The following is a 57,671-nucleotide window of genomic DNA, read 5'->3' as shown; positions in this document are numbered from 1 at the left end:
CGTCGGCGAGGAACTGGACGCGCCGGCGGTGCTGCTCCGGCCGGACGGCCACGTGGTGTGGGTGGGTGACGACCAGGAGGATCTGTTCGATCGGTTGCCCAGGTGGTTCGGCGCGGCCCACCAGGTGCTCGCCACCGGTCAGTACGCCGGGAACGCCCAGCCTCCCGGGTAGAACGGCTCCCGATCCGCGCGGAACGCCGCTGTCGCGCGGGAGAGGGCCCCGGCCCGCAGTTCCTGGACGAGACCGGCGGCCGCGAGGGACGCGAGCGTGGTGCCGCCGAGGAAGGCCGCTCCGAGTTCGGCCGCGGTCAACCGCAGGTCGGCCGGTGCGCGGGTCCGTGCGCAGGCAGCCGTGTCCTGGTCGGCCGACAGCCGGTAACGGCCCGTGTTCCAGGGGCAGAAGGTGTCCTCGACGTCCAGGACGAGGTCCAGTGTGCCCGCGTAGCGTCGTGCCGCCAGCGCTCGGCCGACGTCGACCAGTCGTACCCAGAGGCGGTCGACCGGCGCCGGGCGCACGGCGCGCGGATCGGTCAGCAGGTGCGGCAGCGGCTCGTCCACCGCTCCCTCGTACTCGATCCAGGAAACCAGGTCGATCCCGGCGAGAAAGCGCCACAGGGCCGCGTACGCCTGCCGGGAGGCGGTGGCCGACTCGACGACCCGCAGCGTGTTCCCGTCGCCGCCCGACGCGTCCTGCTTGATCCGGTAGAGGGCGTAGCCCGTCGTTTCGCCGTCCGCGTCCTGGTACAGCGCGAAACGCAACGCGCTCGCGCCTCCGCGCTCCTCCGGACGGTCGGTCAAGCGGCCGTCCCAGGAGGTGGCGTCGCGTCCGGGCCAGCCGACCGCGCCGACCCGGACGCGGTCGTAGAGCTTCTCCATCCGCGGGCGGGCCTGATCGCGTCCCAGTAGGCGGACGGTTCCGTCACCGAAGTCGGTGCCGGGGCGGAAGCGCAGGGCGCGCTTGTCGCAGCGGAGGCGGGCTCCCTGGGTGGCCGGCCCGTAGCCGTAGCGGCCGTAGATGGCGGCTTCGGAGGGGCGCAGTACCGCGATCGGCTCGGCGCCGGACGTGTGCAGGTCGGTGAGCTGTCTGCGCATCATCGACGTGAGGATGCCGCGTCGGCGGTGGGTCGGAGTGACACCGACCCAGGTGACCCCGGCGACCGGGAGCAGCGCGCCCGGAACGGTCAGCACGCGCGCGCGTGCCGCGGTTCCGCCGACCGGCGCGGGGCCGTCGAACGCGGCGATGGTGCGGGGCAGTTCGGTCGCGGCTCGCTCGTGGGCCAGTTGCTCGTCGGACAGATCGCTTCCGTAGGTGTCGGTGACCATGCGGGCCCAGGTCGCGAACTCGTCCTCGATGACCGGGCGGAGAGGGTAGGGATCATCCACCGGACCTGTGTAACCGACGGCACTACGGGGCGCGATCGAATTACGGCCGGTCGGGCGGGGGTGCCGAGCCCGCCCGACAAACGGCGGACACCCCTGATTCACCTCACCGTCGAGCACCGTTCCTCATGAGCGCCAACTCTGGCCGCTGTCAGCGAACTTGCCCTCAGGAGGCCCGATGTCCCCGCACGACCTCGTCAGGCGCCGTGTCCGTCATTCCGTCGCGGTGGGTGCCCCGCTCGCCGCGGTGGTCGCCCTCCTGGCGGCCGGTACGGCCGTCGGAGCCCCCGCGAAGGCCGAGGCCGCCCATGTCACGCGGACGGCGACGCTGGGCGACATTCCGCTCGGCGCGTTCAGCGACGCGCTGCTGCCCGGGACCGTGGACGACGACCGGGGAGTGGACCTCGGCGGCCTCGGCAGCGACATCTACCCGGCCGGCCGCAAGGGCGAGTACTGGACGGTCACCGACCGCGGACCCAACGGCCAGATCAAGGTCAGCGGGACGAAGCGCCGCACGTTCCCGGTGCCCGGTTTCGACCCGGCGATCGTGAAGATCCGCGTCTCCGGGGACAAGCTGAAGGTCCTGGACGCCCTCCCGATCACCACGTCCTCGGGGAAGGCCGTCACCGGGCTGTCGAACCAGCAGGGACGCGACGAGGCGCCGTACTCCTACAACGCGCAGACGGCGTTGGCGTACAACCCGAACGGGCTGGACACGGAGGGCATCGTGCGGGCCGGGGACGGATCCTTCTGGCTCGTCGACGAGTACGGGCCCTCCCTGGTGCATGTCTCCGCGCGCGGGAAGGTGCTCACGCGGTATGTGCCCAAGGGGCTGCACCTGACCGGTGCCGACTACCCGGTGGTGGAGGCTCTGCCGGCCGTCCTGCTGCACCGGAAGACCAACCGCGGCTTCGAGGGGCTCGCCCAACTGCCCGGCGGCGACCTGGTGATGGCCCTGCAGAGCCCGCTGTCGCTGCCGGACGGGGATGCCGGGGACGCGTCCCTCAACACCCGCCTGCTGCGCTTCTCGCCCAAGAAGAAGGCGGTCACGGCGGAGTACGCGTACCGCTTCGACCCGGTGAACGTGGTCGACCCCAGCGAGGACCACACGTCCGAACTCAAGATCTCCTCGGTGGTCGCCGTGGGCGACGACCGCCTCCTGGTCGAGGAGCGCACCGACAAGGCGGCCCGGCTCCAACTCGTCGAGCTGAAGCGGAAGTCGAACATCCTCGGCGGTCGCTACGACGACGACACGACGTCCCCGTCACTGGAGCAGCTCGACGACCCGGCGGCCGCCGGTGTCCCGGTGTTGGCCAAGAAGCTGGTCGTCGACCTGGGGACCGTCTCCGGGGTGCCCCAGAAGATCGAGGGCGTCGCGCGCGTGGATCACGACACGCTCGCCCTGATCAATGACAACGACTTCGGGATGACGGACGGCGCGGGCGCGTTCGACACCCAGGGGCGCCTGGTCGACAGCGGCATCGAGACGACCCTGGTGTATCTGAGGCTGCCGCACGGCATCTGAACGTCCGTCGGTTCCTGAGGCAGTCAGCCGAACACGGACGGGAGCAGGGACTCCAGGTCGCTGGGAAGCTCGCTCGGCAGTTCCGAGGGGAGGTTCGACGGAAGCGCGGTCGGGAGCTTGGTCGGCAGGCTGGTGGGGAGCTTCGTCGGGATGGTGAGGGACGGGCCGCCGCTCGTGCTCGAACTGCTCTCCACGGGCGACTTCTTGTCCGGTGAGTCGTGTCCCCCGGAGGCCATCAGCACGAAGGCGACGACGGCTCCGGCGGTCGCGATCACGGCGAGCAGGATGAACAGCGGTCGGGGGCGCCTACGGGGAGGCGGTCCGTAGTCTCCGTAGTCCCCTCCCGATCCGTGTCCGTAGTCTCCGGGAGGTGGTGGTCCGAAGCCGCCTCCCGGAGGCGGAGCGGCGTCCGGTGGCCCGGGCGGTCGAGGCGGTACGGGCGGCATGGCCATACCGTCAAGGGTCGCCGCGCGGCGGTCATGTCGCGACCCCCGCGCGGTGGTTGATACGGACCCATGCCATGGATCGCATGATTCCGAAGCATTCCGCGCGGGGGTCGGTCAGGAACGGGAACTCACGAACACCGACGGGCTCGCGAGTGAGGCACGCACGCGTGCGTGCGGTCAGCCGCGGGCTCCCAGGAGGTGGTCCAGGGCGAGCTGGTCGAGCTGCTCGAAGGCCATCCCGCGCTTCGCGGCGGCCTCCACGTCGAAGTCCTCGAACGCCGAGCGGTCCGCGAGCAGCGCCTTGAGGCCGTCCGCCGCGGTCTGCTGCGCCAGCTCGTCCAGACGCGAGGCGCGGAGCGCCTCCTGGACCACCGGGTCGGCGCGGAAGGCAGCCGAACGCTCCTTCAGGATCAGGTAGTTGCGCATGCAGCCGGCCGCCGACGCCCAGACGCCGTCGAGGTCCTCGGTGCGCGGCGGCTTGAAGTCGAAGTGCTTCGGGCCGGCGTAACCGGCGCTCTCCAGGAGGTCGACCAGCCAGAAGGCGGCACGCAGGTCGCCGTTGCCGAAGCGCAGGTCCTGGTCGTACTTGATGCCGGACTGGCCGTTGAGGTCGATGTGGAAGAGCTTGCCCGCCCACAGGGCCTGGGCGATGCCGTGCGGGAAGTTGAGCCCGGCCATCTGCTCGTGGCCGACCTCGGGGTTGACGCCGTAGAGCTCCGGGCGCTCCAGGCGCTCGATGAACGCCAGAGCGTGACCGACGGTGGGGAGCAGGATGTCGCCGCGGGGCTCGTTCGGCTTGGGCTCGATCGCGAACTTGATGCTGTAGCCCTGGTCGGTGACGTACTCGCCGAGGAGGTCGAAGGCCTCCTTCATGCGGTCGAGAGCGACGCGTACGTCCTTGGCGGCGCCGGACTCGGCGCCCTCGCGGCCGCCCCAGGCGACGTAGGTCTCGGCGCCCAGCTCGACCGCCAGGTCGATGTTGCGGATCGTCTTGCGCAGGGCGTAACGGCGCACGTCGCGGTCGTTGGCGGTGAACGCGCCGTCCTTGAAGACCGGGTGCGTGAAGAGGTTGGTGGTCGCCATCGGCACCTTCATGCCGGTCGCGTCGAGGGCCTCGCGGAAGCGCTTGATGTGCGCCTCGCGCTCGGTGTCCGAGGACCCGAAGGGGATCAGGTCGTCGTCGTGGAAGGTCACACCGTGGGCGCCGAGCTCGGACAGGCGCTGCACCGTCTCGACCGGGTCGAGGGCACGGCGGGTGGCGTCGCCGAACGGGTCCCTTCCCTGCCAGCCGACGGTCCACAGGCCGAAGGTGAACCTGTCCTCGGGGGTGGGCTGGTAGTTCATGACGCGGCTCCTTGTTGCTTCGCTCCGACTATTTCGTCATGGCGGTTTACAAATTAGTATGCCGGAGCGTCTCTGGGAAGGGACAATGTGTCTCCGGGCGGAGACGCATGCCGCACACAAGGGAGAAACCCGATGTCAGCAGCCGAGGGTCCGCTCGTCGTCGGCGTGGACTCGTCCACCCAGTCCACCAAAGCACTGGTCGTCGACGTGTCCACCGGACGGATCGTCGCGAGTGGCCAGGCGCCGCACACGGTCTCCTCGGGGGCGGGCCGGGAGAGCGATCCGCGCCAGTGGTGGGACGCCCTGTGCGAGGCCCTGCGCCAGTGCGGGGACGCGGCCCACGAGGCGGCGGCCGTGTCGATCGGCGGCCAGCAGCACGGCCTGGTCACCCTGGACGCCCAGGGTGAGCCGGTCCGTCCGGCGCTGCTCTGGAACGACGTGCGTTCGGCGCCGCAGGCCACCCGACTGATCGAGGAACTGGGCGGCCCGAAGGCCTGGGCGGAGCGCACCGGCAGCGTGCCCGGCGCCTCCTTCACGGTCACGAAGTGGGCCTGGCTCGCCGAGCACGAGCCGGAGGCGGTGCGCGCCACGGGGGCCGTGCGTCTCCCCCACGACTACCTCACCGAGCGGCTCACCGGCCAGGGCACCACCGACCGGGGCGACGCCTCCGGCACCGGTTGGTGGGCCTCGGGGACCGAGTCGTACGACGAGGAGATCCTCCGGCACGTCGGCCTCGACCCGGCGCTGCTGCCCCGAGTGGTGCGGCCCGGCGAGGTGGCGGGCACGGTACGGGACTGTCACGACCTGCCGTTCTCCAAGGGCACCCTGGTCGCCCCCGGCACCGGCGACAACGCGGCCGCCGCGCTGGGCCTCGGGCTGCGCCCCGGCGTTCCCGTGCTCAGCCTCGGCACATCGGGCACGGTGTACGCGGTGTCGAAGCACCGCCCCGCCGACCCGTCCGGCACGGTCGCGGGCTTCGCCGACGCGCACGGCGACTGGCTGCCGCTTGCCTGCACCCTGAACTGCACCCTCGCCGTGGACCGGGTCGCGGCCCTGCTGGGCCTGGACCGGGAAGCCGTGGAGCCCGGCACCTCGGTCACGCTGCTGCCCTACCTGGACGGCGAGCGCACCCCGAACCTCCCCAACGCCTCGGGGCTGCTGCACGGCCTGCGCCACGACACCACCGGCGGCCAGCTCCTCCAGGCCGCCTACGACGGTGCCGTACACGCGCTCCTGGGCGCCCTCGACCTCGTCCTCGACGAGGACGCGGACCGCACCACTCCGTTGCTGCTGATCGGCGGCGGCGCCCGCGGCACGGCCTGGCAGGAGACCGTACGGCGGCTGTCGGGGCGTCCGGTCCAGGTGCCCGAGGCGAAGGAGCTGGTCGCGCTGGGCGCCGCCGCGCAGGCCGCAGGACTGCTGACCGGCGAGGACCCGGCCGCGGTGGCCCGGCGCTGGAACACGGCCGCCGGGCCGGTGTTGGACGCCGTGGAGCGCGACGAGAAGACGCTGGCAAGGATCTCCGGGGTACTCTCCGACGCGGCTCCGCTGCTCGAGCGGGGGCCGGAGGGCCGTTGACGCACACCGATCAGGGAGTGTCGGGGGACGGACACCTGCCGGCGCCCACAGTTCAAGGGCCGACGGAGGGCGAGAACCCGCTGCCACACGCTGATCACGGACCAGCCGGGGACGCAGAACACCGTCCGCCGCACACCGACCGAGGACTGACGGAGGCATGACCGCACCGCTGCACGACGCGCACCCCGCCGGGTCCGGGCGTGCCCTGCCCGACACCCAGCAGGGCATGCGCCGGCGCAATCTCGCGCGCGTGATGCACACCGTGAGTGCCGAGGGTCCGCTCTCGCGCGCGGCCGTGGCCTCACGCATCGGGCTGACCCGTGCGGCGGTGTCGACGCTGGTGGACGAGCTGATCCGGTCGGGTCTCCTGGAGGAGTTGGGCCCGGAGCGGCCCGGCCGGGTGGGCCGCCCCGGATCGGCGCTCGCCGTCAGCGGGCGCGGTCCGGCCGGGATCGGCGCGGAGGTCGGGGTCGATCATCTCGCGGTCTGCGCGGTCGATCTGCGCGGCGAGATACGGGCCCGTGCCGTACGGCACGGTGTGAACCGCGGCCGCTCTCCCGAACCGGTGCTCGCCGAACTCACCGCGCTGGTACGGCAGATCGTCGCCGAGGCCGACGCGGAGGGCCTGTGGCCGGCCGGGCTCGCGGTCGCCGTGCCCGGTCTGGTGGCACGGGACGGCCGTACGGTCGTCCGCGCGCCGAACCTCGACTGGCACGACACAGACCTGGGCGCCCTGCTGCCCGCCGAGCTGCGCCCCACGGTGGACAACGAGGCCAACTTCGGTGGGCTCGCCGAACTCTGGCTGGGCGAGACCACTCCGCGCGACTTCCTGCATGTGTCGGCCGAGATCGGCATCGGCGCCGCGGTCGTGGTGGACGGCGGGCTGCTGCGCGGAACACGGGGATTCGCGGGCGAGTTGGGGCATGTACCGGTGCGTCCGGACGGGCCGGAGTGCGCGTGCGGCGGGCGCGGCTGCCTCGAACAGTACGCGGGCGAGGAGGCGGTACTGCGCGCCGCCGGTCTGCAGCCCGGCGCGGACCGGGTCGGGCTGCTGGCGACGCGTGCCGCCGACGGCGACGAGGCGGTACGACGTGCCCTGCACGACGCCGGTACGGCGCTGGGTATCGCGCTGACCGGCGCGGTCAACCTGCTCGATCCACAGCTGGTGGTGCTGGGCGGCGCGCTGTCCGGTCTCTCGCCCTGGCTGCTGCCGTCGCTGGAGGCCGAGTTGGCGCGGCGCACGGCGGGGCCCGCCTGTCCGGTGTCGGTGTCGCTGCTGGGCCCCGAGGGTCCGCTGCTGGGGGCCGCGCACTCGGTGGTGCGGGCCGTCCTCGACGACCCGGCAGCGGTGGCCGAACGAGCTGGGGGAACCGTAGCCGGACGGACCGGAGGAACCGCGGCCGGACAGCCTGTGGACATCGTGGCCGAACAGGCCTGAAACACGGCCGACTTCACTCGTCCGAGTGGTCGAGTTGTCCACAGTCCCGCCGTCGTCCACGGAAGCCCGCCACGCCCTACTGCCCAACCCGTCGGCGCCGTACCGTGATTCACGCGAGGCGCAGCCGTCGTGTTGTGACGACGGTGTGCAGGTGCGAGTGCAGAGACGAACGGGCGAGGGGGGATTCACGTGTCGGGGGAGACGGTTCAGGGGTTGCGGCGGAATGCCGTCGGGCTGCGCGAGCTCCTCTTCCAAAGCGTCACGGCGATGGCGCCGGCCGCCAGGGTCGCCGCGTCGATCCCGTCGGGCGCGGCCTTCACGGCCTTCGCGGCCGGAAGTCTGCCGCTTTCCGTACTGAGCCACAGCCGCGAGTTGCTCAAGCCGCTACGACACCTGCTGGTCCCCCTCCTCGGGATCGTCGCGTTCGTCCCCGCCCTGTTCACCACGGCAGGCCTCCCGGCTTTCGACGTCGTGACCGAACCGACCCCGCCCGTGTCCTACGCCGGTCCGGTCGTCGGCGTCTGGATGGCGGCAGGGATCGTAGTGCTGCTCGCTCTGCTACGGCGGCACCCCGAGCGAATAGCCGAAACCGCCCGTGCCCATCTCGACGAAACCGTCTCCACCGGTCATCCGCAGAACGGAGCAGTACAGCCATGAACGACCCCCGGATCCTGACGGTGCGGCCCGAACCGGGCGAGTACGCCTGGACGTTCGGCGGCGCCCCGCCCGTGGCGCGCATCGCGCCCGGCACGGTCCTCGACCTGTACACGGAGGACTGCTTCGCCGGACGGGTTCGGTCCGAGAAGGACCTGGTGTCCGAGGTGTGCGAGTTCCCGTTCCTCAACCCGCAGACCGGACCCTTCCATGTGGAGGGCGCGGAGCCGGGTGACACGGTCGCCGTGCACTTCGTGTCGATCGAGCCGGCACGGGACTGGGCCGCCTCCACCACGGTCCCCCTCTTCGGCGCGCTCACCTCGACACACACCACGGCGACGTTGCAACCGCCGCTCCCGGAGACCGTCTGGATCTGGCAGTTGGACCGGACCCGTCGTACGGCGTTGTTCCGCGCGCGTGACAGCGACATCGAGGTCGAGCTGCCCCTCGACCCGATGCACGGCACCGTGGGCGTGGCACCCGCCAACCTGGAGGTGCGTTCGGCACTGGTGCCCGACGCGCACGGCGGGAACATGGACACGCCCGAGATGCGGGCCGGGGTCACCTGCTACCTCGGGGTGAACGTGGAGGGCGCGCTGCTCAGCCTCGGCGACGGGCACGCCCGGCAGGGCGAGGGCGAGACGTGTGGAGTCGCCGTCGAGTGCGCGATGAACACCGTGGTGATCGTGGAACTGCTCAAGGGGGTCGCCACACCCTGGCCGCGCATCGAGTCGGACACGCACATCATCTCGACGGGTTCGGCACGCCCGTTGGAGGACGCGTTCCGGATCTCCCAGCTCGATCTGGTGCGTTGGCTGGTGCGCGACTACGGGTTCAGCGAACTGGACGCCTACCAATTCGCGACCCAGGCGGTCGAATCGCCGTTGGCCAACGTGTGCGACACCAACTACACCTGTGTCGCGAAGATCCGGAAGGAATGGCTGCCGGCGCGCGAGACTCACCGGGGGTTGCACGCGCGTCTGCGTGAGACAGCGGCGGCACTCCTTCACTGAGCCGAAAGGCAACTGAACCGAAAGGCACCCGAGCATGGAACGGGCACGACCGCTCCCGAGCAGGCGATGGCTGCTGAAGGGAGCCTCCCTCGCCGCCGTCCCCTACGCGTTACTTCCTGCCACGCAGGCCGACGCCCGGGCCCAGCCCGTCGACTATCCGTCGGCCGAGTGGCAGCCGGCGAGCACCTCCAACTACACGGCGTCCAACCGCCCCGTCAGCTATTCCGTCGACTACGTGATCATCCACGTCACACAGCAGACGTACCCCAAGACCCTGTCCATCTTCCAGAATCCGCAGAAGAGGGTGTCCGCCCACTACCTCGTGCGATCGGCCGACGGGCATGTGGCCCAGTGCGTGAGGGAGGCCAATATCGCCTGGCACGCGGGGAATTGGGACTACAACACCCGTAGTATCGGGATCGAGCACGAGGGGTGGGTGGATCAACCCGAGTGGTTCACCGACGCGTTGTACGAGCGGTCGGCCGGGCTGACGGCGGCGATCTGCATGAAGTACGGGCTCCCCAAGGACCGGGCACACATCATCGGGCACTACGAGGTGCCGGGCACCGACCACACCGATCCGGGGCCGAAGTGGGACTGGGCGCGCTACATGAGGATGGTCGCTGTCGCCTGAGCCGATGAGCCAATGAGCCGAGGCTGATCCGTGGCGGATCCGAGCCGGTTCCGATCCGGTTCCGAAGCGAATCCGAGTCGAATCCGCGCCGGTTCCGGGTGCGATGCGGTTCGTTCGGCTCGTCCCTGGTCGAAACGGTTGTCCGGATCCGTCTGCGGAGTAACGATGTCCGCATCCGTTGCGGCGCCGTATCGACGTCAAGGGAGGCCGAGTTGACCGATCCATGGGTGGCCCTGGAGCCGGGGGCCGACCCTGCCGAGCGGGTGCGGGTGCTGCGCCGGGCGCACGAGACGTTCGCCGTGGCGGGCACGGTGCCGCAGCCGGTGCGGTCGGTGGTGGCAGATTCCTGGCGGCGTTCCGCGCGGGCCGGTGTCGGTCCCGAGGGCACGGCGCGGGTGGAGCTGACGGACGGTGACCTGGGTGTCTATCGCGCGGAGCATCCGCTGGCGCGGGTGATGCCGCTGATCCGGGAGTTGGTGGGCACGTTCGCCGCGGACGGCGCGCATCTGCTGGCGGTGTGCGACGCGCAGGGCAGGCTGTTGTGGGTCGAGGGGGACCCGGCGACCCGGCGGAAGGCGGGCCGGATGAACTTCGTGCCGGGTGCCCGCTGGTCGGAGAGCGCGGTCGGGACGAACGCGCCGGGTACGGCGGTCGCCGTGGACCGGCCGGTGCAGGTGTTCGCGGCCGAGCACTTCATCCGGCGTGTGCAGCCGTGGACGTGCGCGGCGGCTCCGGTGCACGATCCGCGCACGGGACGGGTGCTCGGTGCCGTGGACATCACCGGCGGGAACGGGCTGGCGCATCCGCACAGCCTGGGCTTCGTACAGGCGGTGGCGCGGGCCGCCGAGTCCCAACTGGCGCTGCTCGCCCCGGAACAGACGTCTGTCGACGGACCCGAGCTGATGGCCCTGGGCCGGGACGAGGCCCAACTGTGCGTCGACGGCCGCAAGATGAGGCTGAGTCGCCGGCACAGCGAGATCCTGGTGCTGCTGGCCCGGCATCCGGAGGGGCTGACCGGCGACGAGCTGCTGTGCGCGCTGTACGAGGACGAGTCGGTGCCGCCGGTGACCTTGCGGGCCGAACTGGCGCGGCTGCGGAGGCTGTTGGGGCCGGGGCTGCTCGCCTCGCGTCCTTACCGGCTCACGTTGCCGGTCGAGTCCGATGTGGCGATCGTCGAGCGGCGGCTGGAAGGGGGTGCGGTCACGGGGGCGGCGAGCGCGTACACGGGTCCGTTGCTGCCCGGTTCGCAGGCACCGGCGGTGGTCCGGCTCAGGGCTCGCCTCGCCGACGGCCTCCGTACGGCGCTGATCGCCCGCCGCGACCCCGACCTGCTGGCGGACTGGGCGCACGCGCCATGGGGCGAGGACGACCTCGACGTATGGCGGGCGCTCGCGGCGATACGCCCGACGGCACCGGTGCGTTCTCGGCTCGACGCGCTGGAGTCCGAGCTGGCGGCACCGGCCGCGTGGTCACACCGGACGGGCCGCTGACGTAACGCGCGTCCGGCGCTTAGCACTTGGAGCACACTCCGGCCACAGGCCACCACGCAACGTAGATGCAACGTCCCGCTCCCTAGCCTCGCGCCGAGAGCTGCCCAACGGCGGGCAGCGCTGTTCCGGGAGGCAGACCAGGATGACCCGTTACACGGCACCCGGCACCGAGGGCGCGATCGTCTCCTACCAGGCGCGCTACGACCACTTCATCGGCGGCGAGTACGTGCCGCCGGCCCGCGGGCAGTACTTCGAGAACCCGTCCCCGGTGAACGGGCAGCCGTTCACGGAGATCGCGCGCGGCACCGCGGAGGACGTGGAGCGGGCGCTGGACGCGGCGCACGCGGCGGCGCCGGGCTGGGGACGGACGTCGGTGACCGAGCGTTCCGACATCCTGCTGAAGATCGCCGACCGGATGGAGGCGAACCTGGAGCCGCTCGCGGTCGCGGAGAGCTGGGAGAACGGCAAGCCGGTCCGCGAGACGCTCGCCGCCGACATCCCGCTCGCGATCGACCACTTCCGCTACTTCGCGGGGGCGATCCGGGCGCAGGAGGGTTCGCTGGGCGAGGTCGACGACGACACGGTGGCGTACCACTTCCATGAGCCGCTCGGGGTCGTGGCGCAGATCATCCCGTGGAACTTCCCGATCCTGATGGCGACTTGGAAGCTGGCGCCGGCGCTCGCCGCGGGCAACGCGGTCGTCATCAAGCCGGCCGAGCAGACCCCGGCGTCCATCCACTACTGGATGAGCCTGATCGCGGACCTGTTGCCGCCGGGCGTGGTGAACATCGTCAACGGCTTCGGCGTCGAGGCGGGCAAGCCGCTCGCGTCCAGCCCGCGCGTGGCGAAGGTCGCCTTCACCGGCGAGACCACGACAGGCCGGCTGATCATGCAGTACGCCTCCGAGAACATCAAGCCGGTCACGCTGGAACTCGGCGGCAAGTCGCCGAACATCTTCTTCGACGACGTGTCGTCGGCGAACGACGACTTCCTCGACAAGGCGCTCGAGGGCTTCACGATGTTCGCGCTCAACCAGGGCGAGGTGTGCACCTGCCCGTCCCGGGCGCTCATCCAGCGCGGCCACTACTCCGACTTCCTCCAAGCGGCCGTCGCCCGCACGGAGTTGATCAAGCCGGGGCACCCCCTCGACACCGACACGATGATCGGCGCGCAGGCGTCCAACGACCAGTTGGAGAAGATCCTCTCCTACCTGGACATCGGCAGGCAGGAGGGCGCGAAGATCCTCACGGGTGGTGAACGACTCGACTACGACGGCGAGTTGAAGGGCGGTTACTACGTCCAGCCGACGATCTTCGAGGGCGACAACCGCATGCGGATCTTCCAGGAGGAGATCTTCGGGCCGGTGGTCTCGGTGACGTCGTTCGACGACTTCGACGACGCGATCAAGGTCGCCAACGACACGCTGTACGGTCTCGGGGCCGGTGTGTGGACCCGGGACATCAACACGGCGTACCGCGCGGGCCGGGCGATCCAGGCGGGCCGGGTGTGGACGAACTGCTACCACGCGTATCCCGCGCACGCGGCGTTCGGCGGCTACAAGCAGTCCGGCATCGGGCGTGAGAACCACAAGATGATGCTGGACCACTATCAGCAGACCAAGAACCTGCTCGTGAGCTACTCGCCGAAGAAGCTCGGCTTCTTCTAGGACCAAAAGAAAGGGTGCCTGACCTGAGACAACTCCCGTCAGGCACCCTTCGCGGCGACCAATCAAGCGGCGAGGAGAAATATCCCCCTGCTCCCGTTTTCTGCCGCCGCTCTCCCACCTCTGCCCAGTTGGTCCGGAATATTTCCGGACCAGATCCCGGATAAGCCGTCTCCATCCGGCACCGTTGGTCCCTCCCAACGATTCATGGAACTTTCTATGAGCTGATTGGCATGATCCCGTGTTCCGGCAAGGAACTTCGCGTAGTAGCGGAACAGGACCCGGGTGCTCTGCCCTGCCCAGACGGCTGCCGTTCGTCATCGCCTGCGATGCCCGTGAAGGAGAGTCCGCCGCCAGCATCCTCATCCCGCTTTCCGAACACGCGCTTTCCTCTGCCCTCACCACCTCCGTCGCATTCGACCTCCGCTCATGACTCCCGACCACGACTACGTCTTGGCCATTCCCGGTCTGCACCCTGCTCTGATCCAATCCCGTAAGGAGCTGCTTGCCCGACACGGATTGACAACCGACGCCGACGAGGTGTTTGACGCCGTCACCGATCGACTGTCTACGGAGACCGGTTTCCCCTATAGCATGGTCAACTTCTCCCTCGAACGGCAACGCTTCGCGGGTCTGCGTAATCCTGTGGCCGAGATTGGGTTTCCGATCAGTGGTGCCAGTTGGCCCGTGTCCGGACGCCGCTGCCACTGCGTCCACTTCCGCGTTGCAGGCTGTGTCCGCCAGCGCCGGCATAGTCGGGTGGTGTTCCTGTACGGGGTGGTGTTGCCGCGATCGCAGCGAAGGCGCAGCCAGTGGCGCGGCCGGTCTTTCACAGCTCAGACTCGCCGTACGGACACGGGTCGTGCGTCTCGCGTCGCCATTTCCTGCAACAACCAGCTTGAAATGCCTCAAGAAACACCGCTCACGATGCCTGTTACAAACTCTCAGCCATTCGGCGCGGTCGAGCTGGGAGCCGCCCCTGCCCCGACTCTGGTGATTGCGTCGATGTCCACCGGAGTGGAAGTGGCGCTTGGCGGCGGATTGAGGATTGTCATCGGCTGCCCAAGGCTCGGAGGCGGCGGAGTCAGGTCGGAAGAAGGCAAATTGGGCGGAGTGGTCTGCCGCAAGAGGGTCTGATCGAAGTTAACCAGACCCGTCCTTTCCATAACTGTGATGTGATCAAGTACGGTATCGTTGGCTTGGTCGGCCAAGGCGCGAACGAGGGTATTCTTCGTGGTGGAGCGTATTTTCGCCACCGTGTTGAAGATCGATCCGTGCGTCATTCGCAGGATGTTGGCAAAGTCGAAATCGAACTGCTCGCGAGTGTCTGTCGTCAGTGCTGAAACAAAGCCTTGCTGCTGAGGACTCGCAACATTGGGCAGCATGATGTTCAACATCGGTGCTATCTTGCGGCAGGTGGAGTCCAGTGCAGCGTGCCCATCCACGAGATGCCGACTCGCAGTGACAACGGCCTCTGTAGTGCCTTTCTGTAGGCCGAGCTGGCCGACAGGGTATTCCCACAGCCCGGCCGCGCGGACCTTCACAACAAAGTCCCGGTCGGACTCGGTCAGAGGGCCCCACGGTGTCTCGGCGATGACGCTGTCATGCGAGGCAGGGGCGGCACTTGCACCCGGCGTGCTCGGGTAGACGAGTCCCGCGACCGTAAGACTCACGGCACCGCCGATAATGAAAGCTCCCGTCATATTCCACGAGAAACGCACTGTACCTCCTGCAGGCCGTAGATCCGTCCGTCGCTAGGTGCAATCAGCGGTACGTACGCAGCACGTCCGTGACTCGACAACTTCGGTAAAAACTCAGCAGATTGTGGCTGAAAGTGGTGCTGTCCTCTGACGGCGTGTGCCTGCTGCCCAGATTCAGTTGTCGAGCTGTCTCGGTACCGCGCGCGGCGAAGCACTCGACAGTCCGGTTTGCCTCGATTTGCCGAAGGTTGCAGAGCGACTTCCTTTACTTCGACCCGTCTTTGAGGGGAACTCCCCGCAAGCCGCACGCCTACCTGCGGTCGTACGTCCTCGTGGTTGACGAAGGTGGCTACCTGTCGCCGAGGTGGTGGCGTCCGGGCACCACGACTTGACGGTGGACTCCCAGCTCGTCCACCAACACGATCCAGGCCACTGGGTCCCTCTGCTTCCCGCGGACGCACCACGCCCCCAGCCCAGCCGGAGATGCACCACCACCGCTCCCCCCGCTCACCTGGTGGGCGACCCTCCTGCTCGGTGGATGACGCGACCCTTGGACGTCCTGCATGCCAGACACGTCGACGACGGAAGCCTGGGACTCGCCGAGGCCGCCGAACCACGGGCCTTACGTGAGCAGAGCCAGCGGTGACGGGGCTATGGACGGATGCACTCCTGAATCGTGCGGTTGCTCTTACCTAGTGCGGCGGCGAGTTGACGGTGCAGCTCCGTCGGGAGTCTTCCGATTCCGAGCACGCACAGCTCCAGGGCGTCTTGGCAGTTCTTCCGCTGGCTTTCCGAAGCGAGAGTGGCGAACGGCAGGTGGGCGAGGTTCTCGCAGGCCGCGTATCCGTCGTCCAGCGTGATGTCGGTGGAGTTCGTCCACGACCCGGCGGGCGGGGCGTTCGTCATCTCCGCCGATGGCGTCCAGGACGGTCAACCCGAGCCAAGCGCCGAAGACGCCTATGCCGCGGTCGGGCTCCAACTCGGTGTAGATCTCGTCCAGGCCATGCGTGTCGCGACCGGCGGTGCGACGGCAGAGCGCGGTCAGGCACGCTGCAACAGCCTGTTCCCATGGCTCGCCGGGGAGGGTGTTTTCAAGGAGGGCTACGGCACGAGCCGGATCGCCTCTTGCGAGCGCGGCGAGGATCACGACCTGTCGGCCGTCGAACATCCGCCTGCCCACGCCTCGATGTTGCTCGATGTGGGCCAGGGCCCTTCCCGACGTCCCTCTGTGGTGAGGCTTCGCGTTCCGTCGGCCAGGAGAACTGTCCAGGGCCAGGCGCGCAGCGCGTGGCGGTCGTCCGGTGTCAAGGTGAGGTGAGCGGGGAGGGCGATGCCTCCGAATGGCGCGGCCGTGCTCGTACTCACCGCTTCGTACAGGGGGAGAAGGAGATGTCGACCGTCGTCGTTCCTCCCGGCGCGGATGGGGAGACGGGTCAGGTTAACGATGGGTTCCAGCCCTCGGATGGCGCTCTTGCCGGGCAGCGGACTGGCACGGAGGTACACGTTGGCGTGCCGGTGGTACAACTCCTCTGCGAATTCAGGCATGTTGAGGTCGGACGCGATGAGAGCCGCTTGGTTGTCGACCGTCGAGGTGAGAACTGGGTCGGTCTGTCGAGGTGAGTACTGGGTCGGTCTTGCGTACAGCGGTGTCGGCGACGGCCGTGTCCGCGGTGCAGGCCGAGATGCTGGTCTCGATCCGGCCGGCTCGACAGAACATCCTCAACAAGGCGACCGAGCTGCACGCGCTCGTGCCCGAATCCGCTCTCCACGCCCGGTTCGCGTCTGGGCCGTCGATCACGCGCGCCCAGATCCGCAAGCTTCTCTACGCCTCGGAAATGTCGAACGTCGGGCTACAGCTGATCCCGCTGACCGTTCACCCGACAACCCCATGGGCGGCAGTCACACAGACGATGCAGACCAAGTCAACTTCCTGGAAAGGGAGTTCGCCGCCATCGCCGCCATCGGGCTTCCCGTCGCCGAGTCGCGAGATCTGCTCAATGAGTACGGGGAACGACTGCACAACTGATCACCAAGAACAGACGCGCCCTGATGTCCCCTGACCCCACGGACGCCGTCTGGAGCAAATCCTCGTACAGCGGGGGCAGTGAGGGGCAGTGTGTCGAGATCGCAAACGTGATCTCGACACACAGGGGGATCGCGATCCGGGACTCGGAGAACCCGAGTGGCCCACCCCCCTCAGGCCGTATCCGGGAAAGGCGGGCCATGCTCCTGGCGACGCCTTTCCCCTGCCCACAGCCGAGGATTGAGGCGATGAACAGGCTGCGGTTGCCGTCGCGGTCATAGGTGACGGGAGTTGCGGCGGGGTTGCATGAGTTGGTGGTGGCGAGCAAGGCCATGGCGGCGCCTTGGAGACACTGTCGACCCTGCCGCCGCCTGCCCGTGGCTCCGCCTGGATTCCGACCCCGCCGACCTCCGCCTCTCCGCACGCGCCCCGTCTTGGCCCAAGGCGCGCAGATGCGGGGTCAGTCGGCCGTTGGCGGTGTCTTAGGTGCTCGCAGCAGGGCGCCGACCGCAGCGGCGAGCACGACAACGCTCACCGCGATCAGAGAGGCCGACAAGCCGTCCATGAACGCGGACTTGACGCCGTCGGCGAGAGCCGTGCCCCGGGCGCCGAGCCGGTCGGCGACGTGGAGGCCGGCGGCCGCCGAGTGACGTACGGACTCGGCCGCGCCGGCGGGGAGTTGAGCGACCGAGTCGGGGAGCGAGGAGCGGTAGTGGCTGCCGTAGATCGAACCCATGAGGGCGATGCCGACCGCCGAACCGACCTCGCGGGTGGTGTCGTTCATGGCCGAGGCGACGCCCTGCTGTCCCCTTCCGAGGGAGCCGGTGATGGCCGCCGTGCCGACGGCGCCGCTCAGGCCGATGCCGAAGCCCGCCAGGACCAGGCCGCCGAGGAAGGGCAGGTAGCCGGAGTCGACGTCGAGGAACGAGATCAGGAACAGGCCGGTGGCGAGCAGGAGCAGGCCGACGGACATGACGGCCTTCATGCCGACCCGCTGTACCAGGTGCGGGGTGAGCAGGGAGATGGGCAGTACCGCCAGCGCGACCGGGACGAGGGCGACGGCGGCCTTCAACGGGCTGTAGTCCAGGATGAGTTGGAGGTACTGCAGACCCACGAAGAAGAAGCCGAAGACGGCCATGAACTGCACCAGGACCGTGATGGCACCGGCACGGAAGCCGCGGATGCCGAACAAGGCGGGGTCGAGCAGAGGGTGTTCGGTGCGCAGGCCGAGATAGGCGTAGGCGGCGAAGGACACGGCCGTGACGACGAAGGCGCCGATCACCACCGGATCCGTCCAGCCCCGCTCGTTGCCCTCGATGATGGCGTACACGAGGGTGCCGATGGCCAGGGCCGTGGTCACCGCACCGGCCACGTCGGGCCTGTGCGGATGGGGGTCCTTGGTGTTGGGGGCCAGCAGGACGGCGCCAAGCCCCGCGGCCAGAGCGACGGCGGCGCTGGCGACGAAGATCGACCGCCAGGAGAACTGCTCCAGCAGTGCACCTGCCGCGAGCATGCCGATGATGGCGCCCGCGGCGGCGAACCCGGACCAGGTGGCCACACCTTTGGCGCGCTGTTCGGGCGGGAAGGCGGCGGTGATGGTGGACAGCGTGCCCGGCATGATCATCGCGGCACCGAGGCCCATGACGGCCCGCCAGACGATGAGGGTGGTCGTGGAGTCGGCGAAGGAGGCTGCCAGGGAGGCCGCACCGAAGACGACGGTGCCGACGACGAGCACGTTGCGGCGGCCGAGGCGGTCCCCGGTCGCGCCGAGCGGCAGCACGAACGCGGCCAGCGCGACGGTGTAGGCATCGGCGATCCAGGTCAGGGCACTGTTGGAGGCCGACAGGTCGATGGCCAGGTCGGGCAGGGCGAGGTTGAGAGCGGAGACCGACGCGACGACCAGGACGAGTGAAAGGCACATCGCGAACAGGACACCGCGGGTTCCGGCGCGGCCGGTGGCGACGGACGGGGCCGTCTCCGTGTGGGGGGTGGTGGTCATGGGGGCCTCAGTGGGTGCTGGGTCGGACGGTGAGCCAGTACGGGAATTCTGATGGAAATATCGAACTTGACCATGCTTCGTTCAGGCTCGGAGTGGCACGGTCACCACTACACGAAGGCCGGGGTACATCTGGACTACCCGCGCCGCTGGGCGCGCCGTTCGGCACCGAGACGGGCGTAGTACGCGATCAGGGCAGGGTCGTCCACAGAGGCCGGGTTGACGACCTGGTCGACCGGGGCGCCCTGGAGCAGGCGTTTGACCGGGACCTCCAGCTTCTTGCCGGTGCGAGTGTGCGGGATGGCCGGCACCTCGATGATCTCGTCGGGGACGTGCCGGGGAGAGGCGTCGGTGCGGATGGCCTCGCGGATGCGGTCGCGCAGGGCGTCGTCCAGTTCGGTACCGGCCGCGAGGACCACGAACAGGGGCATCCAGTAGCCGCCGTCCGGCTCCTCCGCGCCGATGACCAGCGCCTCCGTGATCTCCGGCAGCCGCTCGGCCACGTCGTGGATGTCGGCACTGCCCAGACGTACGCCATGCCGGTTGAGGGTGGAGTCGGAGCGGCCGTGCACGATCACCGAACCGTGGGAGGTGAGGGTGATCCAGTCGCCGTGCCGCCACACGCCGTCGTACGTGGAGAAGTAGGCGTCGCGGTAGCGGCTGCCGTCGGGGTCGTTCCAGAAGTACAGTGGCATCGACGGCATCGGGCGGGTCACCACCAGCTCGCCGACCCGGTCCACGACCGGCAGACCCTTCTCGCCGTACGCGGCCAGCGCCACGCCGAGGTAGGGCGCGGACAGCTCGCCGGCCCGCACGGGGACGGTGGGTGCTCCGCCGGCGAAGCCGGAGACGACGTCGGTGCCGCCGCTGATGGAGGCGAGCTGGACGTGTGCGCCGAGGTGCTCGCCGACCCAGGGGTAGGCGGAGGCGGGCAGCGCGGAGCCGGTGCAGCCGACAGCGCGGATCGAGGACAGGTCGTGCGCCGACGGGTCGATGCCGAACTTGGCCATGCCCAGCAGGTACTGGGGACTGGTGCCGAACAGGGTGACGCGGTGCCGGGCCGCCAGGTGCCAGAGGATGTCGGGCTGGGTCAGCAGGGCCGGACTGCCGTCGTACGTGCAGGTCGTGGCGCCTGTCAGGAGCGTGGAGACGACGAGGTTCCACATCATCCAGTGGGTGGTGGTGTACCAGAGCAGGCGGTCGCCGGGGCCCAGGTCGGACTGGAGGCCGAGGGTCTTCAGGTGCTCAAGGAGGACGCCGCCGTGACCGTGGACGATGCCCTTGGGCAAGCCTGTCGTGCCGGAGGAGAACACGACCCACAGGGGGTGGTCGAACGGCACCGGGGTGCAGGTGAGTTGTTCGGTGCGCGTCGCCGTCTCCTCCCAAGGAAGGACCAGCGACGGGTAGTTCGACGAGAGCCCCGGCAGGCCCACGTGGTCGACGAGGACTGTCGCCTTCAACGTCGGCAGTGCGCGGGCGAGTTCGAGGGCGACCTCACGGCGGTCGTGGGTGGTGCCGTTGAACAGGTAGCCGTCGGCCGCGATCAGGACGGTGGGTTCGAGCTGGGCGAAACGGTCGGCGGCCGCCTTGGGGGCGTAGTCCTGCCCGCACACCGACCACACGGCGCCGAGACTCGCGGCGGCGAGGAACGCGACGATCGCGTGCGGGGTGTTGGGGAGGTAGCCGACAACCCGGTCGCCCTGGCCCACCCCCAGGTCGCGCAGGGTGGCGGCGACGGAAGCGACCTGGGAGCGCAGCCGCTTCCCGGTCACCTCGTACCCGGAACCGGTCTCGTCGAGGGCGACGATCGCCACGTCGTCGTCGGAGAGGTCGCGCAGTGCGTGGTGGGCGTAGTTGAGCGTGGCGCCGGGGAACCAGCGGGCGCCCGGCATGATCTCCTCGGCCAGCACCTCCTCGTACGGCGTGTCCGCGTCGACGTCGAAGTACTCCCACACCGCGCCCCAGAAGCCCTCCAGGTCGGTGACCGACCAGTGGTGCAGGGTGGGGTAGTCGGTGAGGTCGGCTTCGACGCCCCGGTACCGGGCGGCCCAACGGCCGAAGTCCGCGATCCGGCTGCGCGCGGCGGCCTCCGGGTCGGGGGTCCAGGACGGGTTCGCGTACGGCGTGGTCATCGCGCGGTGCTCCTCGGCAGCGGGGTGGACGCGGGCTGTTCGACGGGCCCACGGGTGGTGCAGAGCAGGGGCGCCCAGGCGGCGGTGTCGGTGAAGTCGCCGCCGCCCGCCGGGACGGCGTCCAGCACGACGCGGTCGGGGCGCAGCAGGACGGCGTCGGCGCGGCCGGCGCGCAGCCAGGCGGCGAGGGTGCCGTCGTCGCCGGACTCGTGGACGTCGACGACCCGGGCGCCGAGTCCGTCGGTGAGCGCGCGCAGTGCGGGCGACAGCGGCACCGCGGTCAGCACCGCGAAGGAGTCCCCGAGGACGTCGTCGAGGCGGAGGTGTTGTCCGTCCCGCGTCGTCACCCTGGGCTGCGGGCAGGAGGTGCCGCCCAGTCGGCCGCGGCGGGTCAGCGGACCGGCGGCCAGCGGGCGGCCGAGGTCCCGGCCCGCCCTGCTCGTCACCCCCGGTATGCGGCAGGCCGCGGCGATGGCGGTGCGGCGCAGCGCGGCGGCGCGGTCCTGGCCACCGGTCATGGCCCAGCCGGTGGCGACCGCAAGGCGGATCAGATGACGGGCGTGCGGTTTGCGTTCCCGTTCGTAGGTGTCCAACAGCCGCTCGTCTCCGCCCTGTTGCAGGACGCGGGCGAGTTTCCAGCTCAGGTTGTGCGCGTCGCGCAGACCCGAGCACAGGCCCTGTCCGACGAACGGCGGGGTGAGGTGGGCGGCGTCGCCGAGAAGGAAGACGCGACCCCGGCGCCAGCGGTCGGCGATACGGGCCCGGAAGGTGTACTGCGCCTGCCGGATGACATGGAAGTCGTCGACGCGGGCGATGTCGACCCAGGGGGCGACCAACTCGCGCAACCGCTCGGCGTCGAGGTCCTCCATCTCCCGCAGCCGGAACTCCCAGCGGTAGCGGTCCTCACCGATGCGCATGAAGGTCGCCGGGCGGTGCGGGTCGCAGACCTGGTCGACGCCTTCCCAACAACGGACGGCGGCTTTCGTCGTCACGTCGATGACGGTCCAGTGTTCCTCGAAGCGAAGGTCCTCCCACTGCGCGCCGACGGCATCGCGGGTGAGGCTGCCCGCGCCGTCGCAGCCGAGGACGGCGTCCGCGAGGAGCAGGTGCTCGCCCTCCTCGTCGCGGTAGGCGACACGCACCGGCCCGTCGCCGTGCTGTCCGACCGCCGTCACCTCCGCTCCGCCCCGCAGCTCGCACTCCGGCCGGCGGGCGAGTGCCTCGCGCAGCAGCCGTTCCAGTTCGGGCTGGTCGAACATGCTGGTCTGCGGGAAGCCGTGGTGGCCCCGCGGTGAGCGGCGGAACTCGGCGATCACGCGGTGGCGGGCGTCCAGCAGCCGCAGTCCGCGCGCGGGGCGGGCGACGGCGGCGAACTCGTCGGCGATTCCGGCGGCTTGGAGGATGCGGCGAACCTCGTCGTCGGTGGCGACGGCGCGCGGCAGGGGGTAGACGTCGTGGTGACGTTCGAGGACGACGGTCCTCACCCCGTGCTGGGCGAGCAGCAGGGCGGCGGTAACCCCCACGGGCCCGGCTCCGACGATCACGACCGGCACGTGCTCGGCGGAGTCCGGTCCTACGGATTGGTCGGCGGTCATGTGCGGCTCACTTCGGCTCTCAGTTCGCGTCGGTCACGGGCGTGTGCTGCTCGCCCAGGTCGATGCGGCCGTCCGGGGTGGCGATGGTGGCGGTGACTACGTCGCCCTTGTGCAGGTAGTGGGGGTTCCTGGCCTGGGTCTTGAAGAACGCTTTCCACTTCACGGCGGGCGGCAGCAGCGCGCCGATCTTCTCGACCGCCTTGGGCGGGGCCTTCAGGGCCGTGCCACCGGGGGTGCCGGTCAGCAGCAGGTCGCCGGGGTCGAGGGTCTGGAACCGGGCCAGCAGAGTGAGGGCCTGCGCCGGACGCACGATCATGTCGGCGAGGGTGCGGTCCTGCCTCAGCTCCCCGTTGACGCTCAACCTCAGCCGCAGATCCAGGAGATGGGCGAAGTCCTCCGGCTCCAGCAGACAGAGGTAGGGCCCGGTCGGCGTGAACGTGGGGTACGACTTGCTCTCGTAGAACTGCGTCTTGGTCAGCTGTACGTCGCGCGCGCTGACGTCGTTGGTGACGACGAGCCCGGCGACGTACGACGGCAGGTCCCGTTCCTCCACCACGGTGCCCAGCGGCAGCGATTCCCCCATGACCAGGCCCAACTCGACCTCGTAGTCGAGGAAGTTCACGTGTGAGGGCCGGACGATGGCCTCGCCGGGGCTGCTGACCGAGCCGGACGCCTTGCGGAAAAAGGTGGGCGGGACGTCGCCGGTGAAGCCCGAATCGCGGGCGTGGCTGCGGTAGTTGACCATCTGGGCGACGACCCGGCAGGGCGTGGTGACCGGGGAGAGTGCGACCAGGTCGGCGACGGGAGTGCCCGCCTCACCTGAACCGGCGGCCTCGCCGATGGCGGCCCGGTCTGCCAGCAGCTCGGCAGTTGTGACGGCCTTGGTGTCGACGCGAACAGCGCGCGCGTCACGCACCACCCACCAACCGTCGGCGGTACGCAGGACGTTGGTGCTCATGAGGTCATCGCTTTCATCAGGCCCAGCAGACGTGCGGGGTCGAGTTCGTTGTCGCCGCGCAGGGCGTGCAGTACTTCACGGACCTTCGCGGGCGACGGGTTCGTGCCGAGGAAGTCGCGGGTGGCCGGCGGTCCCCACTGGGCCAGTCCGCTCGCCGACATCGGTGCCCAGCCGGGTTCCACGTCGTGGGAGAACAGGTCGCCGTCGGCGAAGTGCTCCAGCATGAAGCGGTCGGGATCGCGCCAGTAGTCGAAGAGCTGGCTGCCCTGGATGTGCCGTCCGATGCCCCAACTGCGCTGGTATCCGCGCTCGTTGAGGTACTCGCCGCCCACCGCGATCGCGTCCAGGTCGGTCACCTGGTAGGCGGAGTGGACATAGCCGTTACCCGGGCCCAGATGCATCGCCAGGGTGTGGTGGTCGGCGGGCACGCCGCCCAGGTCGCAGCGGACGAACGCCATCGTCGGACCCCGCTCGCGCTGCCCGTCCAGGAACAGGAAGTCGGACACGATCATGCCGAGCGTGTCCAGGTACCAGTCCAGCGCGCGGCCGAACACCCTTGTCTCCAGCACCACATGACCCAGCCGCTGGATCCGGGACGGCTCCCGGGGCGGACGCTGCGCGACGTTCGTACGACGGTGGTCCGTGCCGAAGTTCAGTGACAGCGGCCGCTGTTCGGGCTGCGCCGGGAGCGACTCGGCGCAGTGCACCACCCGCACCGGGAAGCCGGACGGGTCGAGCAGAACGACCGCCTCGCCTCCGCCGGGCACGTCCGCGTCCCGTACATCCGTGCCCGTCGCCCGGGCCAGCCGGTCCAGATCGGCGCGCTCGGCGGCGCGGAACGCCGGGCCGACGAAACGGGACGTACGACCGCGCCGGATCACCATGCAGGGCGAGCCCGCGAACGTGCCCCGCAGCCACAGCTCCCGCTCCGTGCGAGCGGCGACACCGAAGCCGAAGTCACGGGCGAAGACCTCGGCCCGCTCCAGGTCGGGCTTCTCGAACTCCAGCCAGGCCAGGTCCGCCACCTTGATCACCGGGTTCCGGGAGCGCCCGGGGTGCTCGCCGCGCAGGGCGCCCTTCTCGCTGTGAAGGTCCTGGTGGGGTGTCGCGACGGCGGCTCCGGCCACGCGTGTTTCAGACATGGTGCCCTCCGAGCAACATTGCCGTAATGAGGAAATCATCAGCCTTGACGGAAGCATCGTCAATAGCTGGAGCGAGAGTAAGTGATGGATTCATCAGAACTGCGGCGGCCCTGGAACCGCAGCTAGACTCGGCCCATGTCCACCTCAGCCCCGCCCGGCAACCGGTTCGAACGGCGCCGCGCCGAAACCCGCAGAGCGCTCGTCCGCGCCGCCCGGCAGATACTCGCCGAGACCGGAGACACCAGCGTCAGCATCCAGGCGATCGCCGAACGCGCCGACGTCGGCTTCGGCTCCTTCTACAACCACTTCGAGTCCAAGACGGAACTGTTCGAGACAGCGGTGGTGGACGCCCTGGAGGAGTTCGGCCAGGCCTTCGACGAGCGGCTGAACGGGATCGACGACCCCGCGGAACTCGTCACGGCCGGCTTCCGGCTCAGCGCCCGCATGGCCGACTCCCACCCGGAACTCATGCAGGTGCTGCGCCGGCGCGGCCTCGGCCACCTCTACTCGGACAACGGCCTGGCGACCCGCGCGCTGCGCGATCTTCAGGTCGGCATCGCCTCAGGCCGCTTCACCGCCGTCGAGCCGGTCGTGGCCCTCTCGGCGCTGGGCGGGACCCTGCTGTCACTCGTGGAGCTGCGGTTCGCCCGCCCCGAACTGGACGGTGACGAGGCCGCGGTCAGTCTCGCCGAGATGGTCCTGCGCATGCTGGGCGTACCACCGAACGAAGCCCACGAGGTCGCCCGTCGGCCGCTGCCCGACCTTGGCTGAGTGGTCGACACCGCCGCACGACGGGCTCGATTCCGTCGTGGTGAACGCCCAGTCCATCCCGCGCGGAACAGCGAACGTCACCGGCCTGGTTGGAGAGCCGAAACGCGCCGAACCACAGCGTCGGATCCCCCGTCGCCGTCCTGCGGGGCGTCATCGGCTCGGAAGGTGACCGAGTGACCCGAGAAGTGGGCGATCAGGCCGTCGGTCGTGGTGGTGACCGAGCGCAGGTTCAGGCCGTGGGGGATGTTCCGCAGCTGGATGGGCTGCTCGAAGACCTTGTCCAGCGCCGCGCTCCCGGGGGCAGGCAGCGCACCGGCCGTGACGTCGAAGTCCTTGAAGGCGATGCGATTGCCCGAGTCCGCCGTGACGGTAGTCGTCACAGTGACCTGCTTCCCGAGGGGGACGAGGACCACCGCCCTCACCTGACCCGGGCGGCTGCCCTGGGAGATCTCCAACCCAAGGGTGTTCGACACGTCCGTGTAGGACAGGAAGGCGGTCGCCTCGGCACTGCCGGCCCGTGCCTCACTGTCGTCGTCCGACTTCGTCAACCCCTGGAGCCGGAGGGAGAGTTCGGATACCGGCAGTGGGCGGGTGGCCCCCTGGGCCGGTATGTCGTGAGCGATGATGTCCACGTGTCGCAGGGTTCCGGAGGCCGCCTGGGGCAGGACGGGGAAGCCTCGGACGTGGACCTGCGGAGGCAGAGGCGTGTCCATGCCCTCCTGGAACGCCTTGGCCGTGCGTGACTCTATGCGTGCTGCTACGACCCGGTCGACGGCAACGGAAAGGACGGCCAGCGCGACGAGAGCGGCGGTCGCGACAGCGAGGGGGCGCCGCCGACTCCGCCGGAGCCCGGGCGATGCGTACGGTTCGTACAGAGTGGCCTCGTCCTGAGAGCCGTAGCGGTAGCCGTAGCCGTAGCTGTCATAAGAGGGGTAGTGGGGCTCGTACTGCGAGCCGTCGTCGTGCCTGTGCTGGGACGTGGACAAGGGCGATGCCCTCCTTCACTGGGGTCGGTGGGGCGAGTGGAGCGGCCTGGTTCCGTGCGGACGGCGGACCGCGGCGGCGGCACTGGTCGACTCCGGCGGCGATCGGGACGGCGGTGGCGACGGTGCCGTCGTCGGCCCGGATCCCGGAGTTGACCATGGTCAGGGGGCCAGCAGGTGGGCCTTGATGGCGCGCGTCGCCGACGGGCGTCCACCGGGCCGGGCGTCATCTCGGGATCGGGAGGACCGGCAGCAACTGACGCGCCGTGGCCTCCGTGCCGCCACTCGTGTCTCCGCCCGGCGTCGCGCCCCCGTCCGACTGGTCCTTGCCGGCGTCCTGAGTGACGACGACCACGGCGCTTCCCGCCTCCACCTCGCTCCCCGCGGCTGGAGTGCTCGACGTCACCACCGCGTCGGACGCCTGGGAGGATCCAGTGGAGACGGCGACCTGGAGACCGAGGGCGTCCAGTTCGTCCTGGACTTCGGCAAGGGTCTTGCCGAGGATGTCGGTGGGGATCTGCACGGTCTGCACGGCCTTGGCGATCTTCACGCCGATCGCCGTACCCGGCTCGACCTCGTCGCCGGAAGCGACGCTCTGTCCCACCACGGTCCCCGACTCGGCGTCGCTCTCGACCTCGGTCGTACTGCCCAGTCTCAGATCCTGTGCGGCCAGCAGCTTCCGGGCCTCGCTCACGGTCGCACCCGTGAGGTCCGGAACCGTGGCCCTCTGCGCCTCCTTGGCCACCGTGAGGGTGATCTCGGTGCCCTTCTCGGCCTTCTCACCGCCCTCCGGGTCCTGCTTGAGGACGGTTCCGGGATCCTCGCTGCCGGATGTGACGTGCCGGAGCTTCACCTTGAATCCCTTGTCCTCCAGGATCCGGGACGCGTCGTCCTCGTCCTTGTCCGTGACGTCCGGCACCTCGACCTTGGGCGCCCCCGTGGACACGGTGACCGAGACCGCCTCGCCCTTGGCGAGTTCCCCTTCCACGGGGCTCTGCTCGCAGATGTGGCCGCTCGGCTGGTCCGCGCAAGGCTCCCGCTTGTCGACGGTGACGGTGAGGTCGACGTTCTCCGCGGTACGCCGCGCCTCCTCCAGACTCTGACCCACAAGGTCGGGTACGCCGGTCCTGCCGTCGTCGGCCGCACCACGCCCGAACATGAACCAGCCCCACACCAACGCCAGGACGACGACGGCGACGCCCGCCGTGATCAGCACGACGGTTCCCCTGCGCCGGCCGCTCTTCTCTTCCTGGTCGGCGTCGTCGTACGGGAAGTCGCCCTCCCCCGGCGGGAGTTCGGCGCCCGGCATGCGCAGGCCCGTACCGAGGAACGCCTCGATGTCGGCGAGCATCTCCTCGGCGGACTGGTAGCGGTATCCGGGATCCTTCTCCAGGGCGCGCAGAACGATCGTGTCCACCTGGGGGCCGACCTCAGGGTTGTAGAGGCTCGGCGGGCACGGGACTTCCTGGGTGTGCTGGTACATCAACGCCATCGGCGTTTCGCCGGTGAACGGCGTGCGGAAGGTCAGCAGTTCGTACAGCAGGCAGCCGATGGAGTACAGGTCGGACCGCGCGTCGGTCTCCCGTCCCATCGCTTGTTCCGGCGAGAGGTACTGGGCGGTCCCGATCACGACCGACGTCTGCGTCATGCCGACGTCCCGAGCGTCCCGGGCGATCCCGAAGTCCATGACCTTGACTTCTCCGGCCCGGTTCAGCATGACGTTGGCCGGCTTGATGTCCCGGTGCACGATGCCGTGTTGATGCGAGTGAGCCAGAGCTCGCAGCACTCCGGCCGTCACTTGGAGGGCCCGTTCGGCGGTCATCGGCGGCCCGGAGTGCAGGGCGTCGCGCAGGGTGGTCCCGTCGACGTACTCCATCACGAGGTACGGCAACCGGGACCCGCCGTAAGCCACGTCCTCCCCCGTGTCGTACACCGCGGCGATAGCGGGATGGTTGAGGGAAGCGGTGGACTGCGCCTCCCTGCGGAACCGTTCCTGAAGCGCCGGTTCGTGGGCGAGGTCGCCGCGCAGGGTCTTCACGGCCACACTGCGGTCGAGCCGGAGATCGTGCGCGAGATGCACCTCGGCCATACCGCCGGAGCCGAGCAGATATCGCAGCTCGTACCGGCCGGCGATGAGGGCCACCGGGTGCCCCTGCCGGGGGAGCGTCAGGTCGTCTGGTCCGCCGAGATTCACTGCGCTTCTCCACAGAGGGTCGGAAGTCGGGGCCGGGATCTGACGCGACGAGCGCGCCGTCCATGAAGCCAGGAGCACAGGAAAGATAATTGCACGTCGATGGGCAATTATCTTGCCCGGCGGGAGACCGGAACATGAGACGCTCATCACGGTTCACGCTCCAGCCGGCACTCCGGGCTCCGCCTGGACGACGCAACGGCAGCAGACGGCTCCGCCCCGGCAGAGAGCCCGGGGCGGGCGAGGTCGGCCGGATGTCTGGTGCGACGGCGCCGACCACTTGGTCGTCAGCCACGGGCTCCGCGGTCACAGCCGACGCGAGAGTCTCGACCACGACAGAGCCGCGCATCCTCCGGCACTCCGGCACTCCGGCACTCCGGCCGAAATGATCTCGGCAAGAGCGACCCGGGTCCCGCCGTCGTCCGTCTGCGCCCCAGTGTTGACCGCCGCCAGCAGCGCGACCGCCATCGCGTCAAGTCCGGCACTCACCGCAGCGACCGGCAGACGCGAAGGGAAGGCGCCGCCTCTCGGTCCGCGCTCCAGTACCACCGTCGTCTCCGTACGGGCCGGTGCCAGCGTGCGCGCCCGATGAGAAATGAACGTCCCCAGCACACGCATCAACGACGCACGCCTGGCGGGTCCAGGGAGATCCTCATGCAGCGCGGCAGTACCAAGTCGCTCTTGGGGACCGGCTGGAGAACCACCTGTCCCCCGCCACTGCAAGCCGCCTGACCAGCACCACAACCCATCTGGCGACTCATCGGAACGAGCGTCCACTGAGCGTCGCGAGCGTCGCTTCCGGACGGTCTCGCCGCCCGTGGGGCACGGGATCCGCTGGGATCCGTCCCTCGGTGAGGTCGAGGGACGGATCCCGGCGGTCACACGCCGCGCCGGCAGGTCACGACAACGGCGGGTACGCGTTCTGGATCAGCTGCTGGAACTGGGCGGAGAACCAGTGTCCGGCCAGCGGCGAGTTCGGCAGCGCGCCCGTGGGGTTGTTGCCGTTGCGCGCGTTCCCGCCGTACGTCGGGTCGCACATCCGGTCGAAGCCCTTGCCCTCGTCGTTGGGGACGGCCGCACTGTTGCCGTCGGACTCCCCCGGCGGCTTGACCCACACGTAGGCGTCGATGCCGGCGGCCGGAGCCGCGGTCGGCCGTTCCCCGATGCCCGCGCCGCTCTGGTTGCACCAGTTGCCGGCGTGGATCCGCCGGTCGGTCCGGCTGCTGTCGACGTACCCGTCCACGGTGCTCTGCGCTCCGGGTCCGGTGGGCCGGGCGGACCCGCCCCAGCCGTTGCGTGAGGTGTCGATCAGCATGCCGAGACCGGAGTCGAATCCGGACGCGACGAGCTTGTCGCGCAGCGCCTGGGCGAAGGACTGCTCGTCCACGTACTGGTTCCAGTCCACCCACTTCGACTGGCGTACGGTCTGCCCGTTCACCGTGTCCGTCACCTTGAGGTACGGCTCCTTGGTGGGGCTGTAGTTGGCGGTGTTGACGATGAAGCCGGCCACGTCGTTCACGCTCGCGCCGTTCGAGGTCGCGACCTTGTGGAACTCCTGCACCGCGGGATCGAGGTTGCTGTCCCAGCCGAGCCAGCCGTGGTGGGCGGCGTCGATGTAGTTGTAGACGTTCGGGACGGCGCCCAGCTTGTCCAGGGCGTAGCCCACGCCCTTCTCGTAGTTGCCGTTGGACTTCATGGTCACGCAGGCGTCGGTGGTCGTGGCAGTGCCGCCGGCGTTGGTGACCAGGTTCGGCAGCGAGTCGGGTTCGATGACCGTGGCGATCCGCAGGCCCGCGTACTTGGCGTCGGACAGGATCGACGCGATGGGGTCGATGTACTGGGACTTGTACTTGTCGAGGTCGTTGGGTCCCAGTTCGCCGTTGGAGGCGAGCGCGGCGCAGTCACGGCCGGGCAGGTCGTAGATGACGAGCTGGACCACGAGTTCGCCGGAACCCTTCTGCCTCAACGCCTCGTCGAGATGGGCACGCAGGCCCATGCCGCCGCTCACACCGTTGATGGCGGCGATACGGTCCAGCCAGACCGCGGTGGGCTGGTTGGCGATGCGGCTGCCGCCCGGTTCCGCGGCGGCCTTCGCGGACCACTCGGGGTTCACGTACACCTTGGCGCCGGTGTAGGGGTTGTTGGCGCGGCTGCCCGTGTCGCCACCTCCGCCGCCACCGCCCGTACCGCCGCCGGTACCACCACCGGTGCCGCCGCCGGTTCCGCCACCCGTACCGCCGCCGTTGTCGACGTTGCAGGCGACGCCGTCGAGCGTGAAGGTGGCGGGCACGCTGTTGGTGCCGCTGTAGGAGCCGTTGAAGCCGAAGCTGACCGAACCGCCGCTCGCGAGCGTGCCGTTGTAGCTCTCGTTGGCGGCGGTGACGTCGGCACCGTTCTGGCTGAGCTTCGTGTTCCAGGCGTTGGTGACCTTCTGATTACCGGCGTACGACCACTTCACAGCCCAACTCGACTTGGCGGCCGCGTTGTTGGTGATGGTCACGGCGGCGGTGAAGCCGGTGTCCCACTGGCTCTGCACCTTGTAGTCGACGGTGCAGGGGACGGCCGAGGTGGCAGCGCCGGCCTGGCCGACGACGAGCGCCGTCCCGGTCGTCGCCGCGACCAGCGTCAAGGCAGCGAGGAGCGATGTCCTGGTGTGACTCATGAGTGCGGGTTTCCTTCTCTCGGTGGGGAGTTGCGGACGGAGGCCGCACGGACGGTCGCGGGAGCCGACGTCTGGCCACACCTGGGCAAGCAGGCGTTCCAGTGATCGGCGCGCGGGTACGTCCGGCATCTGCTCGAAGGCGCGGCCGTCCTGCCGGCGCCTCAAGACCTCGGTCGTTCCGGGTGCCTGGTCAGGCGCGGGGGTGCCCGGCGGTGTCCGAAGGCGTCGACCGCCGGCACCGGACCCGTACGGGTCGAGCGGGGATTTCATGCCGCCGGCTCCCGGTGTGGGCGGCCGGGAGTCCGCGGTGTCGCCGTGGTTCGAGCTGTCCGAGTTCGTGTCCATGGCGCACGCGGCCATGGCTCCCCGGGCGGAGACCACCGGGCACAACAGTGCTCGAGAGAGCGTCGCTGACTAAAAGTACTGAATGCGGGGGGTGTCGCATGAGCGAGTCCTTACAGCTTGGCGCGCCGCTACGGACGCGTCGCCTGATGGAACCGCTCCCACTGGTGGGGAGGAAGTTAGCGTCAACTGACGAGGTTTCATAGGGTCCTTGCGAAACTTTTCGCTGGATCGGCTCGCTTCGAACTTTGAACGTCCCGGCATCTTGACCGCGCCCGCCTTCATCCCCACGATGGGAGCGCTCCCACTGGATTCAGGCCTTGGCACCTCTCCGTGAGTCGCGTGACGCAAGGAGGAACAGCACATGGATCCCGGACGCAAACGCAGAGCCGTACGGCGGTTCTGGACCGCCGTCGCCGCCGCGTTCGCCCTGCCCCTGTCCATGCTCGCCACCGGTACGACCACCGCGAACGCGGCGACCGTGCAGTGCAGCGTCGACTACAGGACCAATGACTGGGGTTCCGGCTTCACCGCCGACCTCACCCTCACCAACCGCGGCACGGCCGCCATCGACGGCTGGACCCTGACCTACGGCTACTCGGGCAACCAGAGGCTCTCGAACGGGTGGAACGGCACCTGGTCGCAGTCGGGTCAGTCGATCACCGTGCAGAACGCCCCCTACAACGGGACGATCGCACCGGGCGCCGCCGTCTCGGCAGGGGCGCAGTTCAGCTACAGCGGCACCAACACCGCGCCGACCAACTTCGCGGTCAACGGCACCAGTTGCGTCGGCGCCCACCAGCCGCCGATCACCGTACTGACCAGCCCGGCCGCCGGCGCGGTCTACTCTCGCGGCGACACAGTGCCGCTCGCGGCGACCGCGGCGGCCGCGGACGGCGCGACGATCGGCAAGGTGGAGTTCTACGACGACACCACGCTGCTCGGCACCGACACGAGCGCGCCCTACACGTACTCCGCCTCTGGTCTGACTGTGGGCAGTCACTCCCTGCTGGCGAAGGCGTACGACAGTCTGGGCGCGTCCGCGGAATCCACCCCGGTCGGCATCACCGTCGCCGCGGGCCCCGCTGTCGTCGCCTCGACCACCCAACTCGCCGTCCAGCAGGGCAAGACGGGCACCTACGAGGTGAAGCTCTCCACCCAGCCCTCGGCCAACGTGACCGTGACGACCGCCCGGACCGGCGGCAACTCGGGCCTGTCGGTCACCGGCGGGGCCTCCCTCACCTTCACCCCGTCGACCTGGAACACCGCGCAGAAGGTGACCGTCACGGCGGACGCCTCCGGCACGGGGGCGGCCACCTTCGAGTCGACGGCCGCAGGGCTCGCCAAGGCGACGGTGACGGTCACCCAGATCGCTGCGACGGGCACGTACAACGCCCGCTTCCTGGACCTCTACGGGAAGATCACCAACCCGGCCAACGGCTACTTCTCCCCCGAGGGCATCCCCTACCACTCGGTCGAGACGCTGATCGTCGAGGCGCCGGACCAGGGCCACGAGACCACGTCGGAGGCGTACAGCTACCTCCTGTGGCTCCAGGCCATGTACGGCAAGGTCACCGGCGACTGGACCAAGTTCAACGGCGCCTGGGACATCATGGAGAAGTACATGATCCCCACCCACGCCGACCAGCCCACCAACTCCTTCTACAACGCCTCCAAGCCGGCCACCTACGCGCCCGAGGAGGACACGCCGGACCAGTATCCGAGCGCGCTCGACTCGTCCGTGCCCGTCGGCTCGGACCCGCTGGCCGGTGAACTGAAGTCGGCCTACAACACCGACGACGTCTACGGCATGCACTGGATCCAGGACGTCGACAACACCTACGGGTTCGGCAACACCCCGGGCGGCAAGTGCGAGGCAGGCCCGGCCGAGACCGGCCCTTCGTACCTCAACACCTTCCAGCGCGGACCGCAGGAATCGGTGTGGGAGACGGTGCCGCAGCCGACCTGCGACGCCTTCAAGTACGGTGGAACCAACGGGTACTTGGACCTCTTCACCGGGGACAAGTCGTACGCCAAGCAGTGGAAGTACACCACCGCCCCGGACGCCGACGCGCGCGCGGTGCAGGCCGCGTACTGGGCCGACACCTGGGCGAAGCAGCAGGGCAAGGGCAGCGCTGTCTCCACCACTGTGGGCAAGGCCGCGAAGATGGGCGACTATCTGCGCTACGCCATGTACGACAAGTACTTCAAGAAAATCGGCAACTGCGTCGGACCGTCCACCTGCGCGGCCGGCACCGGCAAGGACGCCTCGCACTACCTGCTCTCCTGGTACTACGCCTGGGGCGGCTCCGCCGACACCAGCGGAGGCTGGGCCTGGCGCATCGGCTCCAGCTACGCCCACAGCGGCTACCAGAACCCGCTCGCCGCATACGCGTTGAGCGCCGACGCCGACCTGAAGCCCAAGTCGTCGACCGGCGCGGCCGACTGGGGCAAGTCGCTCCAGCGGCAGCTGGAGTTCTACCGCTGGCTCCAGTCGGACGAGGGCGCCATCGCCGGCGGCTCGACCAACAGTTGGGCGGGCCGCTACGCGACCCCACCGGCCGGGAAGTCGACGTTCTACGGCATGTACTACGACGAGCAGCCCGTCTACCACGACCCGCCGTCCAACCAGTGGTTCGGCTTCCAGGCGTGGTCCATGGAGCGGGTCGCCGAGTACTACCAGCAGACCGGGGACCCGCAGGCCAAGACGGTCCTCGACAAGTGGGTCAAGTGGGCCCTGTCCAAAACGACCATCAACCCGGACGGCACCTACCAGATTCCCTCCACCCTCCAGTGGTCGGGCCAGCCCGACACCTGGAACGCGTCAAGTCCCGGCGCCAACAGCGGACTTCACGTCACCGTCGCCGACTACACCAACGACGTCGGCGTGGCGGCCGCGTACGCCAAGACCCTGACGTACTACGGCGCCAAGTCCGGTGACGCGAAGGCGAAGTCGACGGCGAAGGCGCTGCTGGACGGGATGTGGGGCAACTACCAGGACAGCCTCGGTATCGCTGTTCCGGAGACCCGCACCGACTACAGCCGGTTCAACGACCCGGTCTACGTGCCGAGCGGCTGGACCGGCAAGATGCCGAACGGCGAGGCGATCAACTCGTCCTCGACGTTCGCCTCGATCCGGGCCTTCTACAAGAGCGACCCGGCCTGGTCGAAGGTCGAGGCGTATCTCAAGGGCGGCGCCGCGCCCGTCTTCACCTACCACCGATTCTGGGCCCAGGCGGACATCGCCCTGGCCATGGGCTCGTACGCGGAGCTGCTTGAGTAACCCCCCGCCGGCACTCCGCGTACGGACCCCGTCACCCGACGGCGGGGTCACCGGCCGGGCAGCACCCACCCGCGCAGGGGGCTGCCCGGCCATCCCAATACCAGTTCGGGCCACCCACCGGTCTCCCGGCATTCCCCTGTGCGAACACACACCACCAAGCCGTGGAAGGTCGTTCCGTCTATGACCACCGGCGGATAAACGCCCATACCCCTCCACCCAGAACGGGAGCGCTCCCAATCCATGAGCGCGGGCCAACCGCCCGTAACTATGCCAGTGGTGATTTCGTGTGCTCACCCCCCTCCGGCCGGTAAGATCGGTGATCTCTTGGGGGAGGTGGTCATGGGCAAGCGACGCCTGGGGACACCGACGCTGGAAGAGGTGGCCGCCCACGCGCGGGTGGGGCGGGGCACGGTCTCCCGCGTCATCAACAACGCGGCGGGCGTGAAGGATTCGACGCGCCGGGCCGTCCAGCAGGCCATCGAGGAACTGGGCTACGTGCCCAATCTCGCGGCCCGTTCCCTGGCGGGCCGGCGGGCCGATGCCGTCGCCCTGGTCATGACGGAGCCGGACTGGCGGCAGTTCGCGGAGCCCTTCTTCTCCGAGATCGTCAGCTCGCTCGGGAACGCGCTGACCGACACCGGAATGCAGCTGCTGCTGACCCTGGTCCGCTCGGACACCGAGCGGCAGCGCTTCCTCGAGTACGCGCGCGGCGGCCGGGTCGACGGCGTCCTGCTCATGTCGGTACACGCCGGCGACCCCCTGCCGGACATGCTCGCCGAGGCCCGGCTGCCGACCGTGCTGCTCGGGCGCCGTTCCGGGGAGGAGTACGTCAGCTACGTCGACGCGGACAACATCGGCGGCGCCCGCAGCGCCGTCTCGCATCTTGTCCAACGAGGCCGCAGAGTCATCGCCACCATCACGGGGCCGCTCGACCTGTACGCCGCCCAGTGCCGGCTGCGCGGCTACGAAGAGGCCCTCAAACTCGCGGGGTTGAAGGGCGAGCCGTCCCTTGCCGCCGAGAGCGACTTCACGGCGGACAGCGGGCGCCGCGCCATGGCTCGGCTCCTGGAGCGGCATCCGGACATCGACGGCGTCGTCGCCGCGTCGGACACGACGGCCGCGGGTGCCTTGGAGGCCCTGCGCGCGGCCGGACGCCGGGTACCCGAGGATGTCGCCGTGATCGGTTTCGACGACTTTCCGCTGGCCCAGCAGACCGAGCCGCGGCTGACGACGGTGCGTCAGCCCATCGAGGAGATCGGGCGGGCCATGATCCGGCTGCTCCTGGAGGAGATGGAGGAGGGTGCGGTGGCCTGGCGCCACGTCATCCTCCGTACGGAGCTTGTGGTCCGCGACTCGACCTGACGTCCGCCGGGTCAGGCGCACTGTGTCTCGCCCCCGCGTCCGACCTGCGGCTTCGAAATCGGTTCAACGGGTTCACGCCCACAGTCTTGTCATGGACGTGGAGCATCCCTACAGTCCTGCCGAGCCAAGGTTTGGGAGCGCTCCCATTCACAACATGGCGGGAGCACTTGCCCATTACCCCCCATCCCTCTGAAGAGGATCCGCATGCGTCCTTCAACGCACCATGCCCGCAGCGCGCGTGGCTTGCTCGGCGCGCTGCTCACCTCGCTCGTCTCGCTCGCCGCGCTTCTGACCACAGCGTCGGTGGCACAGGCCGACACCTCGATCTGCCAGCCCTTCGGCACGACTACCATCCAGGGTCGCTACGTGGTCCAGAACAACCGCTGGGGCACCAGCGCCGCTCAGTGCATCACCGCGACGGACTCGGGGTTCAGGATCACCCAGGCCGACGGATCCGTCCCCACGAACGGCGCTCCGAAGTCGTACCCCTCCGTCTACAACGGCTGCCACTACACCAACTGCTCGCCCGGCACCAACCTTCCCGCCCAGCTCAGCACCGTCTCCACCGCGCCGTCGAGCATCTCCTACAGCTACGTGAACGACGCGGTCTACGACGCCGCGTACGACATCTGGCTCGACCCCACGCCACGCACCGACGGCGTCAACAGGACCGAGATCATGATCTGGTTCAACAAGGTCGGATCCATCCAGCCGATCGGCTCCCCGGTCGGCAACGCCGGCGTGGGCGGGCGTGACTGGCAGGTGTGGTCCGGCAACAACGGCTCGAACGACGTGCTGTCGTTCGTCGCACCGTCGGCGGTCACCAGCTGGTCCTTCGACGTCATGGACTTCGCCCGGCAGGCCGTCTCGCGCGGACTCGCGCAGAACAACTGGTACTTGACGAGCGTTCAGGCCGGATTCGAACCCTGGCAGAACGGCGCGGGTCTCGCCGTCACCTCGTTCTCCTCCGCCGTGAACACCGGGTCGTCCGGCGGCAACCCCGGCAACCCGGGCGGCTCCACGGCCTGCAAGGTGGCGTACGCGACGAACGTCTGGCAGGGCGGCTTCACCGCCGACGTCACCATCACCAACACCGGCTCCTCCCCCGTCAACGGCTGGCAGCTCGCGTTCGCCCTCCCCTCCGGGCAGCGGATCACCAACGCCTGGAACGCGAACCTCTCCGCGTCCTCGGGAGCCGTCACGGCGAGCAACGCGAGCCACAACGGCCAGATCGCGGCCGGCGGCCAGGTGTCGTTCGGGTTCCAGGGCACCACCGACGGAGCCTTCGCCAGGCCCTCCGGCTTCAACCTGAACGGGACGGCCTGCAGCGCTGTCTGACACACCGTCAATCTCCGGGGCCCGCCTGCCCGCCGCACGGGCGGCGGGCCCCGGAGGCCCGATGGGAACGGCACGCCGGCTCAGATCTGACACCCCCATGGGCGGCGACGCAGGCTGGGACGACACGGAGTCGGGCAGTACCGGGCAGCTCCCGGTCATCACTCATGGCCACACCACCGGGCCAGGGCTGACGAGAGATCACTTCACGATGGCAGAAACGGGCACTCACCGGCAGGACTGACGGACATGCTCGGCCGGGGTCCGTACTCGGCGGCAAAGCGAACCTCCTGTCACGAACACGCCCGTCAGGCGCGGCCCTCCAGCTCCGCGAACCTGGCCTCCAGGTCGGACAGGAAGGTCTCGCCGTCAGGGATCATCCCCGCGATCGCCCGCACAGTGGTGCCGGCCGGAGCACCCGACCCACTGTCGATGAAGGCAGCGGCCTCCGGGATGTACGCGATCAACAGGTCCTTGAAGGCGCGGGCTGCCTCCTCGCGGTCCAGCAGGGCGTCGATGCTCATGTCCACGGACAGCGGGGCCCGTTGGGCGTCCGTAGACGCGTACGGAACCGTCCAGCCGTACCGGCCCGATCCGACCTCGACGGCGTCGCCGCCGCTGTCCGGCAGGACGACCTCGGCGGTCGTGTTCGGCGGCACGAGTGCCTCGACCGTCAGCTCCGTTCCGGCCAGGTTCCAGGACACCTCCGCAAGGCCGTACGGCGTGCGCAGTCCCGCCCTCGCGTGGGTGAGGCCGCCGCCCGGTCGCGGCTCCACCCGCAGGCGGCGGTAGCCGGGCTCCGCGGGGGCGAGGCCGGCGACCGTGCCGTGCAGCCAGTCGGCGACGGCGCCCAGGGCGTAGTGGTTGAAGGAGGTCATCCCGCTCGGGTTGACCGTCCCGTCGGGCAGCAGACTGTCCCAGCGCTCCCAGATGGTGGTCGCACCCATGGTGACCGGGTAGAGCCAGGACGGGCACTCCTGCTGGAGGAGCAGCCGGTACGCGGTGTCGGTGTGCCCGGTGCGGGTCAGGGCGTCGCAGATCAGCGGGGTGCCGACGAAACCGGTGGCGATCTTGTGGCCGTTGGCGCGGACGAGCTGGGCGAGCCGGTCGCCGGCGTGGGCGCGCTGGGTGTCGGATGCCAGCAGGTCGAAGCAGAGCGCGAGGGCGTACGCGGTCGGCGCGTCGGCCATCATCCGGCCGGCGCCGGTGACGTATTCCGCTTGGAACGCGACGCGGATCTCCTCGGCCAGGGCGCGATAGTGCTCCGCGTCCTCGTCGCGGCCGAGAATCTCGGCGGCGCCGGCGAGAAGTGTCGTGGATCGGGCGAAGTAGGCGGTGGCGACGAGTTCACCGGGGGTCGCGGCGCCGTCGGGCCGGCCGGCCGGGGCCGTCGGGTCGAGCCAGTCCCCGAACTGGAAGCCGCTGTCCCACAGCCGGCTCGCGCCGGCGATCGAGGCGACGTGGTCCACCCAGCCACGCATCGAGTCGTACTGGGCGGCGAGGACACCGGTGTCGCCGTAGCGCTCGTGGAGCACCCACGGCACGACCACGGCGGCGTCGCCCCAGGCCGCGGTCGGGGTGTCGGCGCCGGCGACCCCCACCTTGGGCACCACGAACGGCACCACGCCGTCCGCGCCCTGCTCGGCGGCGAGGTCGGCGAGCCAGGAGCCCAGGAAGCCGGCGCTGTCGTACAGGTAGGAGGCGGTCGGCGAGAAGACCTGGATGTCGCCGGTCCAGCCGAGGCGCTCATCGCGCTGCGGGCAGTCGGTGGGAACGTCGAGGAAGTTGCCGCGCATGCCCCACACCACGTTCTCGTGCAGGCGGTTGACGAGATCGTCGGAGCACTCGAAGAAACCCGTGCGCTCCAGGTCGGAGTGGAGGACGACGGCGCGTACGGTCGCCGGGTCGAAACCGACGGGCGCTCCCGTGATCTCGGCGTAGCGGAAACCGTGGAAGGTGAAGCGGGGCTCGAAGACCTCCCTGCCCTGCCCCCGCAGGGTGTAGGTGTCGGTCGCGGCCGCCGTGCGCAGCGGCCTGGTGCACAGCTCGCCGTCCTCCAGGACCTCGGCGTGCCGCAGGGTCAGGACGCGGCCCGCCTCGCCGGCCACGGTGAGGCGGAGCCGGCCGACGAGGTTCTGACCGAAGTCCAGGAGTGTCCTGCCGGACGGGGTCGTGGTCACGGAGACCGGAGCGATCTCCTCGATGCGGCGGACCGGCGGCCCGTCGGGCGCCACGAGGGTGGAGAGGTCGCGTGCGACGGGACGCACCCCGCGCCAGCCGGAGTCGTCGTGGCCGGGCTCGGACCAGCCGGACCGTTCCAGCCGTGCGTCGTAGGCCTCGCCGTCGTACAGGCCGGAGGAGACGACCGGGCCGGTGGCGGCCCGCCATGAACCGTCGGTCGTGACGCGCTCGGTGGTGCCGTCCTGGTACTCCACCTCCAGTTGGGCGAGCAGGGCGAGGCGGTCGCCGTAGACGGCACGGGTCTTGCCGTCGAACCCGATGCGGCCGCGGAACCAGCCGTCGCCGAGGACCACGCCGATGGCGTTGCGGCCAGGACGCAGGAGACCTGTGACGTCGTAGGTCTGGTAGCGCAGGCGCTTGTCATAGGCCGTCCAGCCCGGGGCGAGCACGTCGTCGCCGACGGGGGTCCCGTTGATCTCCGCCTCGTACACGCCGAGCGCGGTGGCGTACAGGCGGGCCGAACGCACAGGGCCGCGCAGGTCGAACTCGCGGCGCAGGAACGGGGAGGGCTGGTCGGTGCGCGGGTCCTCGTCCCAGTCCGGGGTGACGAAGACGGCCGACCAGTCGTCCGGGGCGAGCAGGCCGACCTCGAACTTCGCCGGTTCGCTCCACGGCGAGGTCTCGCCGTCGGATCCGGTGACGCGGATACGGACAGTAGCCCTCCCGCGCGCCGGGAGCGGCTCGAACGGCCAGGTCACGAGGACGGAGTCGGCCGACTCCACCCGTGCCCGCACGGCCGGAGCACCGGCGTCCGGGGCCGTCAGCTCCACCTCGTAGGCCGTCTGGGTCCAGTCCCGGGCCTGCGTGAGCGTGGTCCAGGACAGCCGGGGGCGATCGGTTCCGAGGCCAAGCGCGGTGCGCATGTGCTCGAAGCGGACATCGGCCACGGCACCTGACCGGTCAAGGGTTTCCTGGCTCACGTGTGGTCCTCACTCTCGCGGCCGGGCACAGCTGTGTCCCCGTGGCCATCATGAGCCGCCACTCAATGAATCGATTCATTCCCCGGGCTGCGGCAAGGGGAACATCCTGGCGGCAGCGGGAGAGATCCAGATGGCGACTCGAAAAAAGTTATGGCCGAAACCCTAGCCACGAATCCCGAACGTAGCTAGGTTTCCGTCACGTGAACTTCTTGTTCGCACTGGAACCGACCGTTTCAGAGGTCCGGAGAAGCCGTACTCCACGCCGCTCCCCCGCTTGCACGGCTCGGGCTCACCAGCCAGAAGGAGCCGGGCCGGCAGGCCGGTCCACGGTTCCCACCGTGACCGCCACGGAATTGAAAGGTTCCAACTCCCGGGCACAGCTGCACCGTTGCCCCGCTCCCCTCGGATGCGCCGTTCGTCCCGTACGAACCTCCCCCACCGCCCCGACGAGGTCACCTTCTGCAGGACGCTCACTCCTCACTCGCCGAAGAGAGGCCACACCGCCGTGTCTTCCTCCACCACACCCTCGTCGCCGCCCGCGCCCGCGCCGACGGCCCCCGCCCCCAGAGCCGGTATGGGAGCCCGTTTCGCTCTCATCGCCCTCGCCCTGATGTGGCCCACCCAGCTGCTGTCGCTGGCCGGCCTGCTCGGCGGCAACGCGCAAGCCTCCGTCGCGCTGCACTTCCACACCACGGAGATCGGCTGGTTCATCCTCGTCAACGCGCTGGTCGCCACCGCGATCACGCCGTTCGTCGTGAAGGCCGCCGACTTCTACGGCAAGCGCAACGTCATGATCGCCATCACCGCTCTCGGTCTCGTCGGTGACATCGTCGCCGCGCTGGCCACCAACTACAGCATGCTGCTGGTCGGCCGGGGCATCGCGGGCTTCTACGGCCCCATCGCCGCCCTCGCCTACGCATCCGTCCGCGAACTCTTTCCGCCCAAGCACGTCGGCGCGGCCAGCGGCCTGATCGGCAGCGGCATCGCCTTCGTCGCCCTCGGCGGCCCCTTCCTCACCGGCTGGGTGATCGACAGCTTCGGCTTCCGGGGCGTGATGTGGTCACTGGCCGGCGCCACGGCGATCGGCCTGCTCCTCCTGCTCACCGTGGTGCCGGAGACCCCGCACCGCGCGGAGCGCACGAAGGTGAACTGGACCGGCGGCGCACTCCTCGGCGGCGGCGCGGCGGCCCTCACCTACGGCATCGGCAAGGGCGGGGAGTGGGGCTGGACCGACGGCGGCACCCTGGCCTTCATGCTCGGCGGTGTCGCGGCCGTCCTCCTCTACGTGGTGTCCGACGTCAAGGCAGCCCATCCGCTCTTCGACCTGACGATGATGTCCCGCCGCTCCGTCTGGGCGGTCATGCTGGCCACGGCACTGATCTCCGCGACCGTCTTCGGCACCGGCGTGATCGGCCAGCTGCTGGTGCTCTTCCCGAAGATCCCCGGCGTCTCCGACGGCCTCGGCATGACCGCCACCCACTACGCGATCATCGGCATCCCCGCCAGCATCCTCATCCTGGCCGTCGGCTTCGGCACCGGCGTCGCCCTCCGCAAGGTCGACGCCCGGCTGCCGCTGGCCCTCGGCGCGGCGCTGGCCGCCGTCGGCTTCCTGCTCCAGCGGCAGTGGCACTACACCGACACCCAGCTCATGTTTCTGGGCACCATCTCCGCTGTCGCCCTGGGCCTGATCGTGTCCTCGGTCCCGGTCCTGATCATCGAAGCGGTGACGCCCGACGAGCAGGCCACCGCCAACGGGCTGCAGGGCATGATCCAAGGCGTACTCACGACCGTCATCACCCAGACCGTCTACGTCGTCCTCGCCAAGGACAGCACGGTGGTCCAGGGCACCCGCTTCTACCATGACGCCGCCTTCAAGAACGCGATGCTGCTCGGCGCCGGCCTCGCCCTGCTCGGGCTGCTCGCCGCCGCCCTGATCCCCCGGCTCAAGCGCGCCCAGGACGTCGAGCCGGAGACAGCCGCGGTCGGCTCCTGATCGCCCCCCTGGCCCGGGGCTGCCGCCGAATCGCCGCCCCGCAGGCGGCAGCCCCGGATCCCGGACTCCACCCCTCGCAGGAAAGGCAGGAACAGCCCATGACCCGTCGACAGACGGTGGACGAAGCGGATCTCACCCGGCGCCTGGGCGCCATGTCCCTCAAGGAGAAGGTGACCCTGCTCACCGGCGGCGACGCCTGGACCCTGACACCGGTCGTCGCCGCCGGCCTCGCTTCCCTCGCCCTGTCCGACGGGCCCGTCGGCCCCCGAGGCACCACCTTCGGCGACACGGCGGCCCCCGCACTCCTCTTCCCCAGTCCCAGCTCGCTCGCCGCGGCCTGGGACGAGGACACCGCCTACGAAGCCGGCCGCCTCATGGGCCTCAAGGCGCGGGCCATGGGCATCCACGTGCTGCTCGCCCCCACCGTCAACCTGCACCGATCCCCCCTGGGCGGACGGCACTTCGAGTGCTACTCGGAAGACCCGCATCTCACCGCCCGCACCACGGTCGGCTTCATCAAGGGCGTGCAGTCGACCGGCGTGGCCGCGACCGTCAAGCACTTCATCGGCAACGACTCCGAGACCGAGCGGATGACGTACGACGCGCGGATCGACGAGAAGACCCTGCGCGAGACGTATCTGCCGCCTTTCGAAGCCGCGGTGCGGGAGGCCGGCGCCTGGGTCGTGATGGCGGCCTACAACTCGGTCAACGGCAAGTCGATGACCGAGAACGGCGAGCTGCTGGACGGTCTGCTCAAGGAGGAGTGGGGATTCGACGGCGTCGTCGTCTCCGACTGGCAGGCCACCAAGTCCACCGAGGACTCGGCCCTGGCCGGGCTCGACGTGGTCATGCCGGGCCCCGACGGACCGTGGGGCGCCGCCCTGCTGTCCGCCGTCGAGGAAGGCCGGGTTCCCGAAGCCGTGATCGACGACAAGGTCCGCCGCATCCTGCGGCTGGCCGCCCGGGTCGGGGCACTCAACGGCGTGGAAGCCGCGCACACCATGGAGGGCAACGACAGCACGGCCGGCGCCGCTTCGGTACCGAAGGACGTGCGCTCCCGCATACGGGATCTCGCGGTCCGCGGTTCCGTACTCCTGCGCAACGACGGCCTGCTCCCCCTCCGTACCGACACCCTGCGCAAGGTGGCCCTGATCGGCCCCAACGCCGTCCGCTTCACCGCGCAGGGCGGCGGCAGCGCCCACGTCACCCCCGAACACATCGTCACCCCGCTCGAAGGACTGCGCCGGGAGCTCGGCGACGACGTCGAGATCACCGTCCGCCAGGGCGTCTTCCCGCACGCGACACTCCTTCCGCTGGACGGGAACACGTCCACCGACCCGGTGACCGGCGAACCCGGTGTGCGACTGGAGTACCGGACGGCCGACGGCACCGTGGTCTCCGACGAGCACAAGGACCCCGCGAGCACCTGGTTCCCGCTCCTCCTCGCCGACGAGGTGGCGGAACTGGTCGTACGGACCCGCCTCACGCTCCGCGAATCCGGCGTACACAGGCTGTCGGTCCTCGGCCCCGGCCACTTCACGCTCCAAGTCCCCGGAGACGAGCCGCAGACCCACGAACAGCTCCAGGACAACGACGACATCGGCTCGCTGGTGCTCTACCCGCCCTCCCACACCTTCGCCTTCTCCGCCGACCACGGCACGACCGAGATCCAGGTGCGTTTCCGGCCACAGCGTCACTTGCCCCACCCCATCACCCTGTTGGGCCTCGGATACGACACTCCGCGCGGCACCGATGACGAGGAGCTGGAGGCGGCCGTCGCCGCGGCCTCGGACGCCGACGCCGTCGTGCTGATGGTCGGCAGCGACGCCCACACGGAGTCCGAGAGCGTGGACCGCACGACCCTCGCCCTGCGCGGACGGCAGGACGAACTCGTCGAACGGGTCTGCGCCGCCAACCCGCGCACGGCCGTCGTCGTCAACGCCGGCGCGCCCTTCCTCCTGCCCTGGGCAGATCGGCCGGGCGCCCTGCTCTGGTCGTGGTTCCCCGGGCAGGAAGGCGGTGACGCCATCGCCGACATCCTCACCGGCACCGAGCCGGGCGGCCGCCTGCCCACCACCTTCCCCACCACCGAGGCCGATGTCCCGGTCCTGTCCACCCAGCCGGTCGACGGAACGCTGGACTACACAGAAGGCGACCTGATCGGCTACCGCGCCTACTCCGCCTCCGGCACCGATCCCCTCTTCCCGTTCGGCCATGGGCTGTCGTACACGACCTGGGACTACGAGGACCTGGTCATCACCGGCGACATGGAACGCGGGCTCACGGTCCGGGTCACCATCCGCAACGCCGGGGAGCGCCGGGGCCGTGAGGTCGTCCAGGCCTACCTGGATCCGGTCGGCGACGAGCCGAGGCGTCTCGTCGGCTTCGCCGCGGTCGAGGCGAGCGCGAGCGCGTCCGTCATCGCCACGATCACCGTGCCCGCACAGGCCCTCACCGTCTGGACTCCGGTCGGCAGGACCGCGCGATCCGGGCCGCACCGGCTCCGCGTGGGACGCTCGGCGGCCGATCTCCGGCTGACCGCCGCCGTACCCCGGCCGTGATGATCTCGATCCGCGCCCCGCCCCTCCGCGTCCATGAGTGAAGTACGGTCACACCGTGAGCAGCACACCACGCAAGCCCAGGGGTCCTTACCGCAAGGGCCTCGAGCGCCGTGAGCAGATCCTGCAGGCGGCGCTGGAGGTCTTCAGCGAGCATGGCGAACGAGGTTCGTCGCTCAAGGAGATCGCCGCCCGCTTGGGCATGTCCCAGGCTGGTGTGCTGCACTACTTCGACTCCCGGGAGGACCTGCTGCTGGCCGTGCTGGCCCAGCGGGACTCTCTGGACGCCGAAGCGGCCGCCGACGTGATGTCGCCTGGTGAGGCGGTGGCCCGGACCGTCGCTCACAACGCCCAACAGCCGGGTCTGGTCGACCTGTTCGTGACCCTGTCGGCCGCCGCGTCGGATCCGGCCCATCCCGCTCACGCCTTCTTCAAGCGGCGCTACACGGACCTGAGCGCCCGGATCCAGGAGGGCCTGGACCAGGGCCGACAGCACGAGCAGATCCGCGGGGACGTCGATTCGGAACTCATGGCTCGCCTGCTGCTCGCGGTGTCCGACGGCATCCAGTTGCAGTGGCTGCTGGATCCGAGCGTCGACATGACCGCTCTGGTCGACGCGTTCAACCAGATGTGCGCCGCCCCTGTCGGCACGAGCGACGACGTGCCGGCCGACGAATCCAACTGACGCACAAAGCCGTCCGTCCCGGACGGATCGACAAGGCGACAGCACTGTAAGGCGCAGTCACGCCCACGCGCGTCGTGCTGCCCTGAGGTCAACCCCCGCTGTCGATCTGCTCGGTGCGCCCTCCCGGGCCGCCGACGCCGTCGTACGCACCGACGACCGCGTCGGATGCTCACCCGTACCCACACACCCGCCGGCTGAGGCAGGAAGGAATCCCCATGGAACGACTGACCGACCGACGGATCCTCGTCACCGGAGCAGCCTCCGGTATAGGCCGTGCGACGGCACTCAGACTGCTCGCCGAAGGTGCCCGTGTCTTCGCCACCGACATCACCGACGACGCGCTGGCGGGGACACTGGCCCTCGCCGCCGATGCAGGCACGGCCCACCGGCTCGTCACGGCGCTGATGGATGTCTCCGACGAGACCGCGGTCGACGCGGGCGTGACGCAGGCAGTCGGCACACTCGGCGGGCTCGACGCGCTGGTGAACGTCGCCGGCATGCTGCGCGGAGCCCACACGCACGAGTGCTCCCTGGACCTGTGGAACCGCATCATCGCCGTGAACCTCACGGGCACGTTCCTGGTCACCAGGGCTGCCCTCCCCGCGCTGTTGGAGACCGGCAGGAGCGTCGTGGTGAACTTCAGCTCCACCTCCGCCCAGTTCGCGCACCCGATGATGGCGGCGTACTCCGCGAGCAAGGGCGGCATCCTGTCGTTCACCCACAGCATCGCCCAGGAGTACGGCAAGCGGGGACTGCGTGCGGTGAACGTGAATCCGGGCAGTATCTCCAGCGGCATCACTGAGAACATCTTCTCGCTGATGCCCGAGGACACGGACTGGAGTCTGCTCTCCAAGCTCACCGCGCCCATCGCCGAGGGCTTCGGCTCGCCCGAGGACGTGGCCGGGGTCGTGGCGATGCTCGTCTCGGACGACGGCGCCTTCATCACCGGTACCGAGATCCGCATCGACGGCGGAACCCACCAGTAGGGCGCACGGCGTCCGCGGGACGAGTCCCGGCCCATCATGAACACACGCACCACAGACGAAGCTCAGAGACGGAGAAAGATGAGTGCACGCTTCCGTCATGTCGCGGCTCTCGGCAGCTCGTTCGCCGCCGGGCCCGGCATTGAGCCGATCGCGGACCGGGCGGCTGGGCGCTCCACACGCAACTACCCCCACCTGCTCGCCGAGCGGCTGGGTGCCGAGTTGACCGATCTGACGGTGTCCGGAGCGACGACCGAGACGGTCCTCGACGTTCCCCAACGCCGTATGAAGAGGCAGTTCCCGCCCCAGCTGCGGGCGCTGCCGGCGCGCGCCGACCTGGTGACGATCACCGTGGGCGGCAACGACCTCCACTACGCAGCCGGCATGTTCGCCCTGGGCATCGCCGGGCGGGTGTCGTCGTATGCCTGGGTCCGGCCACTGAGCAGGCTGCTGCCGCGCCCCCAGGCGCCGACCCGAACGCCCGACGCCGTCGAGGGTGCCGCCGCCAATCTCGCGCGCGTGGTAGACGCCGTCCGGGACAGGACTCCCGGTGCCCGGATCCTCCTTGTCGACTACCTCACCGTCATCGGACCCGACACTCGATACAGCCGAGAAGCGCCGTTCGACCAGACGGCCATCGACGGGCTGAGGCGCCTGGGCGATCAGGTCTCCCGGATGTTCGAACTCGCCGCGTCCCGGTCGGGCGCGGAACTCGTCCGCATGGGAGAACGCAGCCGCGGCCACGCACTGGGATCGGCGGACCCTTGGGTGACCGGACTACCTGACCGGCTCCGCCGACTCAGGACGCAGGCCCCGTTCCATCCGAACGCCGACGGAATGCGCGCCGTCGCCGATGCCGTCGCCGAGCACCTGGAAGCTTGAGAGCTGTCCGGCAGGGTAGCCACGGTCAGCGCCCATGAAATGCGTGCTCTCAGGGGCGTCACTGCCGCGCTGGTTGCCGCGTGCGTCGGCCGCTTCTCTTCTCCGCGATCCGAGGTCACGCAAAGGAAGCGACGGAACGAGCAACTCGACGACTTGGGTGTGCCAAAAGGCCTGCCACTCCTGCTGCGTACCAACGCCCAGTACGGAATCGAGCTGAACTGGCACTCGTCGGTGCGGTTGGCATCCTCTCCTCGGAACACACAGACAGCCGGCGCGGTTTGTCGAGATCCTGGAGGACTTCCTCGCGACCAACCGGTAGCAGGCACGCCACACGGCCCAACTTCACATCGCCTTCGTCTCCCTGGCATGCAGCCATCTGCCGGCGACGCCTGAACGAACTCCTCGGAAGAGGGCCGCGCAGCCATTCGGTGACTCACTTTCCTGACCGTGGCGTCGAGACGAGTCGTGGCCCGGGCCAGCATGGCGCCCGCGTCGGCGCAGGTCGCCCGGACGGTGGTGATTTTGCGGTGGCTGAGCCACCTGCCGGCGGGCAGCCAGGCCTCACGACGCCACGTCCACCAAGACCTTGCCGACGGCGCCGCTCTCCACCGCCCGGTGCGCGTCGGCGGTGCGGTCGAGCGGAAAGCGGATCAGTGGCAGGCCGTGCTCCTCGCCGACCGGCAGGGCGCCGGCGTGGACCGCGGCTGCGACGTCCTCGGCGGCCGCGGCGCGCGCCTTCGGTCCGGCCGTGTAGAGGATCAGGAATTGGAAGCGTGCGTTCAGCACCATGTTCTGCAGCACGTTCAGTTCGACGGGCTTGCCACCGTCGTTGGCGTAGGTCGAGATCGTGCCGCGGGTCCGCAGCACGGCCAGGTCCAGCGGGAGGTTCGCGCCCAGCGCGACCTCGGCGACGATGTCGACACCGTCCGGGGCGATCCTGCGGATTTCGGCGGCCGGGTCGGCCCCGCGATAGTTGATCACATGGTGGGCCCCGGCCGCGGTGGCCAGCCGGGCCTTCTCCGGGCCGCTGACCGTGGTGATCACGGTGGCGCCGGCCCATCGGGCGAGCTGGATCACCGCGTGCCCGACCGCCCCCGCTCCCCCTGCGGCGAGCACCACCTGGCCGTCGAGGGCCCCGGGCCGCAGACGGCGTGGCCCGTCCTCGGCGACGGTGAGCGCGCGGTGCGCGGTGAGCGCGGGGACGCCGAGTGCGGCACCGACGTCGAACCCGGCATCGTCGGGCAGCGGCACGGCCAGCTCGGCGGGCACGACGGTGAACTCGGCGGCGGTACCGGTGGGCCGTCCTGCGGCGGCCATGAACAGCCAGACCCGCTGGCCGACACGGCTCTCGTCGACCCCTTCTCCGACGGCGTCGATCGTGCCGGCGCCGTCGAGGTGCGGAGTGACCTCGGAGAAGTTCTTGGGGTGGGCGGGGCCGGAACGGGCCTGCCAGTCGGTCGGGTTGACTCCCGACACGGCGACGCGCACGCGCACCTCGCCGGGGCTGGGCGCGGGGCGATCACGGTCGACGAGCCGAAGAACGTCCGGGCCGCCGTTGTCGCTGTAGATGATGGCTTTCATGATCCGTCCTTGGAGCCGGTGCGGAAGGGTGTTCCGGCAGGGTCGGGTGTGCGGTCAAGGTGTCCGGCGTGTGGTCGCGACCCAGGTCGCGTTGGTTGCGGTCAGCCGAGGGGGACCTCGTTGGAGCGGGACTTGACGGCATCGAGTGTGGCCAGCGCCGCGGTGTCCAGGGTGATCTCGCCGGCCGCCATGTTGGCCTCCAGGTGGGCGGCGTCGGCGGTGCCGGGAATGAGCAGCACGTTCGGGGAGTGGTGCAGCAGCCAGGCGAGGCCGACTTGGGAGGCCGTGACGCCCAGGGACTCGGCCACCGCGTGCACCGCCGGCTCGTCGGTCGCTTTGGGCAAGCCTGGAAAGGCCCCGCCGAGCGGGAAGAACGGCACCCAGGCGATGCCCTCGGCCGTGCACAGTTCGAGCATGTCCTCGTCGTCGCGGGAGACGAGACTGTAGGCGTTCTGCACGCAGGTGACACCGGCCGGCAGGGCGCGGCGAAGCCCGTCGAGGGTGACGCTGCTCAGGCCGATCGCCCCGATCTTGCCTTCGTCGCGCAGGGCGGTCATCACCGCGAGTTGGTCGTCGAGGTCGACGACTTGGTCGCCTTGCGGGCGCAGCCCGGGGCCGGAGTCCAGGCGGCGGAGGTTGACCACCGCTAGCCGGTCGACATCGAGGCTGCGCAGGTTGTCCTCGACACTCGCGCGCAGTTGCTCGGGCCGCTGTGCCAGGCGCAGCGGCGGGTGTCCGCCGGGGTTGGGGTCGGCGCCGACCTTCGTGACCACCAGGACGCCGTCCTCGGGGCGCAGCACCTCGCGGATCACGTCGTTGGCGAAGCCGAAGCCGTAGAACTCCGCGGTGTCGACATGGCCTACGCCCAGTTCGAGCGCTCGGCGCAGCAGGGCGACGGCCTCCCCGCGGCGGTCGTGCAGGCGCTCGAGCTGCAACGCGCCGTAGCCGATCCGGAACACGGTCCGGCCGGCGAACGGAGCGGTCGGGGTGGTCATGACACTGTCTCCTCGGGCGGTGACTGCAGGGCGGTGTAGAGCAGTTCGGCCTGGTAGAGCGCCATCACCCGGTGGGCGATGGGGGTGGCGCTCTCAACGGCCTGGCCCGGCTCGTGGCGCTCGACCTTGACCAGCCAGGCCGTGACGCACTCGTGCAGCATCGTGCGCATGCGGTCGGTCATGTCGATGACGATGCTGCGGATGGCCGGGTTGGTGGTCGCCTCGCCCCAGGTCTGCACGCCGACTCTGGCGGCCACGGGGTCGATCGCGGCGATCAGCCGGCGGAGCAGTTCGTCGGGGTCGGGCGGGGTGTCGCTCGCGGCGTACTCGCTGATGACCTTGGCGCGCTCGGCGAGCACCTCGCGGGCGGAGGACTGGACCAGGTCGGCCTTGTCGCGGTAGTGGGCGTAGATGGAGCCGGCCGAGAGGCCGGACTCGGCGGTGATGTCGGCGATCGAGGTCCGCTCCAGGCCGTTGCGGCCGAAGCAGCGCAAGGCGGCCTGCGTGATCTGAGCACGCCTCAGTTCCTTGCGCGCGTCGGTGAGCCGGGGCATCACGATCCTCCCTCAAAAAGAACGACTGTGCTGCTTGTGACTCTACAAGCAAGACAGCCGTTCTTTTTGTGGTTTCCGTCCGCTCAACTCGCTTTCTTCTCAGGTCCGTTGAGCGCACTCCCCGGTGTCTCCCGGCCTGGTCCGCCGGAGTCGCCACCGGCGAGCCGCTTCTCCGGAAGTACGACGGCAAGCACGGCACCGGCGAGGAACAGCGGGACCAGGTAGGCGAAGACCGGTGTCAGGGCGTGCTGGTAAGCCGCAACCACCGCGTCCTGGATCCGAGTCGGCAGAGCATGGACGAGTGCCGGGGTCAGGGACTCCGTGTCGCCGACCGTCGTACGGCCGGCCGAGGACAGCCGGGTGCCGAGTTGGTCGGTCAGTCGGCTGGTGAAGAGCGCGCCGACCGCGGCGGTCCCGACCGTCGCACCGATCTCGCGGAAGAAGTTGTTGGCGGAGGTCGCGGTGCCCACGTCGTCGGCGGGGAAGGCGTTCTGGACGGCCAGGACGAGGGTCTGGGACATGAGGCCGATGCCCACACCCATCAGGAACAGATACCCGCAGAGCAGAGTGAGAGGGGTGTCCACCTCGAGAGTGGAGAGCAGAAAGGCCGTGACGGCGATGACGAGCGAACCGGCGATCGGATAGATCCGGTAGCGGCCGGTCCGGCTCATCTGGAGGCCGACCGGCAGGCTCGCGCCCATCAGGCCGACCACCATCGGCAGCAACAACCAGCCGGACTGCGCGGCGGTGACGCCGTAGACCATCTGCAAGTAGGTAGGCATGTAGCTGACGACCGCGAACATGCCGACACCGATCACGATCATGCCGATCAGGGTGGCGATGTCGAAGATGGAGCTGCGGAACAGGCGCAGCGGGATGATCGGTTCGGCCACGCGGCTCTGCGAGTAGAAGAACAGGACCCAGGAGCCCGCGCCCGCGCCGGCCAGGCCGAGGACGAGCGGGTCGCTCCACGCGTAGTCGGTGCCGCCCCAGTCCGCGACCAGCACGGTGCAGGTGACGGCCGCCGTCATGAGCGTGATGCCGACGTAGTCGACCGTGGCCTTGAGCGCCTTGCGCGGCAGATGCAGTGCCACGGCGCACACGGCGAGTGCGAGCAGGCCGACCGGCAGGTTGATCCAGAAGCACCAGCGCCAGCCGATGCTGTCGGTGAACCAACCGCCGAGCAGCGGGCCGACGACTGACGACAGTCCGAAGATGACACCGATCGGAGCCATGTACTTCGCGCGCTGCCGGGGCGGTACCAGGTCGGCGACGATCGCCTGCGAGGTGATCATCAGTCCGCCGCCGCCCAGGCCCTGGACGGCCCGGCCGATGATCAGCATCGCCATGTCCTGCGCGGATCCGGCGATCGCGGAACCCGCCAGGAAGAGGACGATTCCGCCGAGGTAGAGACTCCTGCGGCCGAGCAGATCGCCGAGGCGTCCGTAGACGGGCATCACCACGGTGGCGGCGAGGATGTAGGCCGTGGTCACCCACGCCATGTGTGTCACACCGTGCAGCTCGCCCACGACGGTGGGCAGTGCGGTGCTGACGATGGTCTGGTCGAGCGAGGCGAGCAGCATCACGGCCATCAGGCCGGCGTATATGAGTCCGAACCGGCTCTCACCGTCGAAGGAGTGCCGCTTTTCCTCCGGCGAGCGCGCCACGGAGAGGGAGTCACTCATCGGTTCTCCGGGGTGAGGGGGGATGAACAGGAGGCGGGGGCCTGATGACTGACAGGGCATCAGGCCGCCGGAGGGGTCCTCACGCCGTCATGCCGGCTCGGCGGTGTTGTCGGGAAACTTCTCGACCGTCCACGGTGCCGGGAACTTGGGCAGTGCCGCCGCCAGGGCGACGGCGACCATCGTCAGGGCGGTGAGCGTGAGGACCGGCACGGTGTAGCTTCCGGTCGCGGTCTGCACCGCGCTGACCAGGAACGGCGAGATACCGAGTGACAGTGTGGAGATGGCCAGCGTCAGTCCCTGCAGTTGCGCGAACGAGGCGAGGCCGAAGTACCGCGCGATGAGGTAGGGGCCGAGCGACGACTCGGCGCCGGTGGCGAAGCCGAGGAGGATCATCGCGACGAACAGCAGGGGCGCCGAGTTGCGGTTCACGAGTGCGATCAGAAGCCCGACCGGCACTGCCGCGAGCATCGGGACGACCACTCGGGGCCGGTCGGTCCGGTCCAGGATCATCCCACCGGCGAGAAGGCCGACGACCGACGCGGCGAACAGCGCTGACAAGGACAGCGAGACCGTCGCCTCGTCGAATCCGCGCTCGCCGAAGAAGTCGACCGCGTTCTGCCGCACGGTCATCGGGCCGGCCGCCGCGAAGGCGAGGGAGACCGTGATGGATATCCAGATCCGCGTTCGGACCGCCTTGCGCAGCGGAATGCCCGGCAGGCGGGGCAGCTCGACTCCAGGTCCCGTCACAGGAGGTCCCATCGGCTGTCGCGGCTCCGCCGGCTCCGAGATGAGGAGGACAGCCGTCGGGATCGCCACAAGGGCGATCATCGCGCCCACGAGGAGGTAGGTGCCCTTCCACCCGAGACCCGCGCTGCCGCTGATCAGCCACTGGAACACGGGCGAGAGCACGGCGGCGGCCACGCTGGAGGCGATCCCGATGAGGGCGAATCCGACGCCCTTGTGGTGCGGCAGCCAGGTCGAGACGACTTTGAAGACGACAGCCAGGCTCGACATGAAGCCGAACACGGCCGCCAGGATCAGCACGATCGCCAGCAGGGGAACGCTGGACCCGCACAGCGGTATGAGAGCGGTCATCGCGGCGTAGAGGACGGCGGAGGGGATCGCGACCCTGCGTGCGCCGAGTCGATCCACCCAACGGCCCGCGAACGGCAGGACGATCGGGCCGATGAACAACGGGAGCGAGACGAACAGGAGAATGCCGGCGGCCTTGGCGGTGCCCGTGTCGTGGGAGAACGACGGCACGATGAACGTGGTCATCGCGGAGAGTCCGGAGGGACTCACCAGTACAAGGAGCAGACAGCCGGCCAGCGCGCCCTTGGCGCCCGGTGGTGCCTTCCAGAGGTCGGCGAGGTAGGACTTCCAGCCTGCTTCGGACGAAGACGGGACGGTGTCGTCCGTCGGCACGGAAGTGGTCATGGGAAAGCCTCCGTTACGGAAACGCCGCGGCCCCATTGGCGCGGCGAGCTGGTGCAGAGGGCGGCTCAATCGGTCATGGACCGAGGGTGTGAAGCGGTGGAACGCGTTGCTTCCGATCCGCTGTGGGAGCTGCTCCGGCGGTCGGCGGGGCCGACGTCAACTGCTGTTCGACGTCGGCCTGTCGGGTTCGGTCGTGCACCGATTGCGGTGCACGACCGACTCCGACGACGGGACCGGCGGTGACACCGCCGCTCAGTTCACGCCGGGCGCGGCACCGGGCCCGGGACCTTGCCGTTGGCCGCGTGCGGGGGCAGCTTTCCGGGAGGGGGTGAGCCCAGGGCGGCTATCACCGGGAGCGGCTCCAGCCCGAAGAGGTCCCGACCGTTGATCTCCGCCATCGGGTCGATCCGGAACGCGCCGTGGGTCGCCAGCACGTGCACGTCCCGGACGAAGCGCTGGATCGGGTTGGACAGGCCGACGGTCGAGGAACCGAGTGCCAGCTGCAGCCCGTCGATCACCTGGAGACAGGCGTGGATCTGATGGACGAGGTCCATCGTGATCTCCGGTTCGTCCCACGGGTGGAAGTCCTCGCCCGCCAGCGCACGCCGGTCGATCTCGTCCGCCTGCCGCTCGATGACCGCCGCGGCTGTGTTGATGACGGCCCTCGCCTTGCCGGCCACGACCTGCGTCGAGGCCATGTCGGCCATGGTCGGATACGGCAGGTTGAACGGCGGCCGCTTGGCGGCCTGCTCGACGAAGGCGCGGAGAGCACCCTCGGTCATGCCGAGGGCGAGCGCCGCGAAGGCCGTCGTGGTGGCGACCATGGTTCCGGTCGCGGAGTGCATGAATCCGAGCCCCTGGTACTTGCCGCGCAGGGCGTCCATGCGGGCGGGCATGTCCATGGTGTGGATGACCCGGTACTCGGGGACGAACACCTCCTCGTCGGCGCGCACGCTGTTGCTCGACGTGGCGCTCATGCCCATGACCTGCCAGTCGTCGACGATCGTGTACTGGTCCTGCGAAAGCAGACCCATCGCACGACGCCGTTCTCCGGTCTTGGGGTCGTCGTACTCGAACCCGACCGAGCCCCACTTCGCGATCTTGCAGGCGCTGCCGAACGCCCACTTGCCCTTCACCATCCAGCCGCCCTCGACCTTGCGACCGTCGCCGACCTTGGGGGCGAAGACGGTGGCGCCGAACAGGAGCGGTCCCTGCCAGGTGTCGATGTCGGCGAAGACCTCGTCCTTCACACGGTCGTCGAGTGCGAGCGCGCTACGGGACGCGCTGGAGACGATCACCGTCCAGCCGGCCGACCCGTCGACGCGTCCGAGTTCACGCACGACCTCCGCGGTGTCGCGAGCACCGAGCGCGAACCCGCCCAACTCCACCGGGACGGTGATGCGGAAGACCCCGATCTCGTGCAGCACCGAGACCGTCTCGGGTGCGAGCGTGCCCAGCAACTCGCCCTCGCGGGCACGTTCGGCGAGGCCGGGCGCCGCAGCGCGCACCGCGTCGCGCATGTGCCGTCCCTCCTCGCTGATATGGGGCGACTCGGGGAACCTGCTCACTTTGGGCAACGTCATGGTCATCTCAGTTCTCTTTCTTCATCCTTGGGCATCGCCGACGCGTTCATCACTGCGCACGGGTGGCGGCTGATCGCGATGCGGGGCCGGAGCACCTCGGGCCGGCTGCGTCCAAGACGGGTGGAGGGAGGGGCCTTCGAGATCGACGGCGGGAGCTGCGGCGATGATCGGCGACTGGACCGAGCTCGCCCCTCAGGTCCCCGGCAGCGGCGCGGCCATCTTGCGGAAGGCACTCCAGTGCTCGGCGAGCTTGCCGTCGCGTACGCGGAACACCGTGACGATGTACCAGTCGTAGGTCTTCCCGGGGCTCTCCGGGTCCGGCGTCGGCTGTTTCATCATCACGCAGGCCAGTTCGCCGTCCAGGACCACGCTCACCACCGGCGGCGGAGTGCCGTGACCGGTCGGGACATGGCGGAAGTGCTCGATGATGTTGTCCCGGCCGTTGCCGGGGGCGTTCGGGTCGTGCTGGACGTAGTCCTCGACGATGTAACGCTTCATCACGTCTTCGACGTTCTCCTGCACGGTGCCGTCGCGCACCATGCGCGCGAGGTCCGCCTCGAAGTCGACCAGCAGACGCTTGACGGCGGTCCGCTCGGGGGTGTCCGCCTGGGCGACGGCGGCCTTGTAGTCCTCGCGGTCGAGCCAGGTCTCGTACAGCGCGGGATCGTTGATGTGCGCGATGCCGTCGATGATGCTGAAGTCGTTCATGCGCGGATGGGCTCCTTGTCTCGGGACGGGTCTGTCGAGGCGCGGCGCTCGGGGACGGCGCCGCCGATCATGGCGAAGGGGGCCAGGCCCAGGAGCCGACGCCCGTTCTGCTCCGCCAGCGGGTCGATGCGGATCGCGCCGTGCGAGGTGAGCACGCGGGCGTCGCGGACGAACCGCTGGATCGGATTGGACAGGCTCACCGTGGACGAGCCGATCGTCTTCTGCAGGAGGTTGATCGCGTCCTCGCACAGGTTCGCCGCGTAGGCGATGGAGAGGCTCATCTCGGACTCCTCCGGCGGGGTGAAGTCGAGTCCCTCCGCGGTCCGCGCGTCGATCTGGTCGGCCGCGCCCTCGATGGTCGCGGCGGCGACGTTGATCATCGCGAGTGCCTTGCCCGCCGCGACCTGGGCGGACGCCATGTCGCCGATCGTGGGGTAGGGCAGGGTGAAGGGCTTGCGCTTGTTCGCCTGCTCGGTGAAGCAGTCGAGCGCGCCCCGGGCCATGCCCAGGGTGATCGCGAGGTTCGCGAGCGTCGCGCAGAGCAGCAGCGCCAGGCCCCGCTGCCCGTAGCCGAAGCCCGTGTAGCGGCCGTGCAACTGCTGCAGCCGGGGCGGGAACTCACCGAGGTCGATGAAGCGGTGCGCCGGGACGAACACCTCGTCCTGCACGCGAAGGCTGTTGCTGGCCGATCCCGACAGCCCCATGACGTCCCAGTCGTCGAGGATCTCGTACTGCTCCCGGCGGAGCGCGACCATGCCGCGCCCGCTCCCTCCGGCTTCGGCGGGGTCGTACTCGATACCGACCAGCGCCCAGCTCGCGTGCTTGCAGCAGCTGCCGAACGCCCACTTGCCCTGCACCATCCATCCGCCGTCGACGGCCCGGGCAGCGCCGACCTTGGTCGCGAACACGGACGCGCCCACGATGGCCGGCCCGACCCAGTCCGCCGTCTCGGCGCGCACCTCGTCGACCACCTGCGCATCCATCGCGAGCACGTTCTTCACGCCCACGCCCACGAACCCGGCCCACCCGGCGGAGCCGTCGCCCTCGCTCAGCGCGGCGATCACCTCGACCAGGTCCCGTGCACCGAGGCCGTACCCGCCCCACTCCACGGGCATGGACATGCGAAAGACACCGGCGTCGTTGATCGCTTCGAGCACCTCGGGGGTGAGCGCCGCGATCTTCTCTCCCTCGCGGGCCTGGGAGCGGATCAGCGGGATGAGCCCGCG

42 protein-coding genes (1 of these 42 running past the window's edge) are annotated in these 57,671 nt (G+C 69.7%); 21 read left to right on the top strand and 21 right to left on the bottom strand.

Features of this window, described 5'->3' with window-relative positions; genetic code table 11:
• A protein-coding gene (gene rox / locus JHN63_RS02475; protein ID WP_200676972.1) for a rifampin monooxygenase crosses the window boundary here: on the top strand, window positions 1-172 show its 3' portion. It extends 1,301 nt beyond the left edge of the window; 172 of the gene's 1,473 nt are visible here — the last part of the coding sequence; its start codon lies beyond the left edge, outside the window; it ends in the stop codon at window positions 170-172.
• Here rox and JHN63_RS02470 read toward each other — a convergent pair.
• A complete protein-coding gene (locus tag JHN63_RS02470; RefSeq protein WP_200676971.1) occupies window positions 139-1,383 on the bottom strand; it encodes a GNAT family N-acetyltransferase in 1,245 nt (414 codons plus the stop codon). The genes rox and JHN63_RS02470 overlap by 34 nt on opposite strands.
• 175 nt (window positions 1,384-1,558) lie before the next feature.
• Here JHN63_RS02470 and JHN63_RS02465 point away from each other — a divergent pair, with 175 nt between their 5' ends.
• Window positions 1,559-2,905 (top strand): esterase-like activity of phytase family protein, encoded by a 1,347-nt coding sequence (locus tag JHN63_RS02465; RefSeq protein WP_200676970.1) that lies wholly within the window; start codon window positions 1,559-1,561, stop codon window positions 2,903-2,905.
• 23 nt (window positions 2,906-2,928) lie between these two features.
• On the opposite strand, the gene JHN63_RS02460 is transcribed toward JHN63_RS02465, so the two are convergent.
• The gene (locus JHN63_RS02460) at window positions 2,929-3,180 is read right to left on the bottom strand and encodes a hypothetical protein (RefSeq protein ID WP_200676969.1); all 252 of its coding nucleotides are present in this window, start codon (window positions 3,178-3,180) and stop codon (window positions 2,929-2,931) included.
• A gap of 348 nt (window positions 3,181-3,528) precedes the next feature.
• A complete protein-coding gene (xylA, locus tag JHN63_RS02455; protein WP_200676968.1) occupies window positions 3,529-4,695 on the bottom strand; it encodes a xylose isomerase in 1,167 nt (388 codons plus the stop codon).
• Window positions 4,696-4,827: 132 nt separating this feature from the next.
• Between xylA and xylB the strand changes: the two genes are divergently transcribed.
• The 7 genes from xylB to JHN63_RS02420 all read left to right on the top strand — a co-directional run bounded on the left by xylB (window position 4,828) and on the right by JHN63_RS02420 (window position 13,168).
• Window positions 4,828-6,273 carry a xylulokinase gene (gene xylB / locus JHN63_RS02450; protein WP_200676967.1) on the top strand — a complete coding sequence of 482 codons (1,446 nt, stop codon included), beginning with the start codon at window positions 4,828-4,830 and terminating at the stop codon, window positions 6,271-6,273.
• 157 nt (window positions 6,274-6,430) lie between these two features.
• On the top strand, window positions 6,431-7,711 hold the full coding sequence (locus tag JHN63_RS02445) for an ROK family transcriptional regulator (protein WP_200676966.1): 1,281 nt from the start codon (window positions 6,431-6,433) through the stop codon (window positions 7,709-7,711).
• Window positions 7,712-7,924: 213 nt separating this feature from the next.
• Entirely contained in the window at window positions 7,925-8,368 is a 444-nt protein-coding gene (locus JHN63_RS52335) for a hypothetical protein (protein WP_234475979.1), read from the top strand.
• Window positions 8,365-9,378, top strand: a complete 1,014-nt coding sequence (locus JHN63_RS02435) for an acetamidase/formamidase family protein (protein ID WP_200676965.1) — start codon at window positions 8,365-8,367, stop codon at window positions 9,376-9,378. The genes JHN63_RS52335 and JHN63_RS02435 overlap by 4 nt, the downstream gene beginning before the upstream one ends.
• Window positions 9,379-9,412: 34 nt before the next feature.
• Window positions 9,413-10,012 (top strand): N-acetylmuramoyl-L-alanine amidase, encoded by a 600-nt coding sequence (locus JHN63_RS02430; RefSeq protein ID WP_200676964.1) that lies wholly within the window; start codon window positions 9,413-9,415, stop codon window positions 10,010-10,012.
• Window positions 10,013-10,224: 212 nt separating this feature from the next.
• Window positions 10,225-11,502 (top strand): GAF domain-containing protein, encoded by a 1,278-nt coding sequence (locus JHN63_RS02425; RefSeq protein ID WP_200676963.1) that lies wholly within the window; start codon window positions 10,225-10,227, stop codon window positions 11,500-11,502.
• 142 nt (window positions 11,503-11,644) lie between these two features.
• Window positions 11,645-13,168, top strand: a complete 1,524-nt coding sequence (locus tag JHN63_RS02420) for an aldehyde dehydrogenase family protein (protein ID WP_200676962.1) — start codon at window positions 11,645-11,647, stop codon at window positions 13,166-13,168.
• A gap of 941 nt (window positions 13,169-14,109) precedes the next feature.
• Here the strand turns inward: JHN63_RS02420 and JHN63_RS02415 are convergent.
• A complete protein-coding gene (locus JHN63_RS02415) occupies window positions 14,110-14,850 on the bottom strand; it encodes a DUF4142 domain-containing protein (RefSeq protein ID WP_307781793.1) in 741 nt (246 codons plus the stop codon).
• An 880-nt stretch (window positions 14,851-15,730) separates the two neighbouring features.
• Here JHN63_RS02415 and JHN63_RS02410 point away from each other — a divergent pair.
• The 3 genes from JHN63_RS02410 (at window position 15,731) to JHN63_RS02400 (ending at window position 17,169) form a co-directional block, all read left to right on the top strand.
• Window positions 15,731-16,183 (top strand): hypothetical protein, encoded by a 453-nt coding sequence (locus tag JHN63_RS02410; protein ID WP_200676961.1) that lies wholly within the window; start codon window positions 15,731-15,733, stop codon window positions 16,181-16,183.
• Window positions 16,184-16,511: 328 nt separating this feature from the next.
• Window positions 16,512-16,925: a Scr1 family TA system antitoxin-like transcriptional regulator gene (locus tag JHN63_RS02405; protein WP_200676960.1), complete on the top strand. Its 414-nt coding sequence runs from the start codon at window positions 16,512-16,514 to the stop codon at window positions 16,923-16,925.
• Complete coding sequence (locus JHN63_RS02400; RefSeq protein WP_200676959.1) at window positions 16,915-17,169, top strand: DUF397 domain-containing protein; 255 nt, start codon at window positions 16,915-16,917, stop codon at window positions 17,167-17,169. The genes JHN63_RS02405 and JHN63_RS02400 overlap by 11 nt, the downstream gene beginning before the upstream one ends.
• Window positions 17,170-17,348: 179 nt before the next feature.
• Here JHN63_RS02400 and JHN63_RS02395 read toward each other — a convergent pair whose 3' ends face one another.
• The 5 genes from JHN63_RS02395 to JHN63_RS02375 all read right to left on the bottom strand — a co-directional run bounded on the left by JHN63_RS02395 (window position 17,349) and on the right by JHN63_RS02375 (window position 24,711).
• On the bottom strand, window positions 17,349-18,887 hold the full coding sequence (locus JHN63_RS02395; protein ID WP_200676958.1) for an MFS transporter: 1,539 nt from the start codon (window positions 18,885-18,887) through the stop codon (window positions 17,349-17,351).
• Window positions 18,888-19,021: 134 nt separating this feature from the next.
• On the bottom strand, window positions 19,022-21,016 hold the full coding sequence (locus JHN63_RS02390; RefSeq protein WP_200676957.1) for an acetoacetate--CoA ligase: 1,995 nt from the start codon (window positions 21,014-21,016) through the stop codon (window positions 19,022-19,024).
• Window positions 21,013-22,611, bottom strand: coding sequence for a bifunctional 3-(3-hydroxy-phenyl)propionate/3-hydroxycinnamic acid hydroxylase (locus JHN63_RS02385; RefSeq protein WP_200676956.1), 1,599 nt, complete (start codon window positions 22,609-22,611; stop codon window positions 21,013-21,015). Before JHN63_RS02385 ends, JHN63_RS02390 begins: the two co-directional genes overlap by 4 nt.
• A 19-nt stretch (window positions 22,612-22,630) precedes the next feature.
• Window positions 22,631-23,569 carry a fumarylacetoacetate hydrolase family protein gene (locus JHN63_RS02380; protein WP_200676955.1) on the bottom strand — a complete coding sequence of 313 codons (939 nt, stop codon included), beginning with the start codon at window positions 23,567-23,569 and terminating at the stop codon, window positions 22,631-22,633.
• Window positions 23,566-24,711, bottom strand: coding sequence for a VOC family protein (locus JHN63_RS02375; RefSeq protein WP_200676954.1), 1,146 nt, complete (start codon window positions 24,709-24,711; stop codon window positions 23,566-23,568). The genes JHN63_RS02380 and JHN63_RS02375 overlap by 4 nt, the downstream gene beginning before the upstream one ends.
• A 135-nt stretch (window positions 24,712-24,846) precedes the next feature.
• On the opposite strand from JHN63_RS02375, the gene JHN63_RS02370 reads away from it, so the two are divergent.
• The gene (locus tag JHN63_RS02370) at window positions 24,847-25,482 is read left to right on the top strand and encodes a TetR/AcrR family transcriptional regulator (protein WP_200676953.1); all 636 of its coding nucleotides are present in this window, start codon (window positions 24,847-24,849) and stop codon (window positions 25,480-25,482) included.
• Window positions 25,483-25,559: 77 nt separating this feature from the next.
• On the opposite strand, the gene JHN63_RS02365 is transcribed toward JHN63_RS02370, so the two are convergent.
• The 3 genes from JHN63_RS02365 to JHN63_RS02355 form a co-directional block, all read right to left on the bottom strand.
• Entirely contained in the window at window positions 25,560-26,468 is a 909-nt protein-coding gene (locus JHN63_RS02365) for a DUF2993 domain-containing protein (RefSeq protein ID WP_200676952.1), read from the bottom strand.
• Window positions 26,469-26,691: 223 nt separating this feature from the next.
• Window positions 26,692-28,608, bottom strand: a complete 1,917-nt coding sequence (locus JHN63_RS02360; protein WP_307781792.1) for a PASTA domain-containing protein — start codon at window positions 28,606-28,608, stop codon at window positions 26,692-26,694.
• 946 nt (window positions 28,609-29,554) lie between these two features.
• Window positions 29,555-31,318: a glycoside hydrolase family 6 protein gene (locus tag JHN63_RS02355; protein ID WP_200676950.1), complete on the bottom strand. Its 1,764-nt coding sequence runs from the start codon at window positions 31,316-31,318 to the stop codon at window positions 29,555-29,557.
• 706 nt (window positions 31,319-32,024) lie between these two features.
• On the opposite strand from JHN63_RS02355, the gene JHN63_RS02350 reads away from it, so the two are divergent.
• From JHN63_RS02350 to JHN63_RS02340, 3 genes are all read left to right on the top strand, one after another.
• Window positions 32,025-34,943: a glycoside hydrolase family 48 protein gene (locus tag JHN63_RS02350; protein ID WP_200676949.1), complete on the top strand. Its 2,919-nt coding sequence runs from the start codon at window positions 32,025-32,027 to the stop codon at window positions 34,941-34,943.
• Window positions 34,944-35,282: 339 nt separating this feature from the next.
• Complete coding sequence (locus JHN63_RS02345; RefSeq protein ID WP_200676948.1) at window positions 35,283-36,305, top strand: LacI family DNA-binding transcriptional regulator; 1,023 nt, start codon at window positions 35,283-35,285, stop codon at window positions 36,303-36,305.
• A gap of 204 nt (window positions 36,306-36,509) precedes the next feature.
• Window positions 36,510-37,643 (top strand): cellulose binding domain-containing protein, encoded by a 1,134-nt coding sequence (locus JHN63_RS02340; protein WP_200676947.1) that lies wholly within the window; start codon window positions 36,510-36,512, stop codon window positions 37,641-37,643.
• A 305-nt stretch (window positions 37,644-37,948) separates the two neighbouring features.
• Here JHN63_RS02340 and JHN63_RS02335 read toward each other — a convergent pair whose 3' ends face one another.
• On the bottom strand, window positions 37,949-40,744 hold the full coding sequence (locus JHN63_RS02335) for an alpha-L-rhamnosidase (RefSeq protein WP_200676987.1): 2,796 nt from the start codon (window positions 40,742-40,744) through the stop codon (window positions 37,949-37,951).
• 631 nt (window positions 40,745-41,375) lie between these two features.
• Here JHN63_RS02335 and JHN63_RS02330 point away from each other — a divergent pair.
• From JHN63_RS02330 to JHN63_RS02310, 5 genes are all read left to right on the top strand, one after another.
• Window positions 41,376-42,794, top strand: coding sequence for an MFS transporter (locus tag JHN63_RS02330; protein WP_200676946.1), 1,419 nt, complete (start codon window positions 41,376-41,378; stop codon window positions 42,792-42,794).
• A 98-nt stretch (window positions 42,795-42,892) separates the two neighbouring features.
• A complete protein-coding gene (locus JHN63_RS02325) occupies window positions 42,893-45,355 on the top strand; it encodes a glycoside hydrolase family 3 C-terminal domain-containing protein (protein WP_200676945.1) in 2,463 nt (820 codons plus the stop codon).
• A 55-nt stretch (window positions 45,356-45,410) separates the two neighbouring features.
• Entirely contained in the window at window positions 45,411-46,037 is a 627-nt protein-coding gene (locus tag JHN63_RS02320; protein WP_307781790.1) for a TetR/AcrR family transcriptional regulator, read from the top strand.
• 215 nt (window positions 46,038-46,252) lie between these two features.
• Window positions 46,253-47,023 carry an SDR family NAD(P)-dependent oxidoreductase gene (locus JHN63_RS02315; RefSeq protein ID WP_200676944.1) on the top strand — a complete coding sequence of 257 codons (771 nt, stop codon included), beginning with the start codon at window positions 46,253-46,255 and terminating at the stop codon, window positions 47,021-47,023.
• Window positions 47,024-47,101: 78 nt separating this feature from the next.
• On the top strand, window positions 47,102-47,902 hold the full coding sequence (locus JHN63_RS02310) for an SGNH/GDSL hydrolase family protein (RefSeq protein WP_200676943.1): 801 nt from the start codon (window positions 47,102-47,104) through the stop codon (window positions 47,900-47,902).
• A gap of 561 nt (window positions 47,903-48,463) precedes the next feature.
• Here JHN63_RS02310 and JHN63_RS02305 read toward each other — a convergent pair.
• The 8 genes from JHN63_RS02305 to JHN63_RS02270 form a co-directional block, all read right to left on the bottom strand.
• Window positions 48,464-49,483 (bottom strand): NADPH:quinone reductase, encoded by a 1,020-nt coding sequence (locus JHN63_RS02305; RefSeq protein ID WP_200676942.1) that lies wholly within the window; start codon window positions 49,481-49,483, stop codon window positions 48,464-48,466.
• Between the two features lie 101 nt (window positions 49,484-49,584).
• The gene (locus JHN63_RS02300; RefSeq protein WP_200676941.1) at window positions 49,585-50,478 is read right to left on the bottom strand and encodes an aldo/keto reductase; all 894 of its coding nucleotides are present in this window, start codon (window positions 50,476-50,478) and stop codon (window positions 49,585-49,587) included.
• On the bottom strand, window positions 50,475-51,032 hold the full coding sequence (locus tag JHN63_RS02295; protein WP_200676940.1) for a TetR/AcrR family transcriptional regulator: 558 nt from the start codon (window positions 51,030-51,032) through the stop codon (window positions 50,475-50,477). The genes JHN63_RS02300 and JHN63_RS02295 overlap by 4 nt, the downstream gene beginning before the upstream one ends.
• A gap of 83 nt (window positions 51,033-51,115) precedes the next feature.
• Window positions 51,116-52,717, bottom strand: coding sequence for an MDR family MFS transporter (locus JHN63_RS02290; RefSeq protein WP_200676939.1), 1,602 nt, complete (start codon window positions 52,715-52,717; stop codon window positions 51,116-51,118).
• Window positions 52,718-52,804: 87 nt separating this feature from the next.
• Window positions 52,805-54,154 carry an MFS transporter gene (locus tag JHN63_RS02285; protein WP_200676938.1) on the bottom strand — a complete coding sequence of 450 codons (1,350 nt, stop codon included), beginning with the start codon at window positions 54,152-54,154 and terminating at the stop codon, window positions 52,805-52,807.
• Window positions 54,155-54,411: 257 nt separating this feature from the next.
• The gene (locus JHN63_RS02280) at window positions 54,412-55,722 is read right to left on the bottom strand and encodes an acyl-CoA dehydrogenase family protein (RefSeq protein WP_307781789.1); all 1,311 of its coding nucleotides are present in this window, start codon (window positions 55,720-55,722) and stop codon (window positions 54,412-54,414) included.
• Window positions 55,723-55,929: 207 nt separating this feature from the next.
• Window positions 55,930-56,445: a nuclear transport factor 2 family protein gene (locus JHN63_RS02275; RefSeq protein ID WP_200676937.1), complete on the bottom strand. Its 516-nt coding sequence runs from the start codon at window positions 56,443-56,445 to the stop codon at window positions 55,930-55,932.
• On the bottom strand, window positions 56,442-57,671 hold a 1,230-nt coding region (locus tag JHN63_RS02270), incomplete at its 5' end, for an acyl-CoA dehydrogenase family protein (protein WP_200676936.1). The genes JHN63_RS02270 and JHN63_RS02275, both read right to left, overlap by 4 nt.

Source organism: Streptomyces sp. MBT65, assembly GCF_016612545.1.
Lineage (GTDB): Bacteria > Actinomycetota > Actinomycetes > Streptomycetales > Streptomycetaceae > Streptomyces.
Note: the sequence above shows the minus strand (reverse complement) of the source record. Positions and strands in the feature narration are given on the sequence as shown.

Excerpts from the sequence above, each read along its gene's own strand:
- JHN63_RS02385 (WP_200676956.1), bottom strand. The coding sequence starts at position 22,611 with ATGACCGCCGACCAATCCGTAGGACCGGACTCCGCCGAGCACGTGCCG.
- JHN63_RS02310 (WP_200676943.1), top strand. The coding sequence starts at position 47,102 with ATGAGTGCACGCTTCCGTCATGTCGCGGCTCTCGGCAGCTCGTTCGCC.
- JHN63_RS02330 (WP_200676946.1), top strand. The coding sequence starts at position 41,376 with ATGGGAGCCCGTTTCGCTCTCATCGCCCTCGCCCTGATGTGGCCCACC.
- JHN63_RS02355 (WP_200676950.1), bottom strand. The coding sequence starts at position 31,318 with ATGAGTCACACCAGGACATCGCTCCTCGCTGCCTTGACGCTGGTCGCG.
- xylB (WP_200676967.1), top strand. The coding sequence starts at position 4,828 with ATGTCAGCAGCCGAGGGTCCGCTCGTCGTCGGCGTGGACTCGTCCACC.
- JHN63_RS02435 (WP_200676965.1), top strand. The coding sequence starts at position 8,365 with ATGAACGACCCCCGGATCCTGACGGTGCGGCCCGAACCGGGCGAGTAC.
- JHN63_RS02340 (WP_200676947.1), top strand. The coding sequence starts at position 36,510 with ATGCGTCCTTCAACGCACCATGCCCGCAGCGCGCGTGGCTTGCTCGGC.
- JHN63_RS02380 (WP_200676955.1), bottom strand. The coding sequence starts at position 23,569 with ATGAGCACCAACGTCCTGCGTACCGCCGACGGTTGGTGGGTGGTGCGT.
- JHN63_RS02465 (WP_200676970.1), top strand. The coding sequence starts at position 1,559 with ATGTCCCCGCACGACCTCGTCAGGCGCCGTGTCCGTCATTCCGTCGCG.
- JHN63_RS02430 (WP_200676964.1), top strand. The coding sequence starts at position 9,413 with ATGGAACGGGCACGACCGCTCCCGAGCAGGCGATGGCTGCTGAAGGGA.
- JHN63_RS02295 (WP_200676940.1), bottom strand. The coding sequence starts at position 51,032 with ATGCCCCGGCTCACCGACGCGCGCAAGGAACTGAGGCGTGCTCAGATC.
- JHN63_RS02375 (WP_200676954.1), bottom strand. The coding sequence starts at position 24,711 with ATGTCTGAAACACGCGTGGCCGGAGCCGCCGTCGCGACACCCCACCAG.
- JHN63_RS02395 (WP_200676958.1), bottom strand. The coding sequence starts at position 18,887 with ATGACCACCACCCCCCACACGGAGACGGCCCCGTCCGTCGCCACCGGC.
- JHN63_RS02290 (WP_200676939.1), bottom strand. The coding sequence starts at position 52,717 with ATGAGTGACTCCCTCTCCGTGGCGCGCTCGCCGGAGGAAAAGCGGCAC.
- xylA (WP_200676968.1), bottom strand. The coding sequence starts at position 4,695 with ATGAACTACCAGCCCACCCCCGAGGACAGGTTCACCTTCGGCCTGTGG.
- JHN63_RS02345 (WP_200676948.1), top strand. The coding sequence starts at position 35,283 with ATGGGCAAGCGACGCCTGGGGACACCGACGCTGGAAGAGGTGGCCGCC.
- JHN63_RS02335 (WP_200676987.1), bottom strand. The coding sequence starts at position 40,744 with ATGCGCACCGCGCTTGGCCTCGGAACCGATCGCCCCCGGCTGTCCTGG.
- JHN63_RS02420 (WP_200676962.1), top strand. The coding sequence starts at position 11,645 with ATGACCCGTTACACGGCACCCGGCACCGAGGGCGCGATCGTCTCCTAC.
- JHN63_RS02315 (WP_200676944.1), top strand. The coding sequence starts at position 46,253 with ATGGAACGACTGACCGACCGACGGATCCTCGTCACCGGAGCAGCCTCC.
- JHN63_RS02300 (WP_200676941.1), bottom strand. The coding sequence starts at position 50,478 with ATGACCACCCCGACCGCTCCGTTCGCCGGCCGGACCGTGTTCCGGATC.
- JHN63_RS02305 (WP_200676942.1), bottom strand. The coding sequence starts at position 49,483 with ATGAAAGCCATCATCTACAGCGACAACGGCGGCCCGGACGTTCTTCGG.
- JHN63_RS02445 (WP_200676966.1), top strand. The coding sequence starts at position 6,431 with ATGACCGCACCGCTGCACGACGCGCACCCCGCCGGGTCCGGGCGTGCC.
- JHN63_RS02285 (WP_200676938.1), bottom strand. The coding sequence starts at position 54,154 with ATGACCACTTCCGTGCCGACGGACGACACCGTCCCGTCTTCGTCCGAA.
- JHN63_RS02350 (WP_200676949.1), top strand. The coding sequence starts at position 32,025 with ATGGATCCCGGACGCAAACGCAGAGCCGTACGGCGGTTCTGGACCGCC.
- JHN63_RS02325 (WP_200676945.1), top strand. The coding sequence starts at position 42,893 with ATGACCCGTCGACAGACGGTGGACGAAGCGGATCTCACCCGGCGCCTG.
- JHN63_RS02400 (WP_200676959.1), top strand. The coding sequence starts at position 16,915 with ATGTCCCCTGACCCCACGGACGCCGTCTGGAGCAAATCCTCGTACAGC.
- JHN63_RS02370 (WP_200676953.1), top strand. The coding sequence starts at position 24,847 with ATGTCCACCTCAGCCCCGCCCGGCAACCGGTTCGAACGGCGCCGCGCC.
- JHN63_RS02390 (WP_200676957.1), bottom strand. The coding sequence starts at position 21,016 with ATGACCACGCCGTACGCGAACCCGTCCTGGACCCCCGACCCGGAGGCC.
- JHN63_RS02275 (WP_200676937.1), bottom strand. The coding sequence starts at position 56,445 with ATGAACGACTTCAGCATCATCGACGGCATCGCGCACATCAACGATCCC.